Source organism: Curtobacterium sp. PvP017, from assembly GCF_054060195.1.
Genome location: NZ_JBSSCY010000001.1, coordinates 731,314 through 787,468, shown reverse-complemented (window position 1 = coordinate 787,468; position 56,155 = coordinate 731,314). Strand labels below are relative to the sequence as shown.

Genomic DNA, 56,155 nt, shown 5'->3' with positions numbered 1-56,155 from the left:
TGGCCACCACGAGCACGTCGAGGGGGAGCCGGAGCACGTAGCCGCGGATCTGGACGTCGCGTTCCTCCATCACGTTGAGCATCGCGACCTGGATGCGTTCGGCTAGGTCCGGCAGCTCGTTGATGGCGACGATGCCGCGGTGGCCGCGGGGGACGAGTCCGAAGTGGATGGTCTCCGGGTCGCCCAGGCTGCGCCCCTCGGCGACCTTCATCGGGTCGACGTCGCCGATCAGGTCGGCGACGCTCGTGTCCGGTGTCGCGAGCTTCTCGACGTAGCGGTCGTCGCGGTGGCGCCACGAGATCGGCAGGGCGTCACCGAGGTCCTCGGCCCGGCGGGCGCTCGCGGTGGTGATGGGCTCGTACGGGTGTTCGCCGAGTTCGGAGCCGGTGATCACCGGGGTCCACTCGTCGAGCAGGCCCTGCAGCGTCCGCAGCAGGCGGGTCTTGCCCTGGCCGCGCTCGCCGAGCAGGACGATGTCATGGCCGGCGATGAGGGCACGTTCGAGCTGTGGGATCACGGTCGTCTCGAACCCGTGTAGGCCGGGCCAGGGGTCGTCTCCCGCGCGCAGCGCGGTGAGCAGGTTGTCGCGGATCTCGGCGCGGACCGGCTTCTGGACGTGGCCAGAAGTGCGGAGCTCGCCGACCGTGCGGATGTCGGGTCGGGTCACGTTCTGGACGTTACGCCGTTGCGGACGGGAGGCACGGTGCCAGCTGGCACCGCGCCTCCCGTCCGCTTGTGGGTTTCCATAGCAACCGCAATGATTGGGGCTCCGGCATCGGAGCCGGATTCGATAGGGGGATCCGGCTCCGAGCCGGCCCCGTCGTACCGAATGTGAACCATCTCGCCGATCTCGGCGTAGGTTCCCCTCTCGTGAGCAGCACGAACGGGGCGATCAAGAGCCTGGTCCCCGCCAGGATGGACAGACTGCCGTGGACACGGTTCCACTGGAGTGTCGTCGTCGGACTCGGGGTCTCCTGGATCCTGGACGGTCTGGAGATCCAGATCGTCTCCAACGCGGGATTCCAGGCCGACCTCGACCTGTCGACGCAGCAGGTGACCTCCCTCGGCACGATCTACCTGGTGGGCCAGGTGGTCGGAGCGCTGGTGTTCGGGCGGATGTCCGACCGGCTCGGGCGCCGCAAGCTCTTCATCCTGACGCTCGCGATCTACCTGATCGGTTCCGGCATCGCCGGCCTCGCCCAGGACTTCTGGTTCCTGGCCGCGTTCCGGTTCGTCGCGGGCCTCGGCATCGGCGGCGAGTACGCGGCGATCAACTCGGCGATCGACGAACTCATCCCGGCCAAGTACCGCGGCCACGTCGACATCGCCATCAACGGCACGTACTGGGGCGGCGCAGCGCTCGGCGCCTTCGCGAACATCTACCTGCTCGACACGGCGAACTTCTCCGAGAGCATCGGCTGGCGCATCGGGTTCTTCCTCGGCCCGGTGCTCGGCATCGCGATCATCTTCCTGCGGCGGCACATTCCCGAGAGTCCGCGCTGGCTCATGACCCACGGGCGGGAGGAAGAGGCGGAAGCGACCGTCACCCAGATCGAGGAGGCGGTCGAGAAGTCCACGGGCAAGCGGCTGCCGGACGTCGACGAGTCGAAGGCCATGACCGTGACGCCGACCGACCGCGTCGGGTTCCTGACCATCGCGCGCGTGCTGCTCAAGCAGTACCCGACGCGCACGCTGGTCGGGGCGTCGATGATGATCACGCAGGCGTTCCTCTACAACGCCATCTTCTTCACCTACGCGCTCGTCCTGACGAACTTCTTCGGCCTGAAGACCGCGCAGACGTCGATCTACTTCTTCCCCTTCGCGATCGGCAACCTGCTCGGGCCGATCATCCTCGGTCGGTTCTTCGACACCTGGGGCCGGCGCCAGATGATCTTCCTGACGTACCTGGTGTCCGGGCTCGTCCTGGCGACCTCGGCGTTCCTGTTCCGCGCCGACGCGATCTCGGCGACGGTGCAGGTGGCCTTCTGGTGCGTGTCGTTCTTCTTCGCCTCGGCCGGTGCCTCGAGCGCGTACCTGACGGTGAGCGAGATCTTCCCGCTCGAACTGCGGTCGCAGGCCATCTCGTACTTCTTCGCCCTCGCGCAGGTCTTCGGTGCGATCGCGCCGCTGATCTACGGGGCGTTCATCGGGGACGGATCCTCGCGTGAGCCGCTCTTCTGGGGGTACCTGCTCGGGTCCGCGGTGATGATCGGCGGTGGGGTGATCGCCCTGGTCTTCGGGGTCGATGCCGCCCGGAAGGGGCTCGAGGACGTGACGCAACCGCTCTCGGTCCTGACCGGCGACGCGGAGGAGCAGCGGCGCTGACGCACGGCCTCGGCCATGCAACATTCTGTATGCAGAGTGTTTAGCGGCGCCGTCGACAGGGTGCCACTGTGCCCGCATGGCACTCCTCCACAGCGCGACCCCGACGACGACGATCCACGATGGTGGCGGCGCCCCCGCCGGGGGCATCCGCCGTGCGTGAGGCTGGCCGCATGGAGAAGTCACCGTTGCGCATCGGTCGGGGCGACCTCGATCCCCGTGGGCTGCGGCGCAGCCTGCTGCGCGACGCGGTGTTCCTCCGTCTGCTCGACAACGTCCTGCGCGGCGAGTACCGGCGTGGGCAGCGACTCCGGCTCGACACCATCGCCGAGGACATGCAGGTCTCCCGCACCCCGGTGCGCGAAGCCCTCGTCTCCCTCGAGTCGCACCAGCTCGTCACGGTCCAGCGGTACGTCGGCGTCGTGATCACGCAGTGGTCGGTCGACCAGATGACCGAGCGGCTGCGCATCGCACGCGCGATGATCGTCGACCCGGCGGCGAGCGGCACGGGGCCCGACGATCGCTTCGACCACAGCTGGCTCCGCGAGTGCTGGACCGAAGCGGGGGCCTTCGTCGAACTCGCCGCGTGGTTCCTGCGACGGCGCGGCGCCTCGGTGAGCGCCGACTGGATGCTGTCCCAGCGCACCGTCCTCGACATGTTCTTCACGGACGACGTCGCCCTGGCCAACGGGATCGACGCCGTGGTCGACCGAGCGCGGCGACTCGACCTCGTCGACCAGGCCGTGCGGGCAGCGGAGCGCGACGCGGTCGACGACTGCGCGGCGGTGCTGCTCGAGCTCGCCGCGGCGCTCATCGCCCTGCCGGACCGGTTCCGGGTCTCCGTGGCCTCCTGAGCGGGCCACGCTGCGGGTTCGCACAGGTCGGCGTCGCGGCGCACGGATCCGGGGGCCGGTGGCGGATCGCGCACTCGGGTTCGAGGTCGTTCGCACTGGATCGCCAGGGAGCTCCGTGGCAGCCTTGACCGGTTGCCACCCCGGCGCGTCCACCGACGACAGGAGAGCCCGTGCACGATGTCCGCGATCGCTCCCACCGCCTGAACCGAGCCGACGGGATCGCACGCCACGGACGTCTCCGACGGTCTGCACCCCTCCGGACCGTTGCTGCGCTGGTCGCGAGCGTGGTCGCAGTGGCGTTCGTCAGTACCGCCTCCGTGGCGGCCATCGCAGCGAAGCAGGTGACGGACGACCTCGGCGACGGCGTGCAGATCGAGGGTCAGCCGGCGCCGCGGTCGAACGGCACCAAGGCTCCGTCGCTCAGCGCCTACAAGGGCGGCTTCAACATGCTCGTCGTCGGGACGGACAACGACCCGGACCAGTCCGCGGAGTTCGGGGAGCGCGACGCCACCCTCAACGACGTCAACATCCTGCTCCACGTCTCGGCGGACCACACCAACGCGACCGCGGTGAGCATCCCACGCGACCTCGTCACCCCGATCCCCGCGTGCAAGAAGACCGACGGCTCCGGGACGGCATCGGCGATGGCCGCCCAACCCATCAACACCTCGTTCAGCGACGGCGGGCTCAACTGCGTGACCCAGACCGTGCAGGGGCTCACCGGCCTGGACATCCAGTACTCGGCAGCGGTCTCGTTCAACGGTGTCATCGAGATGTCGAACGCGATCGGTGGTGTGCCGGTGTGCGTGGCGCAGCCGATCGAGGACCCGTACACCGGGCTCGACCTGCCCGCCGGCACCTCGACCCTGCAGGGCGACGAGGCCCTCGCCTTCCTGCGGACCCGGCACGGCGTCGGTGACGGCTCCGACCTCGGCCGGATCTCGAGCCAGCAGGTGTTCCTGTCGTCGCTGCTCCGGACCGTGAAGTCGAACGACACCCTCACCTCGCCGACCACCCTGTACAAGCTGGCCCGTGCCGCGGCGTCGAACATGCAGCTGTCCGAGAGCCTGAACGACATCGGCACGATGGTGCAGATGGGTCGAGCGCTGCAGGACCTCCCGCTGTCGCAGGTGAACTTCGTGCAGTACCCGGGCACGACCGGCGGCACCGGGGTCTACGAGGGCAAGGTGCAGCCGACGACGTACCTGGCCGACCGGTTGTTCGCGAAGATCAAGGCGGACCAGTCGTTCTCCCTGGGGGAGGACAGCACGGGCATCGGGTCGGAGACGAACGCGGCGGCGCCGTCCGCTGTTGCCTCGTCGCCCGCGGCTGCTGCGCCGTCGGCTCCGGCGTCCTCGCCCGCGGCTGCCGCGCCGTCGTCACCTGCCGCCGCTGCTCCGACGGCATCCGCGACGCCGGAGACCATCGACGGGCTCGAGGGGCAGTCCGCCGACCAGCAGACCTGTTCCAAGGCCTTCGGCTACTGACCTGGCGGGTCTGGCCCCGCCCCGCGTCTCGCGAAAGCGACAGTCTGCCGCCGAACATCCGCGGCACACTGTCGCGCTGACGGCACAGACCGCGGGCCGTGCCGGGACACTGTCGCTTTCGCGTACTGGTCGGCCGCCATGCCCGGACGCAGAAACGGGGGCGCGGTGGTGGACCGCGCCCCCGGAAGCCACTCCCCGAGCGGGCGCCAGGCAACCGGGCGCGCCGGGCCCGGCTCGGAGAGCGACGTCGGTGCTGTGTCGCGACGACGGGGACGAGCCCCGGAACGTGATTGCCGCGTCTCGACGATGCTATGCACCGGGGTACGCGGCGACAAGGCCGAGCTGTCCCCAATTCGGGGGACCCGTGTTCCGTGACCGTGCCACGCGCGGGGTGCGGTCGGGTCGAGAGTCGCCCGGTCCTCCTGTATGGTGGTCGGAGCGCTCGCGAGAGTGCTTGGAGACGTCGCATAGTCCGGCCGAGTGCACCACCCTGCTAAGGTGGAGTCCCCTTTAGGGGACCGAGGGTTCAAATCCCTCCGTCTCCGCACTCCACGAAACCCCGGTCCGATCGGACCGGGGTTTCGTCGTCTCCGTGGTGGTCTGCGCATCGCACGCACCTGGTTCCGGAAACGGCACCGCGGAACGGCGTGGTGCTGTGTCCGGAACCAGGTTCCGTCGGGCTGCCGTCAGGCCGTCGGGCTGCCGTCAGGCCGTCGCGACGCTCCCTGTCGAGGTCAGCTCGCCGGCCACGCGCGAACGCCCGCGCCGCACGGCACCCATCGCGACGAGCGTCAGGGCCACGGCTGCGAGCGTGATGCCCGCGCCCGCCCAGATCGGCGAGGTGTAGCCGAGCCCGGCGGCGATGGTGAGCCCGCCGATCCAGGCGCCGAGCGCGTTCCCGAGGTTGAACGCGGCGATGTTCGCCCCGCTCGCCAGGGTCGGTGCGTGGTCCGCGTACTGCATCACGCGCGTCTGCAGGGCCGGCACCGTCGCGAACCCGAAGGCACCCATGAGCACGAGTGCGATCACGGTGAGCACGGGCGACGTCGCGACGAGGGCGAACAGTCCGAGCACGACGGTGAGGGCGACCAGCACGACGAGCAGGGTCCGGTCGATCGAGCGTGCGGCGAGCTTGCCGCCGACGAAGTTCCCGACGAACAGCCCGACGCCGAACACCACGAGCAGCCACGGCACCGCCGAGGACGGGAAGCCGGACACCGAGGTCAACGTGTACGCGATGTAGGTGAAGGCCCCGAACATCCCGCCGTAGCCGAGCACGGTCATCCCGAGCGAGAGCCACACCTGGCCGGAGCGGAAGGCGCCGAGCTCGCGTGCCAGTGACGGGGTCTCGGCCGCACGGACGGTGGGGACGAGCACGAGCACACCGACCAGGGCGACGACGCCGATCACGACGATGGCCCAGAAGGTCGAGCGCCAGCCGAGCGCCTGACCGAGGAACGTGCCGAAGGGCACCCCGAGCACGTTCGACGCGGTCAGCCCCGTGAACATCAGGGCGACGGCCGAGGCGCGCTTCGACCGCTCGACCATGTTCGCGGCGACGACGGACCCGATGCCGAAGAACGCACCGTGGCACAGGGCGGCGATGACGCGTCCGGACATCATCACCTCGTAGGTCGGCGCGATCGCGGACAGGGTGTTGCCGACGATGAACAGCACGAGCAGCCCGAGCAGGACGGGCTTGCGGGGGAGTCGGGTCGTGGCGGCGGTCAGGCCGAGCGCTCCGACGATGACGGCGAGTGCGTAGCCGGTGACGAGCCAGCCGGCCGTGGTCTCGGTGACGCTGTAGTCGGCCGCCACCTCGGGCAGCAGGCCGGTGATGACGAACTCGGTCAGTCCGATGCCGAATCCGCCGAGTGCGAGGGCGATGAGTCCCGCGGGCATGGGGGTTCCTTCCGTTGTGCGGTGCAGCTGTGCCGCGTACGCTGGTTGTTGCAGGCGCGGGATATCGATAGTTGCACACGCGGACTATCGGCGCAAGCAACTGCGTGCGCCCGCAACGACCGCGGCACCGATCGCACAGCCGACCAGAAGGAGCCCGATGTCCGTCGACGACACCTCCACCGCCGTCCGCGCCCACGGCTGGCGCACTCTGGCGGCGCTGCACGGTCTGATCGAGACGCGGCTCGAGCGCGCGCTGCGGGACGTCGACCTGTCCGTCGTCGAGTTCACCGTCCTCGACGCCCTGCGCCGGCAGGACGGCTTCCACATGCGCATGCAGCAGCTCGCCCGGGCCGCTGCCCTCAGCCCGAGTGCGACGACTCGCCTGGTCAACCGTCTCGAGGAGCGTGCCTTGCTGACCCGCGTCCTCTGCGCCGATGACCGCCGGGGGATGTACACGGAGCTCACCCACGCGGGTCAGGTGCTGCTCGACCGCGCGACACCGATCCACGCCGCGGCGCTCGAGGGGGCGCTCGCCGAAGCGCGCGAGGTGCCGGAGCTCGAGGAGCTCGCCGTCGCGGTCGACCGGCTCGAGGGTGCCACCGTCTGACCCGTCGACCGGGAGGCTCGGAGCGCCGCCGCCTCGCGTGCTGGGGTCGGCGGGTGGTCGCGTCTCAGGCCCGCGGCGGCCCCGTCGTCGACCGCACGACGAGCGTCGGCGGCACGAGCGTCCGGATCGGCCCTGCCGAGTCCGGCGCCGGCGAACCGATGCGGTCGATCAACCGCGCGGCCGCGAGCCGTCCGACCTCGTCGTTGTGCGGGTCCACCGTCGTCAGGCGCAGCAGGGGTGAGGCGGCGAGGGGTGTCTCGTCGTTGCCCACCACCGAGACGTCCTCGGGTACCCGGAGTCCGGCTTCGTGGACGGCGGCGATCGCGCCCATCGCCATGAGGTCGTTCGCGGCGAACACCGCGGTCAGGTCGGGGTGGTCCTGCAGTGCACGCACCGTGGCCCGGTACCCGGTCTGCTCGGAGGTCGGGCCGTCGCCGTACACCAGTGGCTCGATGCCGGACGCGACCATCTGCGCGACGGTGCCCTCGCGGCGGACCGCAGCCGGGCCTCCCGAGCCGGTGACGTGGACGATGTGGCGGTGACCGAGGCCGATCAGGTGATCCGCTGCCAACCGGCCGCCGGCGGCCTCGTCCGAGGCGACGACGTCGAGTCCGCCGGGCACGTCGGCTCGTGCACCGGCGACGACGACGGGGGTGTCGGCCGGGACGACGAGGTCGGGGAAGCCCTCGGCGGCGAGCACGACGCCGTCGACCCGCAGGGAGACGAGGTCGTCGAACGGCGAGGAGTCGAGGTGGGCGTTCGCGCGGGTGTCCGCCAGGGTGAGTCGCAGGCCGTGCGGTGCGAGCGCGTCGCGGATGCCGTCGAGCAGGGGGACGAACCAGGGGTTGCGGAAGTCGTCGACGATGACCCCGATGGTGCGGGTCCGGGTGCCGGCAAGGATCGCGGCGGCACGGTTGGGGCGGTAGCCGAGTTCGGTGGCCGCTGCGAGCACAGCCGAGCGGCGTGCGTCGGAGACCCCGGGGTCGTCGCGGAGCACCATCGAGACGAGTGACTTCGAGACGCCGGCACGGGTCGCGACGTCGATGATCGTCGGGGGTCGTGACACGCGGCTCCTTGACAGGACATGGGGTGGTCGGGCTACAGTCTACCGACGCGTTCTGGAACGTTCCAGAATCGCACCGTACTTCTCGAAGGAGAGAACCATGAGCGACAGCATCGGCGTCGCCATCATCGGGGCGGGCATGGCGGGCAAGGCCCACATGGCCGCGTGGCGGAACGCCCCCTCACTCTTCGCCCCGACGCTGCCGCCCGTGCGGCTCGTGTCGATCGGCGACGTCTACGAGCCCCTCGCGGCCGAGGCCGCGCAGCGCTTTGGCTACGCACGGCACGACACGGACTGGCGAGCCATCGCCGAGGCCGACGACATCGACGTCGTGAGCGTCGTCGTCGCGAACACGCTGCACCGCGAGATCGTCGAGGGCCTGTTGGCCGCCGGCAAGCACGTCCTGTGCGAGAAGCCGCTGTCGGACTCGCTCGAGGACGCACGGGCGATGGCCACCGCGGCCGCCGAGGCATCGCAGCGCGGGCTCGTCGCCCGTGTCGGCTTCACCTACCGTCGCGCTCCCGGCCTCGCCGCGATCAAGCAGCTCGTCGAGGACGGCACGCTCGGTCGCGTCCTGCACGTCTCCGGTCGCTACTGGACCGACTACGGCTCCTCGCCCGACGTGCCCTTCTCGTGGCGCTTCGCGGGTGCCCCCGGCACCGGCGCCCTCGCCGACGTCGGCTCGCACCTGGCGTACGTGGCCGAGTTCCTGGCCGGCGAGGTGCAGAGCGTCAACGGCGGCCTGTTCACGACCGCCATCACGAAGCGCCCGATCGCCGCCGGGTTCGCCCTGCGCGGCCAGGCCGTCCCGCTGACGGGGGAGTTCGCGGACGTCGAGAACGACGACTACGCCACCTTCAACGCACGCTTCGGCGACGGCTCCGTGGTGGGCTCGCTCGAGGTGTCCCGGGTCGCCACCGCGCACCCGAACGGCCTGGTCGTCGAGGTCTTCTGCGAGAACGGTGCTGCCCGCTGGGACCAGGAGCGCGCCTCGGAGATCGGCCTCGCGCTGCAGGCCGACGGCTCGCGCCTGGGCGGGTACCGCCAGGTCGTCCTCGGCCCGGACCACCCCTACGTCGCCGGCGGCATGGCGATGGACGCCCCCGGTGTCGGCTGGGGACAGAACCAGATGTTCGAGTACCAGGCCCGCGCGTTCCTCGACGAGGTCGCCGGCGTCGCCGACCCGCTGCCGGCGAACGCCACGTTCGACGACGGTGTGCACAACATGGAGATCCTCGACGCGGTGGCCCGGTCCGCCGCGGCCGGCGGGGCCGCCCTCGACGTGCCGCCCGTCCGCACCACCGAAGGAGCACACGCATGAAGCTCGGGCTGTACAACGCGATCTTCCACGACCGACCGCTCGCCGACGCCCTGGCGGCGATCGCGGGCAACGGCCTGACGGGCATCGAGCTGAACACCGGTGGGTTCCTGCCCCCGGTGCACGTGCCGGACATCGACGCGATCCTCGAGTCCGACGAGGCCCGCGACGCCTTCCTCGCCCAGTTCGAGGGCACCGGGGTCTCGATCGCCGGCCTGAACTGCAACGGCAACCCGCTGCACCCGGACCGTGCGATCGGCGACGCCCACGCCGAGGACGTCCGGCGCAGCATCCGCCTCGCCGCACGCCTCGGCCAGGACCGCGTCGTCACGATGTCGGGGCTGCCCGCGGGCGAGCCCGGCGGCACACGACCGAACTGGATCGTGAACGCCTGGAACTCCGCCGCACTCGACGTCATCGAGTACCAGTGGAGCATCGCGGTGCCGTTCTGGCAGGAGATCGACGCCCTGGCCTGCGAGCACGGCGTGAAGGTCGCGCTCGAGCTGCACCCGCAGAACGTCGTGTTCAACCCGGCGACGATCCGCGAGCTCGTGCAGCGCGGCGGCCTGACGAACGTCGGCGTCGAACTCGACGCGAGTCACCTGTTCTGGCAGCAGATGGACCCGGTGGCGGTCGTCCGCGACCTCGGCGACCTGGTCGTCCACGCCGCTGCGAAGGACGTCCGGATCAACCCGCACGCGGCGATCAACGGCGTGCTCGACAACTCGTTCCGTCGGCTGTCGCCGGACGAGCCGCGCACGAACCTCGGTGGCGACGAGTGGGCCAACGAGTGGCCGAAGCCGTCCGCGTGGGACTTCGTCGCCCTCGGCAAGGGCCACGACGAGGCGTACTGGTCGGCGTTCCTCGAGGCCCTGCGCGAGGTGGACCCGGACATGTGGGTCAACATCGAGCACGAGGACACCGAGCTCGGTCGCGAAGAAGGGGTCGCGGTCGCCGCGGAGGTCCTGCGCGCAGCCGACGCGGCGCTCGCGACGCGCGCGTGAGCCGCTCCTGAGACGCACCACGCGATCCGGACGGGAGGCCCGCGGCACGTGCGCCGACCGGCGAACGTCCCACGGGCCTCCCGTCCACTGCGCATCGGTGACACGCCCACCGGGCGCTGTCACCGGACCGAGGTAGCATGCACGACACCTGTCCCGAGACGAGGAGCCCTGCGTGCCGGAGCCGACCGACCCCGCCTTCCCCCTCGAGCGCATCCGAGAGGTCGGCGACGCGATCGTCGCGTCCGTGTCGACGGTCATCGACGGCAAGACGGAGGCGATCCGCACCGCGCTCACCGTGATGCTCGCCGAGGGGCACCTGCTCGTCGAGGACGTCCCCGGCGTCGGCAAGACGGTCCTCGCGAAGGCGCTCGGCGCCTCGGTGGGCGGCTCGGTGAACCGCATCCAGTTCACGTCGGACATGCTGCCGTCGGACGTCACCGGGGTGAACATCTTCGACCAGTCCTCGAGCACGTTCCGGTTCTCACCGGGGCCGGTGTTCGCGAACGTCGTCATCGGCGACGAGATCAACCGCACGAGCCCGAAGACCCAGTCCGCCCTGCTCGAGGCGATGGCCGAGTCGCAGGTGACCGTCGACGGCGTGACCCGACAGCTCGACCGGCCGTTCATGATCGTGGCGACGCAGAACCCGATCGACATGGAGGGCACCTACCCGTTGCCCGAGGCGCAGCGCGACCGCTTCATGGCGCGCATCGCGATGGGGTACCCGAGCGTCGACGCCGAACGGCAGATGCTGGCGAACCGTGGCGGTGGCGATCCGCTGTCGCACCTGCGTCCGATCGTCGACGTCACCACCCTGCGCGCGATCATCGAGGCCGTCGCGAACGTCCACATCGCCCCCGACGTCGAGGCGTACGTCATCGCGATCGTCCGCTCCACGCGCACCCACCCCGACCTGGTGCTCGGCGCCAGCCCCCGCGCGACACTGCACCTGGCGCAGGCGGCTCGTGCCCACGCGGCGCTGCTCGGCCGGCCGTTCGTCACCCCGGACGACGTCGCCGCCCTGGCACCGATCGTGCTCGCACACCGGCTCGTGCCGGTGGCCCGCGGGCTCGGCGGCACGGGCGAGGACACCGTGCGCGAGATCGTCGTCCGCGTCGTCTCCGACACCGCCGTGCCGTTCACGGCGACTCCCGTCCGCTCCTGATGCCCGGCCGATCGGCACCGTCGTCGCTGCTGCGGCGCACCGGTGCCGCGCGCTCGACGCTCGGGCGCTTCGGCCGCCGCGGGCTGTCGCTGCTCCGGCGGACGCCGTTCCCCCGCCCGACCGTGCGCGGCTGGACCGTCATCGCGATCGGCATCGGGCTGGTCGGCGGCGGACTCGTGGGCACCACCAGCGTCGCCGTGTCGGCCGGTCTGCTGCTGCTCGTGCTCGTCGTGCTCGGCATCGTGATGGCGTTCGTGGTCGCCGCGCCGCTCCGGGGCAGCCGGAGCACGGCCCGCGCGATCGTGCAGGTCGGCGAGGTCTACCGCGAGCGCATCACCCTCGGCAGCACCAGTCTGCCGATCGGTCCGCGATCGACCCTGCTCGTCCGCGAACAGCTCGAGGACGCCTTCGCGAGCGTGTCCGAGGCCGAGACGTACGCCCAGGTCGGACCCGGGCTGCCGCCGGCGGTGCTCGACGTCGAGGCGCTCGCCATGCACCGCGGCCGCACGCTGGTCGGACCCGTCACCATCCGGGTCGAGGACCCCTTCGGCCTGCTCCGCATCGACCGCCCGGTCGTCCCAGCAGAAGAAGTCGTCGTCGTCCCCGCGAGCGCACCCCTCACCGCGATCGACACCGGCGCCCTGGCCGGTGCCGTCTCCGCCGACGAAGGGCGGGTCGGGCAGGGTGGGTCCGCCGACGACAGCGAACTCCGGCCGTACCGTCCCGGCGACCCGATCCGTCGGGTGCACTGGGCGCAGAGCGCTCGTCGCGGCGAACTGCACGTCCGGCAGACCACGCAGGCGCAACCGCCCGAGGCCGTCATCGCACTCGACGTCCGGCGCGAGTCGTACCAGGGCCTCGGGCGCGAGGACCTGGCGGAGCTGTCCGACCTGGGCGGTGACCAGGCCTTCGAACACGCGGTCGTCGTCGCCGCCAGTGTGGCCCGCGCCCTCGCTGCCCGCACCTCGCGCGTCGTGCTCGTCAGCGACGGCCCGTCGGGCAGCACCCGCCACGCCGGCGACGTCGGCGGCCTCACCGACGTGCTCGTCGGACTCGCCGACGTCCGACTCCGCAGCGACGCCCGCCCGGTGACCGAGGTCCTGCCCGAGGTACGTGGACGGGACGTGCACGGCATGACCGCCGTCGTCACCGGCAACTGCACCGCCGAGCAGGCGGCCGAACTCGTGGCGGCGACGAGCGGATCGAGCCGCGGGATCATGGCGACGATCGTGCCGCCCGACCCCGTCGTCCGGGGGATCCTCGACCGCGGCGGCTGGCGCACCCTGGTGGTGCCGGTGGTCGGGGCGACCGCGTCCGGAGCCACCCGGTGAGCGGCACCGCTGCGCCGTCGCGACGACCCGTCGACGTGCGCGAGGTCCTGGACCGCGACGACGACACCCGCGACACCCCCAGCACCTGGGTCGTCGCACTCGCCCCCGTCCCGGTGCTCGTCGCCGCACTCGCGATCCGTCCACTCGTGCAGGGCACCGACTGGTGGGTGTCCGGCGTCGTGGTCGTCGCGGTGCTCGTGGCCGTCATGCTCGCGGTGCGCCGCCGGCCCCCAGGCATCCGGTTCGTCGCGCTCGTCGCCACCCTCGTGCTGTGCTCGTGCGCCGCCGCCCTGGTCAACGACGTGCAACCCCTCGGCTGGTTGGACGCCGACGGGGCGTTGGGCGAGACGCTCGCGGCCATCCGCCTGAACCCCGCTCCCTTGCCGCAGACCGACGCGATCCGTCTGGTCGTGACCGTGTCGATCGCCTGGGTGGCGGGTGTCTCGCTCTTCCTCGCCGCCATCGCCCGGATCCCGTCGCTCGCGGCCGCGCCGGCGCTCGTGATCCTCATCGTCCCGGGCATCATCACCGGACAGCCGGCGGGCACCGCCCTCGTGGTCACCACGGCGGTCGCCTTCCTCGCCCTGCTGTGGCTGTCCGTCCGGCCCGTGCAACGTGCGGTGCCGGCCGCGGTCGTCGGCGCGATCGGACTCGTCGTGGCGATCGGCCTGCCCGCGATCGTGCCGCTCAACGCGAGCTGGCTGTCCGGCGTCACCGGTGCCGTCCAATCGCCGATCCAGCCCGGTCGCCCCGGCACCCTGCTCGAGCTCGGCAACGACCTGCGGCAGCCGAGCGAGCTCGAGGTGCTCCGCTACCGGTCGTCCGACGGCCAGCCCGAGTACCTCAAGCTCGCCGACCTGGACGAGTTCGGTACCGGGGACTGGGTACCGACGGTCACCAACGCCGCCGATGCCGACACCGCCGACCAGCAGCAGTGGGCCGAGGGCGTGAACCCCCGGCTGGCGACGCGCGGCGACGTCACGGTCCGGATCACCGGGTTGTCCAGCACCTACCTGCCGGTGCCGTCCGGCGCGGTGTCGATCGATTCGCGGTCCACCAACCTCGACCTGTCCCAGTGGCGCTGGATGGGTGCCTCGAGCACCGTGCGGTCGACCGGTCCGGCCACGCCACGCGGTGCCACGTACGAGGTCTACGGCGCCTCGACCTTCGCCAACGCGTACCTCGACGCCGTCGCGGCCTCGGGCGCCCTGTCCCGTACCGACGGCCGGGGGTTCCGCGAGCCGAGCGGAGACCAGCTGCAGACCGACCTGACCCTGCCGGACGACCTGCCCGGGAACATCTCGTCGACGGCCGAACGGGTGGCCGGGGCCTCATCCGACGACTACGCCCGGGCCCGCGCGCTCGAGCAGTGGTTCCGCAGCGACCTGTTCACCTACTCCGAGACCGCCCCCGTCGAGCAGGGCTACGACGGCGACAGCATGGACGTCGTCTCGACCTTCCTGCGGGTGCGTGAGGGGTACTGCGTGCACTTCTCGTCGGCGATGGCCGTGATGGCCCGAACGCTCGGCATCCCGTCCCGCATCGCGGTGGGGTACCGGGCCGGGTCGGCGCAGCCCGACGGTGAGTACGCGGTGTCGAACCGGCAGCTGCACTCCTGGCCCGAGCTGTACATCCAGGGCGCCGGGTGGGTCGCCTTCGAGCCGACGCCGGACTCCGACGCGGCAGCGCAGCCGTCGACGGAACCGACGGCGACCCCGACCCCTGCGACCCCGGAGTCGCCGCTCCCCGCGCCCGAGCAGTCCGCCCCCGCCGAGTCCTCCGCGACGCCGACCCCCTCGGCATCGGCGCTGGCCGGTGCGTCCGGGGCCGCGGGCGGCAGCGGTCCGGCCGGCCTGCTCTTCGGCGCGGCGCTCGTCCTCGCGTTGCTCGTCGCACCCGGTCTGGTCCGCGCGCTCCGGCGGCGATCGCGGTTGTCCGCCGTCGCTGCCGGGCGCTCCCCGGCGGTGAACGCCTGGCGCGAGGCCCTCGACGACGTCGCCGACCACGGGTACGCCCCGGGACTGGCTCCACCGGGCGACGCAGCGGCTGCGGCCCGGACCGCCCGAGCCGTCCTCGGGCGACTCCGTCCGGTGCTGCCGGCCTCGGTGATCCCGCACCTCGACGCCGTGGTCGATGCCGTCGACCGTGAACGGTTCGCGGGCGCCGGGGTCGCCTCGGTCGACGGCGACGCGCTGGTGCGGCACGTGCAGCAGGCGCGGGACGCCCTCGACGCCGCGGTGTCCGGTGGGAGGGTGGTGCGGTCGCGCCTGCTGCCGCCGAGCCTGCTGCCGTCGTCGGCGTGGTCGCACGAGGGCCGTCGCCGCTCCCGTCGCCCGGCCTGACCCCGGCTGGCCGCGGCACCGTGCGGGGATCGCCGGCTGGTGCGAGGTTGGCGGCTCCGTGCGGCGCGACAGCCGGTCACCGAGCGGTCAACACGGCACGGGATGGCCGCCGCCGCACCGTGCGCCGCCGCACCGTGCTCCACCGGATCAGCGGCGGACGACCGCCTCGACCAGGGCCGCGATGGTCTCACCGGGATCGACGCCCGGCAGTGCGGGGCCGTCGAACACGATGCCGACGTTCGCCCCGATCAGCACGGTGGCGAAGGTGTCGAGCGGCATGCCGGCGTCGACCTCCGGGTGCGCCCCGAACCACAGCCGTACCAGCTCGTGCACACCGTCCTGCAGCACCCGTCGCTGCCGCACGAACTCGGGCAGGAAGTCCGGGTGCCGGATCGCGTAGGCGCGGAACTCCGACAGCAGGGCGAACTGTGCGCGCTGGTCGTGCCGCCCGAAGGCCGCCCGGACGACGTCGCCGATGTCGGTCGCCGCGATGTCGGCGCGGACGAGTTCGCGCAACGACTCGAGCACCAGGTTCGTCCCGCGCTGCATGACCTGCGCGAGCAGGTCCTCCTTCGACGAGAAGTTCGAGTAGACCGCGCCCTTGCTGAACCCGGCACGGGCGGCGACGTCGTCGAGCCGTGCACCGTGCACGCCCTGTTCGGCGAAGACGGCGGCGCCGGCGGTGAGCAGGCGCTCTCGGACCTCGGCGCGTGGTGTCCGCGGCGTGGGGGAGTCGGAGACGTCGTCGTTCATCGTTCCTGCAGGGGCGGGGCACCGGGATCGGAGGGCGCGGAGCGCTGGGGGCGGGAGACCTGCCGCGCCGCGCGTCTGAACCCGCGCGGCATCAGCGAAGCCCCCATCACCACGTCTGCGCGGAACCGCCGCGTTCGGGTCGCGTCGGTTCGGTGCTGACGACATGAGCCGGGTCGATACCCGACGGTAGCGATGCTACGCCGGAGCCCGGACAGATGACACCCCTCAGCCGTCGAACGAGGAATCCGTCGACGTGTCGTGTTCCTCGCGGACGCTGCCAGCCCCGGTGCGTCGTCCGGGGCGTCGGAGCAGCCGGAGTGCGTCCGGTCGCAGGCTCCGCCCACGCCGCAGCAGCGAGCCGAGCGTCGACTTCGGCTGCCAGTCGCGGCCGTTCGGCAGCCCCCAGCCACGGCGGACGGCACCCCACCGGAGTCCGAGTGACAGCGCGATCGCGGCGACGATCCCGATCGTCGGCGAGCCGAGCGCGGACGCGACGACCATCACCGCCGACGCCGCGACGGCCACGGTGGCGTACAGGGCGTTCCCGCCGAACACCGCGGGCACGCGGCGGAGCAGCAGGTCGCGCATGGCGCCGCCGCCGACCGCGGTGATCGTCCCCATGATGATCGCGGCGGGCCACTCCAGGCCGGCGTCGTAGGTGCGCTGCACCCCGACCACCGCCCAGAAGCCGATCACGGCCGCGTCGAGCACGGTGAACAGGCGGTCCCAGGTGATCTCGGAGAACGACACGAAGAAGGCGATGAGCGCGCCGGCCAGGGCGACCGGCACGTAGAGCGGGTCGACGAGCGCGACGGGCGGCCCGTTCTGCAGCAGGGTGTCGCGCAGCATGCCGCCGCCCAACCCCGACACGAACCCGACGACCAGGAAACCGAACAGGTCGAAGTCCATCGCCCGGGCGATCGATCCGCCGAGCAGGGCGGACGCGAACACCCCGGCGAGGTCGAGCACGTTCGTGACCGACGCCAGGCCCTCGACGGACAGCAGGTTCATGAGAACCATCAAACCCCACGCTGGACGACTGGCGGGCCGAACGGCGGTTAGGTTAGCCTCACCTACGTCATGCTCGCCACCCTCGTCATCGGCCTCCGTGAAGGCCTCGAAGCGACGCTCATCGTCGGCATCATCGCCGCGTTCCTGCGTCGCAACCGTGTCCCCCTCGCCCCCATGTGGTTCGGCGTCGGGGTCGCCGTCGTGCTCAGCATCGCCGTCGGGTTCGGCCTGCAGGTCGTCGAGCAGGCGCTGCCGCAAGCGCAGCAGGAGGGCATGGAGGCGGTCATCGGCATCGTCGCCGTGGTCTTCGTCACCGGCATGATCGTCTGGATGCGCACCCACGCGCGCACGCTGACGAAGGAACTCGAGGCGAGCGCGACCGAGGCGCTCGGCCGCGGTACCGCGTGGGCACTGGCCGGCATGGCGTTCCTCGCCGTCCTCAAGGAGGGCTTCGAGACCGCGGTCTTCCTCCTCGCCACCTTCCAGGCATCGTCCGACACCGGCCTCGCCGCCCTCGGTGCCGTCATCGGCATCGCCGGCGCCGTCGTCGTCGGGTACGGCATCTACACCGGCGGCGTCCGGCTGAACCTGTCGAAGTTCTTCACCGGCACCGGGGTCTTCCTGGTGTTCGTCGCCGGCGGACTCGTGCTGACGGTCCTCCGCCGGGCGCACGAGGCCGGCTGGGTCGTCATCGGGCAGCAGCGCACCGTCGACCTGTCCTGGCTCGCCCCGAACGGTTCGGTGCAGGGCGCCCTGGTCACCGGCGTCCTCGGCATCCCGCCCGACCCTCGGGTCATCGAGGTGCTCGGCTGGGTCCTGTACGTCGTGCCCGTCCTGGCGTTGACGCTCTGGCCCCGCGCCTGGCGTCCGTCAGCGGCACGCGTCCCCGTGGTCCGCGCCTCCGTCGCCGGCGCGCTCGCTCTCGCAGCCGCGGCACTGGCGGTCGCCGTGCCGACGGGCGGGGTCGACCTGCCGCGCACCGCTGCGGTCGGCGGCGACGCCACGTCCGTCTCGGCGGACGTCCACGGAGCGTCCGGCGTCCTCCGCGTGGCCGGCACCACCACCGGCCAGGAGGCGCGGCTGACGTTTCCGACGTCGGCCCACCGCCGCGTGACCCGCGCGGGCGTGGCCGCCGACCGGTGGCGGATCCGCACGTCGGCCACCGCCGCGGACCGCCCCGCGACGCTGACGCTCGACGACCTGGTCGACCTGTTCGGCCGGATCCCGGTGGGCGTCTCACCGTCGACGAACCCCGGTCCGTTCACCGCCCGGTGGGCGGTGCGCGACACCGTGACCCTCTGGACGGTCGGTGGTGGGGTCCTGGACGCCACCCGCGACGAACGCACGGTGCTGACGCTGAGCGACGGGGGCCTCCCGTCCGCGCGCACCACGACCCTGGACCGCCCCGTGTGGTCCGTCCCCGACTCCCGCGTCGAGCGGTCCGCCACTGCGGTGGCGACCGCGGACACGCGGGCCGCCGAGCTGCTGCTCTGGAAGGCCTGGCTGCCGATCGCCCTCGGCGTCGCGGCCGCCGCCCTGGCACTGCTCGCACTCCGTGACCGCCGTCGTCGGATGGCACCCGTGACCCCCACCCCCGAAACCGTCCCGACACGCGGCCCACCCGCCGGGGACCCTGCAAGGAGCAACGACTATGCCGTTCGGTAAGCCCCCCGTTCGACCCCTGATCACCCTCGGCGCCCTCGGCGTCGTCACCGCCCTCGCACTCGCCGGCTGCGCGAGTTCCGACGGTGCGTCCGACAGCTCCACCGACGCCGCGAAGGTCTCCCGCGTCACCATCACCCTGACGAACGACGGCTCGGACCAGTGCAAGGTCTCCGAGACGAAGGTGCCGGCCGGCCCCGTCACGTTCTCGGTGGAGAACGAGTCCTCGACCGCCATCACCGAGGTCGAACTCCTGCAGGACCAGCGGATCCTGGGCGAGAAGGAGAACCTCGCACCCGGGCTCGACGCCGTGCAGTTCACCGCGACCCTGACCGGTGGGAAGTACCAGGTGTACTGCCCCGGAGCCGACACCGAGCTCACCGACTTCACCGTCACCGGCAAGGTCGCCTCGACCGCGAACAGCAGCGCCGCCACCCTGCTCGACGAGGGCACGAAGGGCTACGCCGACTACGTCGACGGCCAGGTCACCGACATGGTCACCGCGGTGCAGCAGCTGCAGGAGGACGTCGACGCGGGCGACCTCGACGCCGCGAAGACCGACTACGCCAACGCCCGCCCGTTCTACGAGCACGTCGAGAGCGACGTCGACGGCTTCGTGAAGAAGGGCTTCAAGGCGACCGACAACGCCGGCAACCTCGACTACCTGATCGACATGCGCGCGTCGAACCTCGACCCGGCCGTCGGCTGGAGCGGGTTCCACGCCGTCGAGAAGGACCTGTTCCAGGCGGGGGAGATCACCGCCTCGACGAAGAAGACCGCCGCCGACCTGACCGAGAACGTCCAGCTGCTCGCGAAGCTCGTCCCGACCTTGGACTACAAGCCGGAGGATCTGGCCAACGGCGCGGCCGGCCTGCTCGAAGAGGTCCAGTCGAACAAGGTCACCGGCGAGGAGGAGGCGTACAGCCACATCGACCTCGTCGACCTCGCCGCCAACGTCGAGGGCGCCCGCCAGGCCTTCGCCTACCTCAAGCCGGGCCTGACGAAGCTCGACCCGACGCTGACGAAGCAGATCGCGAAGCAGTTCGACGCGACGAACACGCTGATGGACGGCTACCGGAACGCCGACGACCTCGGCGGCTTCGACACGTGGGACGTCGCGACCAAGAAGTCCGACGCCAACACGGTCTCGCAGCAGATCCAGGCGCTGCAGGACCCGCTGTCCCGCCTCGCCGAGAAAGTCGCCACCGCGTGACGCACCCCGACGACGACCGCGCAGCCCGTACCGGGGTCTCCCGGCGCGGGCTGTTCGGCGCGGGACTCGCCGCGGCCGGAGCCGGTGCTGGCGCCGCTGCCGGCATCGGCGGCGCGACGGCCGCGACGGGTGTCAACCCGTTCACGGCGGCCGCGAACGGCGACGAGTCCATCGACCTGTCGCAGAGCCACCCGTTCTACGCGACCGCCGCACGGCAGCCGCAGGGCGGTGTGGAGACCGCGCCCCAGCGGTACTGCGTGTTCATGACGTTCGACCTGTCCACGAGCGTCACGACCGAACTGCAGGTGCTCCTCGCCCGCTGGTCGGCGGCGATCGCCCAGCTGCAGGCCGGCAAGACCGTCGGCAGCGTCGAGCCCGCCCATGGTGACGGCGTCGGCGCGGACACCGGTGAGGCGCTCGACCTCGGGCCGGCGTCCCTGACCGTCACCGTCGGACTCGGCCCCGGCGTCTTCGACGAGCGGTTCGGGCTGGCCGACAAGCGACCGGCCGCGCTCGCCGACGTCCCCCGCTTGCCGAGCGACAACCTGCAGGCCGGACTGACCGGCGGCGACCTGTCGTTGCAGGCCTGCGCCGACGACCCCCAGGTGGCGTACCACGCCGTCCGCGACCTGGCCCGGATGGCCCGCGGTACCGCGACCGTGCGCTGGACGGTGCTCGGCTTCGGCCGCGCGTCGGCCGGCCCGCACCAGTCGACGCCGCGCAACCTGATGGGCTTCAAGGACGGCACCCGGAACATCACCACGGACGAGGACCACGACCGCTTCGTCTGGGTCGACGAGCCGGGCGACGGTGCGGCGTGGATGACCGGCGGCACGTACCAGGTGGTGCGGAAGATCCGGATGAACATCGAGATCTGGGACGCCGACGTCGTGAGCGACCAGCAGCGCGTGTTCGGCCGGACCAAGATCGAGGGCGCACCGCTGTCCGGTGGGACCGAGCACACGACGCCGGACTTCGCGGCGACCGGCGCGGACGGCGACGCGAAGATCGATGCGACGTCGCACATCGCCCTGGCCGCCCACGAGGCGAACGGCGGCGTGAAGATCCTGCGCCGTCCGTACAACTACACGGACGGCCTGAACGAGTACGGCCAGCTCGACGCCGGGCTGCTGTTCCTGGCGTACATGAACGACCCGGAGCACTTCACGCAGCTGCAGCGGAAGCTCGGCGCCTCGGACCGACTGAACGAGTACATCTCGCACATCGGGTCCGCCGTGTTCGCGATCCCGCCGGCACCGCGCAAGGGGTCGTACATCGGCGAGCAGCTGTTCCGCTGAGCGTGCACGGCGCGCGCTGACGTCGCCGGGAGGGTGGGCACCCTCCGCCGTTTCCCTGGAGGCGGAGGGCGCCCGCGTCGCGGAGTCTCGTCGAACGGAACCACCGCCGACCTGAGAGGCGACCCGGCGCGACGCGTCGCGATGCGACATGGCCGAGAGTACCCCGCGGATCCCCGGATCCGCAGTGCCGGTGCTGCTATGGGACAGGGAGCGCGGCAGCGGATCCGCGCGCGGTGCGCGACGGACGTGATCCGTGCCTCCCGGAACGTCGGAACGGGCCGGCCCACGGTGGTGGGACGGCCCGTTCGGGTCGGACTGGAGGCTCGGCCTCAGTCCGTCCGGACGCTCGCGTCGGTCCGTGCGCGCTTCCGGCGCACGGCGACGAGCGCTGTGGTGCCCGCCAGGAGGAGCAGGCCCGCCGCAATCCCCGGCACGGTCAGGTCCGCACCCGTGTAGGCGAGGTCACCGCCGGCGTTCGTGGAGTCGGACGGGTCGCCCGCCAGGTCCGTGCCGGTCCCGGTGCCCGCTCCGGGGGCGCTGCCGGCACCCGGGCCGTCCCCGTTCCCCGCGCCCGGGTCGGCCGGCTCCGTGGGGTCGGTCGGGTCCGTGGGCTCGGTCGGGTCGGTCGGGTCGACGGCCGCGGCGAGCGGGATGGTCACGGCGAGCGTGATCGTCTGGCCGCCTGGCAGGGTGACGACGAGCGGCTCGTCCGTCGTGGCGGCGGCACGGGCAGCCGTCCGGACCGTCGCTGCGTCCGCAGTCGACTCGGTGGTCGGCACGGCGAAGGTCACCGTCGCACGACCCTGCTCGTCGTTCGTGTCGGTGATCGTCGGGTCGATCTCGGCGGTGGCGAGCTCGACGTCGCCGGCGCTGACCGACACGGTGCCGGCCGCGGCGGGGTCGTCGGTGCTGAAGACGAGCGACGACAGGTCGACCGTGATCTCGTCTCCGGGCCGGAACCCGCCCTCGGGGGTCGGCGTGACCGTGGCGCCGACGGCACGCTGGTCGGACGGCGGCGTGACCGTCGGGTTGGCCAGGAAGTAGTCGACCTGCGCCTGCAGGTCGACCTGGCCCGAGTCGGCGATGTTGGTGCCGGTCGCGAAGGCGGCGAAGTTGTCGCCACCGGTCGACAGGAAGGAGTTGACCGTCACCTTGAGGGTGTCGTCGAGGGCGATCGGCTCGCCGTCGAGGGTCATGCCGGTGATGCGTTCGCCACGGCCCTTCGCGGGGTCGTAGGTGTACGCGAAGCCGTCCGAGACGCCGAGCTTGAGGAACGGACGCGGCAGGCCGTCCGGCTGCCACTGCTGCTCGAGGGCGTCCTTGATCTGCTGGCCGGTCATGTCCTCGGTGACCAGGGTGTTCGCGAACGGCTGGACGAGCGCGGCTTCCTTGTAGGTCACCGTGCCGTCGGGGTCGCCCGCGCCGCTCGACGCGTAGAGCATGTCCGTGCGCAGGCCACCGGGGTTCATGAAGGCGACCTGTGAGCCGTTCCGCTCGGTCGCGGAGCGCTGCACCTCGGCGATGGAGTTGCCCAGGACGGACTCGCCACCGCGGTTCTCGGTCGTGCGGTCCGACTGCACCGCACGACGCAGGTCGCCGGTGATCTCGCCGAGCTTCTTGCTGCCCTCGACGTCGGCGACGGCCTTCGCAGCCGTCACGATGTCGGCCACCGCGTCCACCGAGGTGGGGTCGGCCGGCACGCGGGTCGCACCGTTGACCGACTTGACCTCGGACGTGATGCCGGTGAGCTGCTTGTCGGCGTCGACGGTGAGCTGCAGGTGTCCGTAGTTCACGCCGTAGGAACCGGTCTGGATCACCGGACGCTTCGTGCCGTCGGGACCCGCGATCGAGTGGTTGTACGTCGCGTGGGTGTGCGCCGACACGATCGCCGACACCTTCGACGAGACGCCCGAGGTGATCGCGCCGAACACGCCGGAGCCGGTCGCGTCGGCGAGCGCGTTCGTCGGTGCGCCCTCGTGGACGAGCAGGACGAGCACGTCGGCTTCTCCGTTGGTGTCGACACCGTCCGTGAGCTGCTCGGCGTACTTGTTGACCTGGCTGACGATCGGGGCCATCGCGAGGCCCTCGACACCGCCGGGGCTGACGAGCCCCGGGATGAGGTCCTCGGTGGTCGCGCCGATGAAGCCGACCTTCACGCCGCCCTTCTCCACGATGGAGTACGGCTCGAACGCGGGGTCGGTCGTGCCCTCCTCCACGATGTTCGCCGAGACGTACGGCCAGTCGGCCCGGTCCTCGATGCGGCCGGTCAGGTCGTCCTGGCCCTTGTCGAGCTCGTGGTTGCCGATCGCGCTGACGTCGAGGTCCATCGCGTTGAGTGCGTCGATCGTCGGGGTGTCCTGCTGGATCAGCGAGGTGAACGTCGAGGCACCGACGTTGTCGCCGACGCTGGCGAAGATCGTGTTCGGGTTGGCCTCGCGGTACGACTGCACGACGCCGGCGAGCTTTGCTGCGCCCGCGGCCTTGTCGACGGCGGTGCCCTCGGACTCGATGCGGCCGTGGAAGTCGTTGACGTCGATGATGTCGATCGTCGTGTCGCCCTCGGCGGCGACGGCGGTGGAGGGGACGGACAGTGCGACGAGCACACCCGCGGTGGCGAAGGCCGCGCCGCTGGCGATGCGCCGTCGGCGGCGCGGAGAGGAGTGGAGGTTCATCGTCGGAGAACCTATGAGGACGCACAGCCGACCCGCCAGTGTCACCTCGAAGTCGTCACACGACGTTCACATGAGCAACACCTGTCGTGCTGCTCCGTCAGTCCGTGGCGATGAGGGGGCGGAGGGTGCGGTGGGCGATGCGCAGCCCCTCGAGGACCTTCTCGTCCGTGCCACCCCAGAGCGGGTCCTCGTGCTCGACGGACAGGGTGCCGTCGAAGCCGGCCTCGTACAGACGGTCGACGACGTGCGGCCAGTCCACGACCCCGCGGCCCGGCACCCGGAAGCGCCACCATCCCATGTCCCACGGGTCGTCGCCCTTGTCGACCTTGCCGAAGAAGCCGTACTCGTTGCGCTTCGCGGGGAAGAGCTCGAGGTCCTTCGCCTGCGCGTGCACGATGTGCTCGGCGAACGGCAGGATCGTCTCGACCGGGTCGATGCCGATCCAGGTCAGGTGCGACGGGTCCCAGTTCAGCCCGAAGCCGAGTCCGGTGACCCAGCCCCAGAGCTCGGGGGAGTACGCGATGTTGCCGGGGTACCCGTCGGGGTGCCAGCCCTCCATGACGCAGTTCTCGATGATCAACCGCACGCCCCGCTCGCCGGCGTAGTCGACGAGTTCGGGCAGCACCCGGTCGCCCTCGGCCATGTTCTCGCGCACGGACTTCGTGGTGTCACGGCCGATGAACGTGCCCACGTACGGCACGCCGAGCACCTGCGCGGTGTCGATCGCGTGCCTGAGGTGGGTGCGGACCTCCTCGCGCCGGGCGAGGTCGTGGTGCAGGTTGTTCTCGTAGTACGCGAGTGCCGAGATCTCGAGCCCGGTGCGCTCGAGCAGGTCTCGGGTCGTCGCAGCGTCCTCGTCGGTGAACGTCGCCACCGGCAGGTGCGCCGCCTCGAAGTCACGGCCACCGGTGCCCGGCCACACGCCGACTTCAAGGCGCTCGTAGCCCTGCTGCTGGGCGAAGCCGGCGATCCGATCGAGCGACCAGCCGGGCAGACAGGCCGTCAGCATGCCGAGCTTCACCGGATCTCCCGCCAGGTGGTCTCGGCGGCGCTGCCGATCACGGCGTCGATGATGTCGGCGGAGCGAGCGCCGTCCGCGAAGGTCGGCAGGCCGTCCGGCGCCACACCGGTGCGGACCGCGGTGTAGGTGTCGGCGACGAAGGCGGCGAACGCGTCGAGGTACCCCTGCGGGTGGCCGGACGGCACGATGGCCAGACGCCGCTGGTCCGGGTACCCCTGCGACGGGTCGCGCACGACGATCTGCGCGCCGCGCTCGTTGCCGAACCACGCGGATTCGGGCTGCTCCTGGTCGAAGGCAGCACTGCCGCGGGTGCCGTCGACCTCGAACCACAGGCGGTTCTTCCGGCCCGAGGCGACCTGCGAGATCACCACGTTGCCGATCCGGCCGGTGCGGGTGCGGAACGTCGCGACCGCGGTGTCCTCGGTGGTGACCTCGGCCCGTTCGGCGGCATCGGCGACCGGGTCGGGATCCGGTGAGCCGGAGAACGAGGGGCCCGATGCCGCGGGCCGGGTCGGGTACACGATGTCGGTCGCCGCGGACACCGAGGTGAAGCGCTCGCCGGTGACGAACTCGACCAGGTCGCACCAGTGCGAGCCGATGTCGGCGAACGCCCGGGACGATCCGCTCGAGGTCGGGTCGACCCGCCAGCTCGAGGCGTCCTCGTCGAGCATCCAGTCCTGCAGGTAGTGACCGTGCACGGCGAGCAGCCGGCCGAGTTCCCCGTCGGCGATGCGCGCGCGGATCTCGCGGACCATGGGGTGGTAGCGGTAGACGAACGGCACCGTGGCGACCACGCCGGCGTCGGCAGCCGCCGCGACGAGTTCGGCGGCCTGCGCCGGGTCGATCGCGAGGGGCTTCTCGCACACCACGTTGATGCCGGCGGCGATGACCGCCATGGCCTGCGGGTGGTGCTGGTCGTTCGGCGTGCAGATGTGCACGACGTCCGGGGTGTCCGCGATCACGTCGTCGAGCGAAGCGTACCCGCGCGGCAGGTCGAGCTGCGCCGCGACCTGGTCGGAGCGTGACGCGTTCCGGCCGAGCACGCCGAGCACCTCGGCACCCGCAGCCCGGGCCGCGCGGGCGTGGACGCCCGCGATCATGCCGGTGCCGACCACGACGACGCGGAGGCGTCGTCCTTCGTACCCACTGCTCATGGTGCTCCCTCGCGCCGGACTGACACCACCGTAGCGGCCCGGCCATCCACCGGGGCCGATGAGTACCGTCGGGGGCATGTCGAGCCTCCAGACCAGCCTGCTCATCCTCGGAGCCAGCGGCGACCTGTCCAAGCGCCTGCTCCTGCCGGGTCTCGCGACCCTGCTCGAGGTCAAGGACGACTGGGACGTCCAGCTCATCGGGGCGGGTGTCGAAGACCTCTCCGACGCCGACTGGAAGGCGCAGGTGCGCGAGTCCTTCGAGAACGCGCAGGCGTCGAAGAACGAGGGCGACGAAGGCGCGGAAGGGGAGACGTCGCTGTCCGCGCGGCTGCAGGCAGTCATCGACGCGTCCTCGTACCGCAAGGCCGACGTCACGAGTCCCCACGACCTGCGCGCGCTGCTCGGGGCGTGCGACCACGACCCCGCGATCTACTTCGCCCTGCCCCCGGCCGTGACCGAGAAGAGCTGCGAACAGCTCGCCCACCTCGACCTGCCGAAGCGGACCCGCCTGGCGCTCGAGAAGCCGTTCGGCACCGACGCCGCCAGCGCCGAACACCTGAACGACCTGCTGCACTCGTTCATCCCCGAGGAGCGCATCCACCGGGTCGACCACTTCCTCGGTCGCTCGACGGTGCTCAACCTGATCGGGCTGCGCTTCGCGAACCGCATCATCGAGCCGCTGCTGTCCTCGCAGCACGTCGAACGCGTCGACATCGTGTACGACGAGACCCTCGGCCTCGAAGGACGCGCCCGCTACTACGACAAGGCCGGCGCCCTCACCGACATGATCCAGAGCCACCTGCTCCAGGTCATGGCGGTCGTGGCGATGGAGGCGCCGGCGTCGATCGACGCCGACGACCTGCGGACCCAGAAGGAGCTCGTGCTCCGCGCCGTCCGGCCGTGGGGCGGGGACGTCGTCGCCGCCGGCAAGCGCGCCCGCTACACCGCGGGCACGGTCGGCGACCGGAAGCTGCCGTCGTACGCCGACGAGGACGGCGTCGACCCGTCGCTCGGCACCGAGACCCTGGCCCAGCTGACCCTCGAGATCGCGAACTGGCGATGGGCCGGAGTGCCCTTCACGCTGCGGTCCGGCAAGGCGCTCGCGAAGCAGCGCCGCGAGATCGTCATCACGTTCAAGGACTCCCCGCAGGTGCCCGTCGGTCTGTCCGGCGCCGCGCAGCCGGACCGGCTCCGGATCTGGATCGCCCCGGACGAGATGCAGCTCGAGCTCAACGTCAACGGCCCCGGCGACCCGTACACGATCGACCGCACCAGCCTCGAGACGACGTTCAACCCCGGACGGCTCAGCGCCTACGGCGAGGTCCTGGCCGGTGTGCTCGAAGGTGACGCGACCCTGTCGGTCCGTGGCGACAGCGCCGTGCAGGGCTGGAAGGTCGTCGGGCCGTTCCTCGACGCGTGGAAGGCCGGCACGACGCCCCTCGACGAGTACCCGGCCGGCTCGAGCGGTCCTGAGGACTGGGACAACATCGACGCCTGACCCGGACGGCGGCGTACCGTCGGACGACGTGACCACCATCGACGACGTCCTGCAGACCGTTCCCGAACCCGCCGGCGCCGACATCCGTGTCGAGCCCGTCCACTACGACCACGAGGGCACCGACCTGCTCGGCGTGCTCGCGAAGGACGCGGCCATCGCCGGGCCCCGCCCCGCCGTCCTGGTGGTGCACGACTGGCACGGCGTGAACGAGCACGTCGAAGCGCGCGTGACGATGCTCGCCCGCCTCGGCTACGTGGCCTTCGGCGCGGACATCTACGGCGCCGACGTCCGGCCCGGTGACGACACCGCCGGCCAGGTCGCCGGTTCGTACTACCAGGACCTGCCGCTGCTCCGGGCACGCGCCACCGCCGGACTCGAGCGGCTGCGGCAGGACCCCGACGTCGACTCCGCCCGCATCGTCGTCATCGGCTACTGCTTCGGCGGCTCCACCGCGATCGAGCTCGCACGCACCGGCGCCGACCTGGTCGGAGCAGTGTCGTTCCACGGCGGCCTCATCACGCACGACCCCGCCGACGCCTCGGCGATCCGGGCGAAGCTGCTCGTCCTGACCGGCGGAGCGGACCCCGTCGTGCCCGACGACGCCGTGCACGCCTGGCAGGACGAGATGCGGACCGAACCCGGCGTCGACTGGCAGGTCGTCACGTACGCCGGGGCCATGCACGCGTTCGCCGTTCCCGGCACCGATGCCCCCGACCACGGCGCCCAGTACCAGGAGCGCGCGGACCGTCGATCGTGGCAGGCCCTGCGTGTGTTCCTGGCCGAGGTGTTCGGCGAGGAGGCCGCGGCGCTGTGACGTCGGGGGCTCGGCTGTCGCCTCGCGACACGCCGAGTGGAGCGGTCGGGTGGCCTCGATTGGCGCCCGGGCCGGAGCTGTTGTAGAGTCTTCCACGGCCGCAAGGCCACGCGCTCGTAGCTCAATGGATAGAGCATCTGACTACGGATCAGAAGGTTGGGGGTTCGAGTCCCTTCGAGCGCACAGTGCCGGTTGAACGGCATGACACCGAACAGACGAAGGGCCCCGGCGGATTCCGCCGGGGCCCTTCGTCGTTGGTGGTGGCTCGTGCGCAAGTTCGAATGTTGCATTCGAAGTCCTTGGGGTTCGGGTGCGTCCGGGTCTACCTTCCTGCAGGCATGAGAGGCAGTGATGACTGAACTGGCCGAACTCGACATCTTCCGTGTCGAGGTCGATCGCGCCCTCGCGGTCGGCCCCTTCGCAGAACTCGTACTCGAGGTGGTCGACGTCGACGGACACTGTCCTGTCGTCGTTGCACTCGAGCACGAACGCCTGCCGGTGCTCCTGCGTCGGATCGAGAACGTCGGCGGGTACGCCAACGTCTTCGTGCGGGCGGAGCGAGGCATCCGTCGGATCGCCGTCATGGACGTCGACGGTGCGCTCGACGTGCATGCAGCAGAGGACATGCGCGAACCCAGCGAGCAACCCAGCTCGTCGAGCACCGTCGGAGCGTTCCTCGACTACCTGGCGCACTGCGCTGGGGGCATCGTGCTCTCGGCACGCTTGGCGACTGCCACGCACGGCGCTCTTCCCGCTCGGCAGGTGGAGATCGTCAGCGTCTGACCCGCTTCAGATCACCGACGCTGACGCCCGAGCAGCGCGATCCCCAGCACGACCAGGGCCACGATGACGAGCCCGACGACGACGAGCGGGGGAAACAGGTCGACCGACGCGGTGTCGTGGCAGTCGACGTTCCCGACAGCACAGGAGGCGAGGACGGTCGTCGAGGTCATGGTCCGAGTGAAGCACGGCGAGGTTGGATGGGGAACATGACGACGACGTCCGTGTTCGAACAGGTCCCACCAGCGCAGTGGGTCGCGGACGACGAGTTCGTCTTCGCGATCCTCGATGCACACCCGGTGTCATCTGGTCACACGCTCGTCATCCCGAAGCGGCGGATCACCAGCTGGTTCGATGCGACCGGGGGAGAGCTCGCCGCGATGACCCGGATGGTGGCGCTGCTGAAGGCCCGGCTCGACGAGCAGCACCACCCCGACGGCTACAACGTCGGGTTCAACGACGGGTCCGCCGCCGGCCAGACCGTCTTCCACGCCCACCTGCACGTCATCCCGCGCTTCGATGGCGATGTTCCGGCGCCGGCAGGCGGAGTGCGGCACGCCGTCATCGGGCGCGGGCACTACTGAGCGCGGTGGCCAGTGGCCAGTGGCCAGTGGCCAGCGGCCAGCGGCCGGTGGAAGGACGGGGCGTCGAGTCAGCCCCAGGGGTGGATCGTCGAGTCGATGACGCCGGACAGCGCGAGGGCTCCGGGGACGAGCACGCCGAACAGCGTCAGCGTCGCGCCGATCAGGATGGCCGCGAACGCCAGTCCGTCACCGCGCTCGCCGGTCCGTCGGACCTCGTGCCGCGCGATGAACCCGACGACGACGCCGCCGATCGGGGCGACGAAGGCGAGCGCGATCGCCACGACGGCGAGGAGGCTCAGCGGGGCGAGTGCGGGCGTCCCGTCCGTGCTCGGGGCGGAGGTGGCGGGTGCGGGGGTGGCCGGCGCGGAACGCTCGGGGGCGAGGTCGGTCACGGGTGTCTTCCGTTCAGTCGGCGCACGTGCTGAACTGCGGGCGTGCGAGGTCCGGCCCAAGAGTAGAGGGACGGCGCCCGCAGCGGAGGCCCGCGTTCGGGGTCCAGCTGGCCAGTCGCCGCGACTTCGTGAGCAGAAATGGTCGGGTTCGTCGACAGGACTCGACCATTTCTGCTCACGAAGCGCTCGCGCTCAGCGCTCACGAAGCGCCCAGCTCAGCGCCCGAGCGCCGTGAGCTGCTTCTGCAGCCCACGCTCGAGGTACGGCTCCAACGACGTCGCCCACGTTGCCGTGATGTGCGTCGTGTCCCGGTAGACCAGCACGCCGCCGATCACCGCGGGGCACGTCGTCTCGGTGCAGTAGTAGTCGGTCAGGTCGATGACCCCGGCTCGTCCTCCGGCGGCCTTGAACGCCCGCACGGCCTCGATCGACGAGTCGGTCTGGGCGAGGGCCTCGGAGCGGGGCCGGTCGCACGACGCGTTCGTCGGCCCGGACATCTTGCTCACGCACGCGATGACGTCGGGTCGGGGGACCGGGTTGTCGCGGATCGCGATGACGGGGAGCTCGTCGCCTGCGGCCTGCTCCCAGGCGTCGACGAGGCCGTTGCGGGTCGCGATGTCGCGGGAGGGGCCGGCCGGCAGGCTGACGGGCATCTGCGTGGCGGAGTGGGTGACGACCAGCGCGTCGGCGTCGCGGTGGGCGCGGACGTAGTCGATGGCCGCGTGCTTCCAGGCGTTGCAGCCGCGCAGCGACCCGGCGTTCACCGAGTTCTGCTGCGCCGTGGTGAGGTAGCACCCGCCGATGCCGGCCAGGTCGATGCGCCACCCGTTGTCGTCGGCGATCTTCTCGTAGGCGCCGAGCAGGGCGTTGCTGTGCGAGTCGCCGATGACGATCAGGTGCTTGGACCAGCCGGTCGCCTTGCCGAGCACGCAGGTGCGGAAGGTGCCGCTCCAGCACTCGGGGCGGTTCGCGTCGTCGTCCTCGGCAGCGGCGGGGTCGGGGACGCGCGTGTCGGCCAGTGCCGGGTCGACACAGGGGTCGGCGGAGCTGATCCGAGCTGCTGCGCCGATGCAGGACTCGTCGTGCTGCGCCCGTTCGGTTGCGAGCTGCTTCGTGAGTTGCTTGGTGGCGCCTTCCGCGTGGACCTCCTGCACGTAGACCGCGGTCAGGGTCGAGGCGCCGAGGGTCACGACCGTGAAGGTGCAGATGACGCCGAGGGCGACGACCCCGCGGGGCCGCAGGTCACGCAGCCAGCTCGAGAACCGGACGGGTTCCTCGAACCAAATGGTCGTGGCTGCGGCGAGCCCGACCGACACCAGGAGCACCGAGGTGCTGGTCGCCCAGTCGAGCGGGCGCCCGAGCATGATCGGCAGGATCACGACGAGCGGCCAGTGCCACAGGTACAGGGCGTACGAGATCCGTCCGGTGAACGCGACCGGACCGAGCGCTCCGATCGACTCGAACACGGTGCGTCCGCCGAACAGCACCACGAGGGTCGCGCCAGCGACGGGGAGCAGCGCGGCGATACCGGGGAACGGCGTCTCCGCCCCGATGACGAACAGCGACAGGACGAGGGCCACGGCGCCGATGCTCGTCAGGATCATGCGCACTCGTCGGGCGACCTCGGTGCGGACCTCGGGCAGGTGCACGGTCGCGGCGAGGCCGCCGAGCGCGAACTCCCACGCCCGGGTGCCGGTGGAGAAGTACGCGACGCCGGGGTTCGTGCTGCTCTGCACGATGCTCCACACCAGGGACAGGACGACGACCGCACCGAGCAACAGTCGTGCGGAGGTCAGCGTCGAGAGGCGACCGCGCACGGCCACCGCCAGCCCGATCAGCAGCAGGGGCAGGACGATGTAGAACTGCTCCTCGACCGACAGCGACCAGAAGTGCTGGAACGGCGAGGGGTCGTCGGCCGAGGCCAGGTAGTCGACCGAGTTCGCCGCCAGCTCCCAGTTCTGCAGGTAGACGGTCGACGCGATGAGCTCGCGGCCGTACTGCCCCCACAGCGCGCTCGGAACGGCGACGAGCACTGCGGCGCCGGTGGTCAGGATGGTGAGGAGCGCGGCGGGCAGCAGGCGTTTGGCCCGGCGTGACCAGAACCGGCCGAGGTGGATCGTGCCGGTGGCGAGCTGTTCGCGCAGCAGGAGTCCCGTGATGAGGAACCCGGAGATCACGAAGAAGACGTCGACGCCGACGAAGCCGCCCCGCAGGGCGTGCGGCCACAGGTGGTACACGACGACGGCCAGCACCGCGAAGGCGCGGAGGCCCTGGATGTCCCACCGCGTCGTGTCGCGCGCGCGGTGCGCGGGGCCCCGCTCGCCCGGCGTTGCAGTGTTCACTGCGACGATCCTACGAGAAGCGCGTCATGCCCTGGGACGGCATGCGAGAAGACGGGAGGCCCGTGGCGGTCCCGCCACGGGCCTCCCGTCCGTCGTTCGCTCGCCCCCACCCCGCGAGGTTCCGAGATCTCGGAACCTCGCGGGCACGCACCGTCCTGATCGGAACCTCGACGGAACGCACGCGGGGTGTCATGGAACCTCGGCAGCACGCAGGCGGGGTGTCGCGGAACCCGGGCAGAACCCCGACGGAACCGCGCGCAGCGTCAGACGGTCGCGCGCACCTCGGCCAGCGACGGGTAGTCGGTGTAGCCCTCGGCGCCCGCGCCGTAGAAGAGCTCGGGGCGGGGCTCGTTGAGCTCCGCGTCCTGCTCCCAGCGGTGGGCGAGGTCCGGGTTCGCGATGGCGGGACGGCCGACGGCGATCGCGTCGGCGATGTCCTGGTCGTGGACGACGGTGATCGCTTCCTCACGCGTGGTCATCGCGCTGAAGCCCGAGTTGACGATGAACGGTGCGCCCGCGGTGCGACGGACGTGCTGCACCAGGTCGCCGGTCGGCTCGGCGTGCAGGACGTCGATGAACGCGAGTCCGAGCGGTGCGAGGCCCTCGGCGATCGCCGTGTAGGTCGCGCGGACGTCGGCCGCGTCGTCCTCGATGACGCCCTGGATGCCGTGCTCGGGCGACAGGCGGATGCCGGTGCGGTCCGCGCCGACGGCTTCGGCGACGGCGGTCGTGACCTCGATCGCGAAGCGGGCGCGGTTCTCGGGGGAGCCGCCGTACTGGTCGGTGCGGGTGTTCGACACCGGGGACATGAACTCGTGCACGAGGTAGCCGTTGGCGCCGTGGACCTCGACGCCGTCGAGTCCGGCGGCGATCGCGTTGCGGGCGGCCTGCGCGAAGCCCTGCACGGCGTCCTGCACCTCGGCGGTGGTCAGCTCGTGGGGGACGGGCATGTCGGCCTTGCCGGTCGCGGTGTGGGTCTGTCCGGGGGCGGCGATGGCGCTCGGGGCGACGATGCGCGGCGTCTGCGAGATGTCCGGGTGGGAGACGCGGCCACCGTGCATGAGCTGCATCACGATGGTGCCGCCCTCGGCGTGCACGGCGTCGGCGACGCGGCGCCAGCCGGCGATCTGCTCGTCGGTCTCGATGCCGGGCTGCCCGGGGTAGGAGCGGCCTTCCTGCACGGGCCAGGTGCCCTCGGTGATGATCATGCCGAGGCCCGCACGCTGACGGTAGTGCTCGACGAGCAGGTCGTTCGGGATCCCGTGCTCGCCGGCGCGGGTGCGCGTGAGCGGGGCCATCACGACGCGGTTCGACAGGCGCAGGGCGCCGAAGGAGGTGGGTTCGAAGAGCTTCACGAGGGGAGCAACGTCGTGTTGCTCGGTGCAATTCCCGCCGTCAGTCGCGCGGGCACACCAGGGTCGAGGAGCGGACCTGGCCCTCGGGGCGGATCACCTGGTGCAGCGAGAGGGGCTTGCCGCAGATGGGGCAGCCGCGGTCCACCGACCGGTCGTCGACGCCCTCGGGGTGGCCGGCGCCGATCTGTGACGGACCCATCTTGTTGATGAGCGTCGTGTTCCACCGTTCGTACCACTTGCCGAAGCGACCCACGGTGCATCCTTTCGTTCGTGCACGAACCATTATGGCACCATCGGCCGCAGATCACACCTGGTCGACACGATCCAGTAGCTCGGTCAGGTCGTCCTTGAGTGCCTCGAGGCGTTCGAGTGGCCAGCCGAGCCGGTCGGCGACGGCCAGCGGGACCGCTCGGGCCCGGTCGCGCAGTGCCCGCCCAGCCGTGGTGAGCGAGACCTCGAGCTGTCGTTCGTCCGCTGCGCTGCGGGTCCGGCGGACGTAGCCCGATGCCTCGAGCCGCTTGAGCAAGGGGCTGAGGGTCGCCGAGTCGAGCCGGAGCTCGCCGGCGATCTCGCGCACCGACCGCGGGTCCCGCTCCCAGAGCGCGAGCATCACGAGGTACTGCGGATGCGTCAGGCCCATCGGTTCGAGCAGGTCGCGGTACAGCCCGATGACGCTCCGGCTCGTCGCCGCGAGGGCGAAGCAGAGCTGCCGGTCGAGCGCGAGCGGGTCGGGATCGGTGGTCATGTGCCCACGATACCGTTCGCCCACGAAGTGTTCTCGGGGCGCTGTGGGCTCGCGGGTCGATGCGACAAGATCGACGTCGTACGACATCGATCTTGTCGCACTGGCGCGGACGCAAGAGTTGCAGGCGCTCCGGGTCGCGGGTCGCGGGTCGCAGGTCGCCGGGCGCGGGGTGGGCGCACGCACGGGAGGCCCGGTGCCGGTCTCGTGGACCGGCCCCGGGCCTCCAGGCTGGGTGCGTCGACTACGCGCGGTGCGCGGGCGGGTGCCCCGAGTCGTGCGCGTTGGCGTCCGGCGCCACGGGGAGGGCGTGCGACCCCGTGTGGGTGTCCTCGTGGCCGGGCTGGCCGGCGACCGGGTGCGACCGCTCGAGCTTCGCGCCCTCGACGTCGACGTCCGGCACGATCCGGTCGAGCCACTTCGGGAACCACCACGCGCTCTGGCCGAGCAGGTGCATCGCAGCCGGGATGAGCAGCATGCGGACGACGAACGCGTCGATGAGCACACCGAACGCCAGCCCGAAGCCGATCGGCTTGATGGTGGAGGAGTCCGAGAAGATGAAGCCCGCGAACACCGAGATCATGATGATCGCCGCTGCCGTGACCACCGCGCGACCGGCGTGCAGCCCGCGCTGGACCGCGACCTTCGCCGAGGCGCCGTGGGCGTAGGCCTCACGCATGCCGGACACCAGGAACAGCTGGTAGTCCATCGCCAGGCCGAACAGGATGCCGATCTCGATGATGGGCAGGAAGCTCAGGATCGGCGCCGGATCGTGCACGCCGAACACGGAGCCGAGCCAGCCCCACTGGTAGATCGCGGTCAGGCCACCGAAGGACGCCATCACCGACAGGATGAAGCCCGCCGTCGCCGTGATCGGGACCAGGAAGGACCGGAACACGATGATCAGGATGATGAGCGACAGGCCGACGACCACCACGAGGTAGAGCGGCAGGACGTTCGACAGCTTCTCGGACACGTCGATGTTGGCCGACGCGTTGCCCGCGACGCCGAGCGAGACGGTGCCGTCGTCGGTCGTGACGGTCTGCTCACGTAGGTCCTTCACGAGGTTCTCGGTCGAGATGCTGTCCGGTCCACCGGCCGGCTTCACCTGGAACGCGATGATGTCGCGGTCCGACGAGGTGCCGATCGGCAGCACGGCCTTGACGTCGTCGTTCTTCGCCAGGGCCCCGCCGATGGTGACCTCGGTCGCGGTGACGTCGGACTTGCTGATCGATTCGGGCAGCGTCGCGACGACGAGCAGCGGGCCGTTCTGGCCGGCGCCGAACTCCTCGTCGAGGGCCTTGTACGCCTTGTACTGGCTCGAGTCGACGGACTCGGACGCGCCGGTCGGCAGGCCGAGGCGCATCTGCGTCGCGGGGAGCGCGATGGTGCCGAGCACGGCGACGCCGGCGACGAGCGTGACGATCGCGCGCCAGGTCTTCATCGGCTTGTTCGGCACCCGGGTCGAGCCGGTGTTGCCGATCTTCGCGCGCTCCTTCTTCCGCAGGATCCGCATCCCGATCAGGGACAGCAGTGCCGGCGTGAAGGACGTGGCGATGAGGATCGCGAAGAACACCGCGACCGCACCGACGGTGCCCATGAGGCCGAGGAACGGGATCCCGGTGATGTTCAGCGCGAGCAGGGCGACGATGACGGTGGCGCCGGCGAACACCACGGCGTTGCCCGAGGTGCCGTTCGCGAGGCCGATGGACTCGTGCACCTGCATGCCCTGCTTCAGCTGGGTGCGGTGTCGGTTCAGGATGAAGAGCGAGTAGTCGATGCCGACCGCCAGGCCCAGCATCACCCCCAGCACGGGCGTGACCGAGATGAACTCGACCAGGCCGGAGAACGACAGCGAGGCGAGTGAGGCCACACCGACACCGAGCACGGCGCTGACGAGCGGGATCGCCGCACCGATGATCGTGCGGAGCATCAGGAAGAGCACGAGCGCGGCGATGATGACACCGACGATCTCGCCCGGGCCGAGGATCGACGGCACACCCTGGGCGATGTCGTTCGACACGTACACGTTGACACCGCTGATGTCGGCCGAGTCGGCGTCGTCCGCGATCGCCGTCTTCGTGTCGGCGGGGACCTCGTAGGTCGACTTGGTGAACTGGACGGTGCCGATGACCGCGCTGCCGTTCGACGACACGAAGCGGACGTCCTTCGACAGGTCGAGGAGCTTCGAGCCCTGCTCCAGCTCCTCGGCGCTGTCGTCGAGCTTCTTCGTGTTCGCGTCGATCGTCTTCTGCGCGTCGGCGATCTGCTGCTCGCCGGCGTCGATCTGCGCCTGCTGGGCGTCGATCTGGGCCTGCGCCTGCTGGAGCTGCGCCGCCGCGGCCTGCGCCTGCGCTGCCGGGACCGCTGCGGAGCCGGCTGCCTGCGCCTGGGCCTTCTGCGCGTCCAACTGCGCCTGCGCGTCGGCGATCTGCTGCTTGCCGGACGTCAGCTGCGCCTTCTGGGCGTCGAGCTGGTCCTGTCCGGTCTCGAGCTTCGCGCGGCCGTCGGTGATCTCCTTGCGGCCGTCGACGATCTTCTGGCGCTGCTCGTCGAGCTGGTCCTGGGTGTCGAACCCGCTCGTCGCGCCCTTGACGCCGTCGAGCTTCTCGACCTCGGCCAGGAAGTCCGCGACCTCCGACTTCTGCGCGTCGGTGAACGCCTTGCCGTTCTTCGTCTCGAAGACGATCGTGCCGTTGCCGCCGTTCGCGGACGGGAACTTGTCGGCGAGCTCGTCCTGCACCTGACTCGTCTTGGTGTTGGGGATCGAGATCGCCGACGAGATCGTGCCCGAGAACAGGCTGTAGGTGACGCCGGCGACGGCCATGATCACCACCCAGGTGATGATCACGAGCCAGTGGCGTCGTGCGGAGAACCGTCCGAGACGGTAGAGGAGACCGGCCATGCGGTTGCCCCGTTCCTTTCGTTGCAGGTGCTGTGTGGAGCGGGGTGCGCCGGTGGACCCCTGGGAGGGAAGTGTCAGTCGGTGGGCATGTAGCCGCTGCGGACGCTGTGCACGAGTCGTGCCAGCAGGGCGTCCCAGTCGGCGACGGACTGCTCGTCGACCGAGGGGCCGGAGGTGGCCAGCCAGTGTTCCGCGATCACGACGATGCCGCTCATGAGCGACTCGACGAGCAGGGCGGCGTCAAGGGGATCGGCCGCCGGGTAGCGGCGTGCGACCTCGTCACGGAGTCGCTCGGTGACCCGTGAGAACGCCGTCTGGGTGAGGACCGCGGCCTTCGGGTCGTCCTTGCCCGGGTCGCCGAGGATCCGGTACATGCTCGAGATCGCAGCCGCCAGGTCGGCACCGCGTGCGGCGGACTCGAGCTCGTCGAACATCGAGGCCCGGCTGCCGTCGCCGATCGGGGTGCGCGCCATGTCGGCGAGGAACCGGTCGATGATCACGGACAGTTCCTGCTCGCACACGGCCAGCAGGACCTCGTCGAGCGAGGCGAAGTGGTTGAACACCGTGCGCCGGGCGATGTCGGCCCGCGCCGCCAGGTCGTCGACGCTGAACTCACGGCCGCCGCGTTCGTCGATCAGGTCACGAGCGGCCTGCAGGATCGCCGCGCGGTGCTTCGCCTTGAGGGCGGCGCGGCGGTCGGTCGTGAGGGTCACAGATGAGAACACTAGGTGCATCGATGCACTCGGTGCAACGAGCAGGAGTACATCTTCAGGTTCGTACCCCGCGGTGGAAACACGGTTCTGAACAGATGTGCACGTGGTTGACTGCACCCAGCACGACCGCCGGTGCGACCGGCGGCGCGACCGCCAGCACGCCCGCCGTACGAAGGAGTACCCGATGCCCGTCCGCCTGTCCCCGGAGACCCTCGACGAGATCGCCGCGAGCGGCGTCGCCGTCCCGACCTACGACCGCAGCGGGATCACCGCCGGCATCGTGCACTTCGGCGTCGGCGGCTTCCACCGTGCGCACCAGGCGATGGTGATCGACCGACTGCTCCAGCAGGGCGAAGCGCGTGAGTACGGCATCTGCGGCGTCGGTGTCCTCGAACAGGACCGCCGGATGGCCACCGCGATGGCGGAGCAGGGCGGGCTCTACACGCTCGTCCTCAAGCACCCGGACGGCACCCGCGAGTCCCGCGTCGTCGGCAGCATCGTCGACTACCTGCTCGCGGTCGACGACCCGGACGCCGTGGTCGAGAAGATGGCGCACCCGGACACCAGGATCGTCAGCCTGACCATCACAGAGGGCGGCTACAACTTCGACCACGTCACCGGCGAGTTCGTCGCGGACGAACCCGGGGTCGCGGCCGACCTGCGCGGTGACGGACCACCCCGCACGGTGTTCGGCCTCGTCGTCGAAGCCCTACGTCGGCGGCGTGACCGCGGCGAGCAGCCGTTCACCGTGATGTCGTGCGACAACATCCAGGGCAACGGCCACGTCGCCCGTGACATGTTCACCGCCTACGCGCGCCTGCAGGACCCGGCGTTCGCGGACTGGATGGACGAGCACGTGTCGTTCCCGAACTCGATGGTCGACCGCATCACGCCGGTCACCGCCGACGAGGACCGCGCCTGGGTCCGCGACGAGCTCGGCATCGAGGACGCCTGGCCCGTCGTCGCCGAACCCTTCTTCCAGTGGGTGCTCGAGGACGACCACCCCGCGGGGCGCCCGCCGTACCAGGACGCCGACGTGCAGATCGTCGAGGACGTCGAGCCGTACGAGCTCATGAAGCTCCGGCTGCTCAACGCCTCGCACCAGGGCCTGTGCTACTTCGGGTACCTGTCCGGGTACCGCTACGCCCACGAGGCCACGCAGGACCCGGCGATCGCCACCTTCCTGCGCCGGTACATGGACGAAGAGGGCTCGCCGACCCTGCACCCCGTGCCCGGCATCGACCTCGAGGACTACAAGTCCACCCTCATCGAGCGCTTCCAGAACCCCGAGGTCCGCGACACCCTGGCCCGGCTCTGCGCCGAGTCGAGCGACCGGATCCCGAAGTGGCTGCTGCCCGTCGTGCGCGAGAACCTCGCCGCCGACCGCCCCGTCACGCTGTCCGCCGGCATCGTCGCGTCGTGGGCGCGCTACGACGAGGGCACGGACGAGTCCGGCGAGCCGATCCAGATCGTCGACCGGCTGGCCGAACCGCTGCACCGCATCGCGCTCACCCAGCGCGACGACCGGCTCGCCTTCATCGCGAACCGCCAGGTCTTCGGCGACCTGATCGACGACGAACGGTTCGTCGCGGCGTACCGCGACGCCCTCGACGGGCTCATCGCCGACGGCGCCCACGCCACGGTCGAACGCTTGTCGCGTTCCTGACGCGAGTCGCGCCCTGCCCGCGACCGGATGGCGGACGGGAGGCCCGTGGCGGCGTCGCCACGGGCCTCCCGTCCGATGCCGGTCGCGTCACGGGCTATGGTCGCGTCGTGAACCGGATCGACCGCCTGTACGCGCTCGTCGAGGAGCTCCGCGCCGCCGCGCCCGCCCTGCGGAGCGCGCGCCGACTCGCCGAGCGGTTCGGGGTGAGCGTGCGCACGGTGGAGCGGGACCTGCTGACCCTGCAGCAGGCCGGCGTGCCGATCTGGGCCGAGCCCGGCAGGACCGGCGGGTACACGATCGACGCCCGTGCGACGCTCCCGCCGCTCGGGCTGACCGTCGACGAGGCGCTCGCGGTGGCGATCGGCCTCGGCACGCTCGGTTCCAGCCCCTTCCGGGACGCGGCTCGCAGCGCCGCCCGCAAGGTCACCGCGGTGCTGGCCGAGGACGACGCCCGACGGGCAGCGCGGCTCGCGAGCCGGGTGCACCTGCTCGAGTCGGGGGAGCGCACCCCTGCTCCCACGGCGCTCGCCGGTGCACTGACCGGCGGGCGCGTCGTCCGGATGCGGTACCGCGACGCAGCGGGCGCGGAGACCGATCGCGTCGTCGAACCGCTCGGGTACATCGGGAAGGGCGAGGACTGGTACCTCGTCGCTTGGTGCCGGTTGCGTGACGGCGTCCGGGCATTCCGTGGTGACCGGGTGCTGGCGGTCGAGGAGACCGACGAGCCGGCACCGCCACGGGTGGTCCACCTCGACGAACTCGACATCCCGCACGGCGTGCTGCGTCCGGTGCTCGGCGACTGAGCCGCCCGATCCGCGTGCTGATCCACCGAAACACCGACAGGACGCTGTCGCGGGGGTCCCGCAGGCTCGACGAGTCCGGTCACGGTGGCCGGCCAGGAGGGCTCACCATGCAGTTCGCATCCATCCGGATCATCACCGACGACCTCGACGGGATGGTGCGGTTCTACGAGCTGGTCACCGGCACCACGGCACGGCGGCCGGCCCCGGTCTTCGCCGAGATCGTGACTGGGGGACTGGTCCTGGCGCTCGCGACGCCCGCGACCGTGGCGATGCTCGGACCGGCTGCGCCGGAGCCCGGCACGAACGGCGGCGTGTTCCTCGAGTTCGTGGTGGCCGACGTCGACGCCGTGTTCGCAGCGCTGCGTGGTGACCTCGACGACGTGGTGCTGCCGCCGACGACGATGCCGTGGGGCAACCGGTCGGCGCTGTTCCGCGACCCCGACCGTAACCTCGTGAACCTCTTCAGTCGCCCTGCCTGAGCATGTATTCTGTCAGTCACTGACAGAATCGAGTGCGCATGCAGCTCCACGTCGAGACTCACGGACACGGCCCGGTCCGGGTCGGACTCGTGCACGGCATCCTCGGTTCGGCGCTGGTGTGGCGCGACCTCGTGTCCCACGCCGACCCGGACCGGTACACGTTCCTCGTGCCGGACCTCCGGGGTCACGGCGAGAGCGACCGCGCGGCGTCGTACACGCTCGCCGCGTTCGCCGACGACCTCGCCGAGACGCTGCCGCAGGGCCTCGACGCCGTGGTCGGGCACTCGCTCGGCGGACGGGTCCTGTTCGACGCCGTCGACCGACTCCGCCCTTCCCGCGCCGTGTACCTCGACCCCGGCTTCCACCTGCGGGCACCGGGGCGGAGCGTGCTCGGTCGGGCGTTCTGGGCGCTGCCGGGTCTGCAGCCCCTGCTCGTCAAGGCGTACGACCGCACCGATCCGCGGTGGGGACCTGCGAACGTCGCCCGTGCCGAGGAGAGCCACCGGCACTGGGACCGCACGATGCTGCGCGACGTCCTGCGCGAGGTCGCGACGACCCCGGTGGCGCCGACCCCTCCGTTCGTGCCGTCGACGCTCGTGCTGACCGACGACGGCCGGCACGTGGTGCCCGAGGCCGAGGTGCCGGTGTACGAGCGCCTCGGATGGGACGTCGAACGGGTTGCCGGGGTGCACCACGACCTCGCGATGGAGGACGCCGCGCGCACGATGCGGCTGCTCGACGACGTGCTCGGCGGTGCCCACGCATGAGCGTCACCACGGTCTTCGGCGGGGTGTCCAACGTCCTCGTCTCCGACGGCACGACGTCGCTGCTCGTGGACGGCTTCTTCAGCCGGCCCTCGTTCCCGCGGCTGGTGCTCGGCCGGCTCCGCCCGGACGTCACCCGGATCGAGGACGCGCTCGCCCGGTTCGACGTCGACCACCTCGATGCCGTGCTCGTGTCCCACTCGCACGCCGACCACGCCCTCGACGCCCCCGTGGTCGCGGACCGCACCGGGGCGGAACTCGGCGGTTCGGCGTCCACCCGGATGATCGCCACCGGGTACGGGCTCGACCGGGTGCCCTTCCGGGAGCTCCACGACCGCGAGTCGTTCGCGGTGGGGGCCTTCACGGTCACGCCGCTGCACGCGCTGCACAGCGACGGCGATGCGGTGCCGGGCGAGATCACCGAGCCGGTCACCCTGCCGGCCCGGATGCGCGACTTCCGCACCGGCGGGTGTTCCTCGTTCCTGTTCGAGCACCCGGACGGCTCCGTACTGGTGCACCCGACGGCGAACTTCATCCCCGGAGCGTTCGCGGGGCTCCACGCCGACACCGTCTACCTGGGTGCGGGCGCCGCCGGTGCGAAGCCGACGGCCTGGATCGAGCAGTACTGGCAGGAGACGGTCGGCGCCCTGCGTCCGAGCGTCGTCCGGCCGGTGCACTGGGACGCGTTCTGGCGACCGTTGACCCGTCCGCTCACGCCCCTGCCGAAGAAGCTCGACCGCCTCGACGTCACGATGCGCGCGTTCACCCGTCTGGCGGACGCCGACGGTGTCGACCTCCGGCTGCCAGCGCTCTGGCAGCGCGAGACGGTCTCCGCGCGGTCGGTGTCGTGACGGAGGTCCGGGCGCAGAACCGCCGGGCGCAGAACCGCCGGGCGACGGAGCGTGCCGTCGAGGACGCCGCGGTCGCGCTGGTCGGCGCGCGCGGGTTCGACGTCGTCACCGGGGCCGAGATCGCCACCGCGGCCGGCATCACCGAGCGCACGTTCTTCCGGTACTGCGCCTCGAAGGTCGACGCGTTCCTGTTCGTCTCGCGCGACGTCCACGACGCCGTCACCGCCGCCGTGACCGGCCCGGTGACGTTCGCCGCCTTGACCAAGGTGATCGCCGAGGTGCTCGTGGTGCTCGAACGCGACCGGAGCGACGACCTCGACCGCCTGGTCCGGGTGCGCGCACTGCTCGTCGCCGACCCGGCACTGCTGTCCGCCGTGCTCGAGCGGGACGCGGCACGGACGCTCGAGCTGCAGTCGGCGTGGCAGGGCGCCGACCGGTTCGCGGTGCCGTTGGCCCTGCTCGCGCTGCGCGCCGCGTTCGACGCGTGGGCGGAGCACCCCGCGGGGGAGTCGCTCAGCGCGGCGTTCCGGCGCACGTGCAGCGCGCTCCGGACGGCCACCGGCGGCTGATCGTGCGCGTCACGCACTGGACGCAGCCACCCGCCCCGGCGGAAGGGCCGTGGCGGGCGTCACCCGGGCCTCCCGTCCGCTCTGCATCGCGACCCGGAACCCGCCGCACCGTCAGCCGTCGGGGAGCACGTCGTCGTCCCACGGCACCGGCGTCGTCTCGCCCGTCTCCCAGTCGTGGCGCAGGATCCCGTAGCCGACCGACGCGACCGCGCGGCCGCCCTCGACCGGCCACCCCTCGCGGTAGTGCGCCTCCTTGACCCACCCGGCGCGCACGAAGACCCGGCGCATCGCCGTGTTGTCCTCGCGGGTCTGCCCCTCGAACCGGGTCACCGACGGCAGGGTGCCGAAGACGTGGTCGGTGACCGCGCGCAGCGTCGGGACGCCGAGTCCGCGGCCGCGGAACGCGCCGGCGATGCGCAGGTCGAACAGCGGGACCGGGTCTTCCAGGTCCTCGAGCCGGACGAACCCGACGCGACCGTGCTCCGCGTGGTCGATCCAGTAGGAGTCGTGCTCGTCGTCGCGGTAGGACCCGGAGTCCACTGCCTCGACGGCGTCCGCCCGGCTCCACGTCCGCCGCACGTGGAAGGGGAACTCCTCGGTCGACAGGAAGTCGACGAGGGCGTCGTGGTCGACCCCGGTCGGGTCGAGGCGGGTCAGCCGGACGGAGCGGTCGGTCATCCCGCCACGCTAGCGGGGGAGCAACGTCGTGGCCCACCGCCCGATCGCGTCGTACGCCTGCTCCCGCACGTCGGGCGCGGACAGCACCACGTCGTGGACCGCGCCGGCGAGCCGCCGCACCGTGACCTCGTCACCGAGCGACAGCGCGCGGTGCGCCACCGTGTCGACGTTCAGCGCGACGTCGGCGTGCGCCATCCCGGGGTCCCACCGGGGCTGCAACATGCTCTTGTCGCTGAGCATGACCAGCACGGGGACCTGGATGCCGAGCCCGTGCTCGACCTTGTCCTGTCCCGCGAACACCGCCGCGAGCCACCCGGGGTGCAGGGGGAACCCGCGGTCCGGCCGCCACTGCTGGTCGTACGTCCACGTGCCCTCGCCGGCAGCCGACACGGTGCGCGTGTAGAACCCGGGGTCGACGGCCGGCATCGGAGCGAGGGGGTTCCGCTTCGCGCCGAGCTTGATGACGGGCGCGACGATCGCCCGGCCCACGGCGGTCGCCTGGAACTCGAGCCAAGGACTGTTCAGGATGACCCCGTCGACCAGTTCCGGGTGCCGCGCAGCCCAGAGCGACAGCGTCAGACCGCCGGTGGAGTGCCCCATCAGCACGAGCCGCCGCTCGCCGGGGCCGGGGTGCTCGGCGGAGACGGCGTCGAGCGCAGCGGCGATGTCCTCGTCGTACACCGCCAGGTCGTCGACGTTGCCCGGGGTCTGGTGCGGGCGGAGACTCCGGCCGTACTTCCGCAGGTCCAGTGCGTGGAAGCGGGCACCGAGCCGTTCGACCCGCTCGGCGAACTCCGTCTGGAAGAAGTAGTCCGACCACCCGTGCACGTACAGCACGTCAGCGCCGTGCAGCGGTCCGCGCCCGTGCAGCAACAGGTCGGTCGGGGTGTGGCGACGACGGACCAGGGTGGCGACGACGGGCCCCTCGGAGTCGTTGCCGAGCGGGAGTTCGAGTCGCTCGTAGGGCGCCCCGAGGACGTCCTCGTGCCAGCGCTGGACGACCATGTCCCCACCGTATCCGGCACCGCTGCGGGTGGTACCGGGGTACCACGACCGCCCCGCGGAGATCGTCTGCGACGGCGATGTGCCGGACCCGGCCGTCTCCGTACCGTTGCCGCATGATCGAGATCCAGAACCTCACCAAGCGCTACGGCGAGAAGGTCGCCGTCGACGACGTGTCCTTCACGGTGCGTCCCGGCGTCGTCACCGGCTTCCTCGGTCCGAACGGCGCCGGCAAGTCCACCACGATGCGCGCCGTCGTCGGGCTGGACCGGCCCACCTCGGGTACCGCCCACGTCGACGGGCGCCCCTACCGTGAACTGCGCGACCCACTGCGTCGCGTCGGCGCGCTGCTCGAGGCGAAGGCCGTCCACAAGGGCCGCAGCGCCTTCGACCACCTGTCCGCGCTCGCCGCGACGCACCGGATCCCGGCGGCCCGCGTGCACGAGGTCATCGGGATGACCGGCCTCGAGAACGTCGCGAAGAAGCGCGTCGGCGGGTTCTCGCTCGGCATGGGGCAGCGGCTCGGGATCGCGGCGGCCCTGCTCGGCGACCCGCAGACGCTGATCCTCGACGAGCCGGTCAACGGCCTCGACCCCGAGGGCGTCGTGTGGGTGCGTCGGCTCGCCCGCAGCCTGGCCGCCGAGGGGCGTGCGGTGTTCATCTCGAGCCACCTGATGAGCGAGATGGCCCTGACCGCCGACCGCATCGTCGTGATGGGCCGCGGCCGCGTGCTCGCGGACACGGACATCGCGGACCTGGTGGCCGCCGCCACGGAGCGGTCGGTCACCGTGCGGACGCCGGAGCCCGAGCGGCTCCTCGACGCGATCGCCGGCCCGGACATCACCATCGGCTACGAGGGCGACGGGTCGTTGCAGGTCCGTGGCCTCGGTGCCGAGCAGATCGGTGAGGCAGCGGGTGCTGCCGGCATCGTCCTGCACCAGCTCGCCACCACCGAGGCGAGTCTGGAGCAGGCCTACCTCGAACTCACGCACGACCAGGTCGAGTACCGATCGGAGGTGGCCCGGTGAGCGCGGTCACGAGCAACGCCCCGCCGCGGCACGACGGAGCCGGCAGCCACTCGTCCGGCGTCCACTCGTCCGGCATCCACTTCTCCGGCGTCCTGCGCTCGGAGTGGATCAAACTCCGCTCGCTGCGGTCGACGGCGTGGAGCTTCCTGCTGGTGCTCGTCCTGCCGATCGGCATCGGCGTGCTCCTGGCGGTCTTCGCGGACGACGGCGGTCAGGGGCTCACGGGTGACTCGGCTCGGAATGCGCTCGTGCTCTACAGCACGAGCGGCACGATGCTCTCGTCGCTGATCGTCGCGGTGATCGGCGCTCTCGTGGTCACCGGCGAGTACGGCACCGGCATGATCCGCTCCTCGTTCGCGGCGGTCCCGCGGCGGTCGGTCGCGCTGGCGGCGAAGGCGATCGTCCTCGCCGTGGTCGTCTTCGTCACGAGCGCCGTGAGCGTGTGGGCAACCGCCTTCATCACCCTGCCGATCGCGGCGGGGCGGAACGTCGAGGCGTCGCTGGACGCGAGCGTCGCGATGCCGTTGCTCGGCGCCTCCGTCTACCTGACGCTCATCGCGCTGCTCGCCTTCGCGGTCGGGGTGGTCCTGCGTTCCACCGCCGGGGCGATCGCGGGTGTGCTCGGGCTGATGCTCGTCGCCCCGGTCGTGGTGCAGCTGGTGCAGTCGTTCACCGGAGCGGAGTGGCTCGGCACGCTGACCAACCTGCTGCCGCAGAACGCCGGCCAACCGCTCATGCAGTTCGGCACCGAGGTGACGTCGGGGTGGCACGACGGCGTCCTAGCCTTGGGGGGATGGAGCGGATTCGCGGTACTGCTGGCCTGGGTGGTCGTCGCCTCGGTGACGGCGCTCGCCCTGGTCGAGAAGCGGGACGCGTGACCTCTGCCGACCTCGCCCCCGGTGCCGTCCAGGACGGCGCCGGGGGCATCGCCCTGCCCGACGCACCCGGCCGACTCCGGCGGTTCTGGACGCGCCACCCGGTCCTGACCGATGCGCTGCTCATGGTCTTCTGGGGCGCGATCGAGGTCCTCGTGGCGTTCCGGAGTGCGTGGCAGGTCGACGGGAGCCCCGCCGCTCGGCTCACGGTCGTCGTCCTCGTGGTCATCGCCGTCTCCGGCGTCCCGCTCCGGCGCACGCACCCCGCGGCGACGGCCGTGCTCGGCCTCGCATCCGTCGTCGCGATGACGTGGACCCAGGCCGGGTACTCGCCGGTGCTCTTCACCGTCTACGCCGCGACCGTATGGTGGTCGCGTGCCGCCGGATGGTGGACGGCCGCGGTCGCCACGGTGCTGGCCGCCGGGGCCACGGCCCTCCGCGTCTGGGTGATCGCACCCGGATCCGGCGGGCTCGCGGACGTCCTGTACCCCCAGCCCACGGCCTTCCTGCTCGCAGCGGTGCTGATCGGGATCAACGTCGCCAACCGCCGCCGCTACACGCAGGCCCTGATCGACCGCGCGCACCAGCTGGCCCGGGAGCGCGACCAGCAGGCGCAGCTCGCCACCGCCGCGGAACGGGCCCGGATCGCGCGCGAGATGCACGACATCGTGTCCCACTCGCTCACGGTGATGGTGCGGCTGGCCGAGGGCGCGGCGGCCGGGTCCTCCGCCGGGCCGTCGTCCGGCGGGGCCGAGTCCGCAGCGACGACGGCCATGCGCGGAGTCGCCGACGTCGGCCGCGGCGCGATGGGGGACATGCGCCGCATGCTCGGGGTGCTCGGCGGCGACGGTGAACCCGCGCTCGCGCCGCAGCCGGGCGTCCACGACGTCCCGCAACTCGTCGACCGGTTCCGTGCGCTGGGCACGCCCGTCGCCCTCGAGCTCGTCGGCGTCGTCCCCGAGGACGACGCCCTGCAGCTCGCCGTGTACCGGGTCGTGCAGGAGGGCCTCACCAACACCGCCCGGCACGCGCAGCACGTCCGATCGGTGGAGGTGCAGATGGCCGCGTCCGCCACCGAGGTCACCGTGGTCGTCACCGACGACGGTCGGACGGGAGGCCCGGCTCGGCCCGACGGGTCGGCCCACGCCACGACGGGGTCGGGTCGAGGGCTCATCGGGATCGAGGAGCGCATCCACGCGCTGGGTGGGCAGGTTCGCGCGGGCTCCCGCGACGGCACCGACGGTTGGCACATCCGGGCGACGATCCCGGTCAGGACGGAGGACCGATGATCCGCGTCGCGATCGTCGACGACCAGCAACTCATCCGGACCGGGTTCCGGCTGCTGCTCGAGGCGCAACCCGACATCGAGGTCGTCGGTGAGGCCGGCGACGGCGGTGCGGGCGTGCGGCTCGTCCATGCCCTGCGTCCGGACGTCGTGCTGATGGACGTCCGGATGCCCCACGTCGACGGCGTCACGGCGACGGCCGCGATCGTCGAACAGGTCCCCGAGACCCGGGTGCTCGTGCTGACGACCTTCGACCTGGACGAGTACGCGTTCGGTGGCCTGCGTGCCGGGGCGAGCGGGTTCCTGTTGAAGGACGTGAGCGCCGCGCAGCTCCTCGACGCCGTCCGGTCGGTGGCAGCGGGCGAGGCCGCCGTCTCACCGCGGGTGACGCGGCGGATGCTCGAGCTCTTCGGCTCCGTGCTGCCGGACGACCGGCCGGCGGGTCCGGACCCGCTGGAGCCCCTGACCCCGCGTGAGCGCGACGTGCTGCTCGCGATGGCCCGCGGGCTGTCGAACCCCGAGATCGCCGCACACTTGGTGACGAGCGAGTCCACGGTCAAGACCCACGTCGGGCGGGTGCTCGGCAAGCTCGAGCTGCGCGACCGGGTGCACGCGGTCATCTTCGCCTACGAGCACGGTCTCGTCCCGCGGTCCTGACCGGGCGCCGATCGCGCGGCGCGGGCGTGCTCAGCTGCGGGGAGCGCGCGAGAAGAACAGGGTGATCGCGCCGAGGGTGATGGACGCCACGATGAGCACCCAGGCGAGCACGGGGATCAGCCCGTCCCACGGGGTGAACAGGAGCACGATGCCGATCACCAGCACGACGGCGGCGGCGATCAGCACGAGGCGGTGCGGTCTTGCCGGGGTTCTGGTCACAGGTGCACCGTACGCGACGGGACTGCGGACGGGCGCAGTCGCGCGCCGCTAGCCTGGCCGCAGTGACACGTTCTCCCGCTCTGTGACGCAGAGCCCATCCAGCGACACCGGTTCGCTCCTCGGACGAGGGGTGGTGGTCTCGTGCGCCCGGAACGGGGACTCCCGACGGAGTTCCCCAGCACCCCGGCGCCCTGTCGAGACCACTCCAGAGAGACCGTCCGTCCATGACTCCTTCTTCTGCTCCTGCTTCTCCCGCCGACCGCTCGGCACTCCGCGCTTCGTGCGGTGACTGCTTCGCGCTCTGCTGCACCGCCTTCGGGTTCCAGCGGTCCAGTGACTTCCCGATCGACAAGCCCGCAGGGACACCGTGCCGCAACCTGGCCGACGACTTCTCCTGCACGATCCACCAGGCCCTCCGCCCACGGGGCTTCACCGGATGCACCACCTTCGACTGCTTCGGGGCCGGCCAGTACGTCTCGCAGGTCCTGTTCGACGGCACGAGCTGGGTCGACGAACCCGACTCGAAGCCCGAGATGTTCCGGGCCTTCGCCGTCGCCCGGCAGCTCCACGAGATGCTCTGGTACCTGGCCGAGGCGGTGTCCCGCTCGACGACTCTGGGGTCGGCGGAAGTGCCGACCGTGCTCCGGGTCCGCATCCAGCAGATCCTCGACGGCGAGTTGGCCGACGTCCTCGCGGTGGACGTCGAGTCGCTCCGGTCCGAGGTCCGTTCTGTCCTGATCGACGTCAGCGCGGAGGCCCGAGGTGGGTACCCCGCCGCCGGCGACGCGGTCGGTGACCTGCACCCGTCGGCAGACCTGGCCGGCTGCGACCTCCGTGCCCGTTCCCTGGCCGGGGCCGACCTGCGCGGTGCGGTCCTGATCGCCGCGGACCTGCGGGGCTGCGACCTGTCGGGCGTGGACCTGCTCGGGGCGGACCTGCGCGATGCCCGGCTCGGGGGAGCGGACCTGTCGAACGCGGTGTTCCTGACTCAGCCCCAGGTGAACGCTGCCCAGGGCGACGCGTCCACGGTGCTCCCCGACGATCTGGAGCGCCCCGGGCACTGGTCCGTCCCGTGATCCGGGTCAGGGCAGGACGATGACCTTGCCGGCGATCCGACCGGCCGCGCCCTCGGCGTGCAGTGCGGGCAGCTCGGCGAGCGGGATGCGTCGCGTGACCTCGACGGTCAGAGCGCCGTCGTCCACCAGCGCGACGAGCTCCGTCAGGCGTTCTCGGTTCGGCAGGACGAACACGGTCGCTGCACGAACGCCTCGGGACTCGTCGCCCGGGGTGGCCATGAACGCCGTCGTGCTCACGACGACTCCGCCGTCACGGACCGCTGCGACGTCAGCCGCGAACTGCTCGGGATCGATCGGCGCCAGGTTGAGCAGCACGTCGACCTGACCGTCGAGGGCGTCGAGCACGTCGGTGTCGGTGTGGTCGATGACCTGGTCGGCACCGGCCGCGCGCACGGCATCGGCGCTGCGGGGGCTGGCGGTCGCGACGACGTGTGCTCCGGCGCGCTTGGCGAGCTGGACGGCGTACTTGCCGACGACCCCGCCGGCACCCACGACGAGCAGACGCTGCCCGGCGGTGAGCCGGCCGTCATCGAACAGGGCCTGCCATGCGGTCAGCGCGACGGACGGCAGTGCGGCAGCGTCGGCCAGTGGGATGCTCGTGGGTGCTGCCACGACGGCCTCGGCGGGTGCGACCACGTACTCGGCTGCGCCGCCGTCGCGCTCCATCGGCAGGAACGCGATGACCGCGTCGCCCACGGTCAGACCGGTCACGCCGTCGCCGATCGCGTCGACCGTGCCGGAGACGTCGTAGCCGGGGACGTGGGGCAGCTGGATCGGGATCGGCAGGAAGCCGGCTCGCATGCCGTTGTCTGCGGCGTTGTACGCGGACGCCGCGACGCGCAGTCGCACCTGACCCGCTGCAGGGGTCGGCTGCTCGACCTCGCCGTACTCGAGGACCTCAGGTCCGCCGATTTCGTGGAACTGCACTGCCTTCATGGTGATGCCCTCTCGTAGTTGCTTCGAATTCGAAGCGCTTGCTCGGGACGCTAACACTGCTTCGAACTCGAAGCAACAGGTAGGATGGCTGCATGAGCGACACCCCCACCGCACTGACCCCGACACAGATCGGCGCCTACTTCGCGCTGACCGAGGTGAGTGCGCTCCTGCGCCCCGCGGTCGAGAAGCAGCTCCGCGACGTCGGCGGGTTGAGCTACGTGCAGTTCCAGCTCCTGGCGCGGTTGGGGGATGCTCCGGAGGGGCACCTGCGCATGACGGACCTGGCTGACGGCGTCGTCTACAGCCGCAGCGGTCTCACCTACCAGGCACAACTGCTCGAACAGCGCGGCCTCGTCACCAGGTCGCCATCGCCCGACGACGAACGCAGCACCGTCGTCGCCATCACCGACGCGGGGCGTGAAGTCCTTGCCGACGTGTTCCCCGGTCACATCGGCACCGTGCACGGACTCCTGTTCGCACCGATCACGGACGACGACGCGAGCGACCTCGCCCGGATCCTCGGACGCATCAGCGAACACCTGCGAGCGAACCCACCGCGGTCGGCGTCGCGACGATCCGCGAAGGGGGCGTCCGCATGACCGTCGGAGCGCGCGGCGCTCGGTGGATCATCGTCGGCTCGGTCGTCGTGGGGCTGGCGCTGACCGTCTACGCGACGTCGTACTGGCTGTTCCCGTCGTCGTTCCAGCGCCAGGAGCGGTTGCTCGACGGATCGATCAACCCGCGCGCGTGGGCCGACCTGCTCGTCTCGTACGTGCTCGCGCTCGGCTGCTTCGTGGTCGCCGGATGGGTGGGCGTTCTGCGGCGCAGGGCCCGCCGCCGCTGAGGCGTCAGCTGCGCGTGCGTGACCGTCGCCGCACCACGGTGCCGACGACGAGTGTGGCGAGCCCGAGCGCGATCCCGATCAGACCGAGCAGGTAGCCGAACAGCATCAGGATGCCGCCGCCGATGTTCGCACCGCCCCCGGTGTCGTTCGCGAGCGACCACCCACCGATCCCGACCGACAGGAAGGCGCCCAACAGGAACACCGTGCACATCACGTGCAGGACCCTCGTGCTCTGGGAGGTCATGGCGACTCGCTTCCGTGCGTGGACCGGTACCGGATGGTAGCGCGACCTGCGAGGGTGGAGCGATGACCCTCGAGATGCTCTGGGAACGTGCCGATCCCGCCCAGGTGCTGCGGAGCCGCTTCGGGTTCACGGACGTCGCCGCTGCCGAGGACTGGGTCATCCGGACGCTCGAGCGGTGGTGGGGCATGGGCGTCGTCATGTGCGAGCGCATTGTGATGAGCGACCACAACGCACTCGCCTGGGTCTCGACCGCTGGCGACCGGATGCTCCTGAAGTGGTCGATCGCACCGGAGGGGTTCGAGCGCTTGGCGTTCGCGGCGGACCTCACGACGTGGCTCGCGGATCGCGGCCTGCCCGTTTCCGCCCCGGTGCGGACGCTCGACGGACGGGTGCAGGTCGAGGACGACGGGGTCTCGATGGGGCTCCAGCACGTCATCAGCGGAACACTGCTGGACGTCCGCGATCCGGCACAAGTCCACGCAGCCGGCGCGACGCTGGCCCGCTTCCACGACGCCCTGCGCGACAGCCCCGATCGGGCGCCCGCAGCCGGTGTGCGCCCGCCGCCGATCCCACTCGTGCAGCAGGTCGAGGGCTGGCTCGAGGCTGCGCCGATGCACTTGCCGGAGCATGTCCGGCGGGCGCTTCGACGCCGGCTCGAGACCGCGCCCCCCGACGGCTTGCCGGTCCAGATCGTGCACGGCGACTACCGGGCGGCGAACGTCTTGTGCGCCGACTCGGACGTCGTCGCCGTCATCGACTTCGAGGACCTGCGGCTCGACCACCGCATCCTCGAGCTGGCACGCTCGGCCGTCCTGCTCGGGACGCTCTTCCACGACTGGGGGCCGGTCCCCGAGGCGGTCCACTGGCAGCTGCTCGACGGCTACCGCTCGGTGAGCGCGCTCACTACGGACGAACTCGCGTGGTGGGACGTCCTGGTGCTCTGGAACACGATGCTGTTCGTCCCGTCGGGGGATGACCCCACAGGCTGGGGTGCTGCTGCCGAGGCGCTCGCCGGCTAGCGGACGCTGCGCTTCGCCGCCCGGGCGACGATCACGAGCGCGGCGACCCCGAGTGCGATCCCGGCGATGCCGACGACCATGCCGCCCATGTACATGAACCCCGCGGCGAAGTTCACGCCGGTGCCGTCCGGGGTGAGGATCGTCCAGATGGAACCACCGGCGGTGAGCAGGAAGCCCAGACCGAGGAAGACGATCGCGAGGGTGACGATCGAGCGGATGTGGTGCATCGTCCGAACCTACCGAACCCGCACCGGTGGCAGAGTGGCGTGATGGGGAGCATCCGGAACATCGCGGTCGGGCTGCCGGTCAAGGACGGCCACGTGCTGCTGTCCGAGTCGTTCGACGGAGTGCGGGACCTCCGGTTCCACCGTGCAGTCGGCGGCGGCATCGAGTTTGGCGAGACCGCGGTCCAGGTGCTCCGCCGGGAGTTCCGCGAGGAGCTCGACGTCGCCCTTGACGAGGTCCGGCTGCTCGGTGTCCTCGAGAACCTGTTCGAGTACGAGGGGCAGCCCGGACACGAGTACGTCCACGTGTTCGCCGTCCGGTTGGCCGACCTGGACGCGGTGCCGCTCGACGCTGAACTCGTGGTGCTGGACGAGGGCAGCCCGGTGCGCTGGGCGCCCGTCGACACGGACGTCCCGGTGTTCCCGGACGGCGTGCTCGAACTGCTCGCAGGCACCGTCCCGGCGACGCAAGGTGACCACTCGACCCGCTGACGTCACGATCCCGTCACGACGGGCGCTTTCCCAGCGGACACGGCGGTGTTCCGCGGCGAAGTCCCGGCGACCGCCCGAGATCGGCTGGGACGCTCCCGAACGACGGCACCAGATCGGTGCGGTGATGCACCACGGGGGATCCAGAGCGATGACGATGAGACGTGCAGGGGGAGCCGCGCTCGGCTTCGTGGGCGGCAGTGTGCTCGCCGGGTTGATGGTCGGTGTGGGCGTGACGCCGATGATCGCGGTCGCCGGGGTGAGCACGACGTCGGCGATCGGGGTGTTCGAGTCGCTGCCGGAGCACATCGAGATCGGGGACCTGCCGCAGCGCAACCAGGTCTGGGCGTACCGCGGTGGCGAACCGGTGCACCTGGCGAACGTGTGGGCGCAAGACCGGCAGGAGCTGTCGTTCGACCAGATCAGCGACCAGCTGAAGCACGCTGCGGTCGACGGCGAGGACAAGCGGTTCTACGAGACCGGTGGTGTGGATGCGACGTCGATGGTCCGCTCCCTGGTGAGTGTTGCCGCGTCGCAGGGCGAGGGCGGATCGGGTGGCTCGACGCTCACGATGCAGCTCGTGCGCAACATCAAGATCCAGCGGGCGAGCGAGCTGCCGACGCTCGAAGAGCAGAAGGCCGGCTACAAGGAGGCGACGAAGCGGTCGCCCCAGCGGAAGCTCGCCGAGATGAAGCTCGCGATCGGCCTGGCGAAGAAGTACACCAAGGAGCAGATCCTGACGGCGTACCTGAACATCGCGTACTTCGGCGACCAGACCTACGGCGTGCAGTCGGCCGCGCAGCACTACTACGGCAAGTCCGCCACCGACCTGACCCCGGCCGAGGCGGCATCGCTCATCGCGATCGTGCAGTGGCCGGAGCGCCGCGACCTGTCCACGCCGGACCACTACCGCGACAACGCCGCGCGGCGGAACGTGATCCTCCGCTCGATGCACGAGCAGGGGCACCTGACGACCGACGAGTACCGCACGGCACGGTTGTCGCGGCTGGCCGACTACGTCCGGATCACCGCGCCGCAGCAGGGGTGCGAGGCCGTCGAGACCGGGGCGGAGTTCTTCTGCGACTACGCCAAGCGCATCGCCGCACGTCTGCCGCAGCTCGGCGCGACGAAGCAGCAGCGCGCCGATGCTTGGCGGACGGGTGGGTACCGCATCCAGACGACGCTCGACCTCGACCTGAACGCGAAGCAGAAGGAACTGCTCGACCGGTACGACCCGAAGACCGAGACTCGTCTCGCGCTGGGCGCGACGCTGAACACCGTCGAGGCGGGCACCGGCCGGGTGCTCACGATGGCGCAGAACACCGACTACGACCGGTCGGAGCAGGCGCCACCGACGGCGACGTCGCTGAACTACGCAGTCGACCAGGCCGACGGAGATTCGACGGGCTTCCAGACCGGCTCGACGTACAAGATGTTCACGCTGCTGGCGTGGCTCGAGGCCGGCCGCAGCCCGGACACGGTCGTGAACGGTACGCCGCACCCGCAGAGCACGTGGACGGCGTGCGGCGAGCAGACGACGGCCTTCTGGCAGCCGAAGAACGACTCGCCCGGCCAGAAGGGGCCGTACTCGGTCCGCTCGGCCACGGCCCAGTCCGTGAACGCTGCCTACCAGTCGATGGCGGCGCAGCTCGACCTGTGCGACATCCGCGACGTCGCGAAGCGCCTCGGTGTGCACCTTGCCGCCGGCGGCGAGCTGCCGTGGAACCCCGCGTCGCTGCTCGGCACCGAGAGCATCGCGCCGCTGACGATGGCGGCGGCGTACGCGGGCGTCGCGAACGGCGGTCGGTACTGCGCGCCGGTCGTCATCGACCAGGTCACCGCACCGGACGGTACGGAGCTCGGCGGGCAGCCGCGCACCTGCTCGCAGGCGGTCTCGCCGCAGACCGCGGCGACCGCGTTCGAGGTCATGCAGGGCGCGTTCCGGGGCGGCACGGCGAGCGGCGGCCAGACCCCGGACGGCACCACGCTGTTCGGCAAGACCGGTACGGCCGACGCCGCCGACCAGGTGTGGTTGGTCGGCGGGAGCTCGCGCGCGGTGACCGCGTACTGGCAGGGCAACACCGACGGCGGGAAGCACAACCTGCGGTACTACTCGAACGGTCAGGGCGGCACCTACGCGGGG

54 protein-coding genes and 2 tRNA genes (2 of these 56 running past the window's edge) are annotated in these 56,155 nt (G+C 71.3%); 34 read left to right on the top strand and 22 right to left on the bottom strand.

Annotated features, from left to right (window positions below):
- On the bottom strand, positions 1-667 hold the start of the coding sequence (locus ACVKXF_RS03820) for a MoxR family ATPase (RefSeq protein WP_340196756.1). Its footprint begins 719 nt before the window's first position; only the first 667 of its 1,386 coding nucleotides appear in the window; the start codon lies at positions 665-667; its stop codon lies beyond the left edge, outside the window.
- A 203-nt stretch (positions 668-870) separates the two neighbouring features.
- Between ACVKXF_RS03820 and ACVKXF_RS03815 the strand changes: the two genes are divergently transcribed.
- The 4 genes from ACVKXF_RS03815 to ACVKXF_RS03800 all read left to right on the top strand — a co-directional run bounded on the left by ACVKXF_RS03815 (position 871) and on the right by ACVKXF_RS03800 (position 5,208).
- A complete protein-coding gene (locus ACVKXF_RS03815; RefSeq protein ID WP_311316894.1) occupies positions 871-2,325 on the top strand; it encodes an MFS transporter in 1,455 nt (484 codons plus the stop codon).
- 170 nt (positions 2,326-2,495) lie between these two features.
- Positions 2,496-3,176: a GntR family transcriptional regulator gene (locus tag ACVKXF_RS03810; RefSeq protein ID WP_456794884.1), complete on the top strand. Its 681-nt coding sequence runs from the start codon at positions 2,496-2,498 to the stop codon at positions 3,174-3,176.
- A 293-nt stretch (positions 3,177-3,469) separates the two neighbouring features.
- The gene (locus ACVKXF_RS03805; RefSeq protein WP_456794883.1) at positions 3,470-4,663 is read left to right on the top strand and encodes an LCP family protein; all 1,194 of its coding nucleotides are present in this window, start codon (positions 3,470-3,472) and stop codon (positions 4,661-4,663) included.
- A gap of 456 nt (positions 4,664-5,119) precedes the next feature.
- Positions 5,120-5,208 (top strand) — tRNA-Ser (locus ACVKXF_RS03800).
- 160 nt (positions 5,209-5,368) lie between these two features.
- On the opposite strand, the gene ACVKXF_RS03795 is transcribed toward ACVKXF_RS03800, so the two are convergent.
- Entirely contained in the window at positions 5,369-6,565 is a 1,197-nt protein-coding gene (locus ACVKXF_RS03795; protein ID WP_456794882.1) for an MFS transporter, read from the bottom strand.
- A 157-nt stretch (positions 6,566-6,722) separates the two neighbouring features.
- On the opposite strand from ACVKXF_RS03795, the gene ACVKXF_RS03790 reads away from it, so the two are divergent.
- Positions 6,723-7,172 carry a MarR family winged helix-turn-helix transcriptional regulator gene (locus ACVKXF_RS03790; RefSeq protein ID WP_123314171.1) on the top strand — a complete coding sequence of 150 codons (450 nt, stop codon included), beginning with the start codon at positions 6,723-6,725 and terminating at the stop codon, positions 7,170-7,172.
- 64 nt (positions 7,173-7,236) lie between these two features.
- Here the strand turns inward: ACVKXF_RS03790 and ACVKXF_RS03785 are convergent, their stop codons facing one another.
- Positions 7,237-8,238 (bottom strand): LacI family DNA-binding transcriptional regulator, encoded by a 1,002-nt coding sequence (locus ACVKXF_RS03785; protein WP_456794881.1) that lies wholly within the window; start codon positions 8,236-8,238, stop codon positions 7,237-7,239.
- 97 nt (positions 8,239-8,335) lie between these two features.
- Between ACVKXF_RS03785 and ACVKXF_RS03780 the strand changes: the two genes are divergently transcribed.
- From ACVKXF_RS03780 to ACVKXF_RS03760, 5 genes are all read left to right on the top strand, one after another.
- Positions 8,336-9,556 (top strand): Gfo/Idh/MocA family protein, encoded by a 1,221-nt coding sequence (locus tag ACVKXF_RS03780; protein WP_456794880.1) that lies wholly within the window; start codon positions 8,336-8,338, stop codon positions 9,554-9,556.
- A complete protein-coding gene (locus tag ACVKXF_RS03775; protein ID WP_456794879.1) occupies positions 9,553-10,557 on the top strand; it encodes a sugar phosphate isomerase/epimerase family protein in 1,005 nt (334 codons plus the stop codon). The genes ACVKXF_RS03780 and ACVKXF_RS03775 overlap by 4 nt, the downstream gene beginning before the upstream one ends.
- 172 nt (positions 10,558-10,729) lie before the next feature.
- Positions 10,730-11,722, top strand: a complete 993-nt coding sequence (locus ACVKXF_RS03770; protein WP_456794878.1) for an AAA family ATPase — start codon at positions 10,730-10,732, stop codon at positions 11,720-11,722.
- Entirely contained in the window at positions 11,722-13,053 is a 1,332-nt protein-coding gene (locus ACVKXF_RS03765; protein WP_456794877.1) for a DUF58 domain-containing protein, read from the top strand. Before ACVKXF_RS03770 ends, ACVKXF_RS03765 begins: the two co-directional genes overlap by 1 nt.
- Entirely contained in the window at positions 13,050-15,395 is a 2,346-nt protein-coding gene (locus tag ACVKXF_RS03760) for a transglutaminase family protein (RefSeq protein ID WP_456794876.1), read from the top strand. Before ACVKXF_RS03765 ends, ACVKXF_RS03760 begins: the two co-directional genes overlap by 4 nt.
- Before the next feature lie 147 nt (positions 15,396-15,542).
- Here the strand turns inward: ACVKXF_RS03760 and ACVKXF_RS03755 are convergent, their stop codons facing one another.
- The gene (locus ACVKXF_RS03755; RefSeq protein ID WP_123314164.1) at positions 15,543-16,148 is read right to left on the bottom strand and encodes a TetR/AcrR family transcriptional regulator; all 606 of its coding nucleotides are present in this window, start codon (positions 16,146-16,148) and stop codon (positions 15,543-15,545) included.
- Positions 16,149-16,373: 225 nt separating this feature from the next.
- Positions 16,374-17,168: a trimeric intracellular cation channel family protein gene (locus tag ACVKXF_RS03750; protein ID WP_456794875.1), complete on the bottom strand. Its 795-nt coding sequence runs from the start codon at positions 17,166-17,168 to the stop codon at positions 16,374-16,376.
- Positions 17,169-17,228: 60 nt separating this feature from the next.
- Between ACVKXF_RS03750 and efeU the strand changes: the two genes are divergently transcribed.
- Genes efeU through efeB form a run of 3 tightly spaced genes read left to right on the top strand, consistent with a single transcriptional unit; the run spans position 17,229 to position 21,332 of the window.
- Entirely contained in the window at positions 17,229-18,824 is a 1,596-nt protein-coding gene (gene efeU / locus ACVKXF_RS03745) for an iron uptake transporter permease EfeU (protein ID WP_456794874.1), read from the top strand.
- Positions 18,811-20,034, top strand: coding sequence for an iron uptake system protein EfeO (gene efeO / locus ACVKXF_RS03740; RefSeq protein WP_456794873.1), 1,224 nt, complete (start codon positions 18,811-18,813; stop codon positions 20,032-20,034). The genes efeU and efeO overlap by 14 nt, the downstream gene beginning before the upstream one ends.
- Positions 20,031-21,332: an iron uptake transporter deferrochelatase/peroxidase subunit gene (gene efeB / locus ACVKXF_RS03735; RefSeq protein ID WP_456794872.1), complete on the top strand. Its 1,302-nt coding sequence runs from the start codon at positions 20,031-20,033 to the stop codon at positions 21,330-21,332. Before efeO ends, efeB begins: the two co-directional genes overlap by 4 nt.
- Positions 21,333-21,661: 329 nt before the next feature.
- Here the strand turns inward: efeB and ACVKXF_RS03730 are convergent, their stop codons facing one another.
- The 3 genes from ACVKXF_RS03730 to ACVKXF_RS03720 all read right to left on the bottom strand — a co-directional run bounded on the left by ACVKXF_RS03730 (position 21,662) and on the right by ACVKXF_RS03720 (position 26,179).
- Positions 21,662-24,004: a bifunctional metallophosphatase/5'-nucleotidase gene (locus tag ACVKXF_RS03730; RefSeq protein WP_456794871.1), complete on the bottom strand. Its 2,343-nt coding sequence runs from the start codon at positions 24,002-24,004 to the stop codon at positions 21,662-21,664.
- A 97-nt stretch (positions 24,005-24,101) separates the two neighbouring features.
- Positions 24,102-25,025 carry a sugar phosphate isomerase/epimerase family protein gene (locus tag ACVKXF_RS03725; RefSeq protein WP_456794870.1) on the bottom strand — a complete coding sequence of 308 codons (924 nt, stop codon included), beginning with the start codon at positions 25,023-25,025 and terminating at the stop codon, positions 24,102-24,104.
- Positions 25,022-26,179 (bottom strand): Gfo/Idh/MocA family protein, encoded by a 1,158-nt coding sequence (locus ACVKXF_RS03720; RefSeq protein ID WP_456794869.1) that lies wholly within the window; start codon positions 26,177-26,179, stop codon positions 25,022-25,024. The genes ACVKXF_RS03725 and ACVKXF_RS03720 overlap by 4 nt, the downstream gene beginning before the upstream one ends.
- Positions 26,180-26,255: 76 nt before the next feature.
- Between ACVKXF_RS03720 and ACVKXF_RS03715 the strand changes: the two genes are divergently transcribed.
- From ACVKXF_RS03715 to ACVKXF_RS03700, 4 genes are all read left to right on the top strand, one after another.
- A complete protein-coding gene (locus ACVKXF_RS03715; protein WP_340196769.1) occupies positions 26,256-27,677 on the top strand; it encodes a glucose-6-phosphate dehydrogenase in 1,422 nt (473 codons plus the stop codon).
- A 28-nt stretch (positions 27,678-27,705) separates the two neighbouring features.
- Positions 27,706-28,491, top strand: a complete 786-nt coding sequence (locus ACVKXF_RS03710) for a dienelactone hydrolase family protein (protein WP_340196770.1) — start codon at positions 27,706-27,708, stop codon at positions 28,489-28,491.
- A 110-nt stretch (positions 28,492-28,601) separates the two neighbouring features.
- Positions 28,602-28,674: transfer RNA gene (locus ACVKXF_RS03705), tRNA-Arg, on the top strand.
- A gap of 168 nt (positions 28,675-28,842) precedes the next feature.
- A complete protein-coding gene (locus ACVKXF_RS03700; RefSeq protein WP_456794868.1) occupies positions 28,843-29,274 on the top strand; it encodes a hypothetical protein in 432 nt (143 codons plus the stop codon).
- Positions 29,275-29,285: 11 nt separating this feature from the next.
- On the opposite strand, the gene ACVKXF_RS03695 is transcribed toward ACVKXF_RS03700, so the two are convergent.
- Positions 29,286-29,444 (bottom strand): hypothetical protein, encoded by a 159-nt coding sequence (locus ACVKXF_RS03695; protein WP_456794867.1) that lies wholly within the window; start codon positions 29,442-29,444, stop codon positions 29,286-29,288.
- Between the two features lie 36 nt (positions 29,445-29,480).
- Here ACVKXF_RS03695 and ACVKXF_RS03690 point away from each other — a divergent pair, with 36 nt between their 5' ends.
- A complete protein-coding gene (locus ACVKXF_RS03690) occupies positions 29,481-29,855 on the top strand; it encodes an HIT family protein (protein ID WP_456794866.1) in 375 nt (124 codons plus the stop codon).
- 68 nt (positions 29,856-29,923) lie between these two features.
- On the opposite strand, the gene ACVKXF_RS03685 is transcribed toward ACVKXF_RS03690, so the two are convergent.
- The 7 genes from ACVKXF_RS03685 to ACVKXF_RS03655 form a co-directional block, all read right to left on the bottom strand.
- A complete protein-coding gene (locus ACVKXF_RS03685) occupies positions 29,924-30,247 on the bottom strand; it encodes a DUF4190 domain-containing protein (RefSeq protein WP_456794865.1) in 324 nt (107 codons plus the stop codon).
- A 215-nt stretch (positions 30,248-30,462) separates the two neighbouring features.
- The gene (locus ACVKXF_RS03680) at positions 30,463-32,589 is read right to left on the bottom strand and encodes an acyltransferase family protein (protein WP_456794864.1); all 2,127 of its coding nucleotides are present in this window, start codon (positions 32,587-32,589) and stop codon (positions 30,463-30,465) included.
- Positions 32,590-32,852: 263 nt separating this feature from the next.
- The gene (locus ACVKXF_RS03675; RefSeq protein WP_340196776.1) at positions 32,853-33,944 is read right to left on the bottom strand and encodes an alkene reductase; all 1,092 of its coding nucleotides are present in this window, start codon (positions 33,942-33,944) and stop codon (positions 32,853-32,855) included.
- 40 nt (positions 33,945-33,984) lie between these two features.
- A complete protein-coding gene (locus ACVKXF_RS03670) occupies positions 33,985-34,197 on the bottom strand; it encodes a hypothetical protein (protein WP_173169183.1) in 213 nt (70 codons plus the stop codon).
- Between the two features lie 51 nt (positions 34,198-34,248).
- Positions 34,249-34,689 carry a MarR family winged helix-turn-helix transcriptional regulator gene (locus tag ACVKXF_RS03665; RefSeq protein WP_123314145.1) on the bottom strand — a complete coding sequence of 147 codons (441 nt, stop codon included), beginning with the start codon at positions 34,687-34,689 and terminating at the stop codon, positions 34,249-34,251.
- A gap of 241 nt (positions 34,690-34,930) precedes the next feature.
- Positions 34,931-37,591: an MMPL family transporter gene (locus tag ACVKXF_RS03660; RefSeq protein ID WP_456794863.1), complete on the bottom strand. Its 2,661-nt coding sequence runs from the start codon at positions 37,589-37,591 to the stop codon at positions 34,931-34,933.
- A gap of 74 nt (positions 37,592-37,665) precedes the next feature.
- Positions 37,666-38,304, bottom strand: coding sequence for a TetR/AcrR family transcriptional regulator (locus ACVKXF_RS03655; RefSeq protein ID WP_456794862.1), 639 nt, complete (start codon positions 38,302-38,304; stop codon positions 37,666-37,668).
- A gap of 184 nt (positions 38,305-38,488) precedes the next feature.
- Here ACVKXF_RS03655 and ACVKXF_RS03650 point away from each other — a divergent pair, with 184 nt between their 5' ends.
- The 6 genes from ACVKXF_RS03650 to ACVKXF_RS03625 all read left to right on the top strand — a co-directional run bounded on the left by ACVKXF_RS03650 (position 38,489) and on the right by ACVKXF_RS03625 (position 43,436).
- The gene (locus ACVKXF_RS03650) at positions 38,489-39,970 is read left to right on the top strand and encodes a mannitol dehydrogenase family protein (protein ID WP_456794861.1); all 1,482 of its coding nucleotides are present in this window, start codon (positions 38,489-38,491) and stop codon (positions 39,968-39,970) included.
- Positions 39,971-40,077: 107 nt separating this feature from the next.
- Positions 40,078-40,773 carry a helix-turn-helix transcriptional regulator gene (locus tag ACVKXF_RS03645; protein ID WP_456794860.1) on the top strand — a complete coding sequence of 232 codons (696 nt, stop codon included), beginning with the start codon at positions 40,078-40,080 and terminating at the stop codon, positions 40,771-40,773.
- Positions 40,774-40,880: 107 nt separating this feature from the next.
- On the top strand, positions 40,881-41,252 hold the full coding sequence (locus tag ACVKXF_RS03640; protein ID WP_456794859.1) for a VOC family protein: 372 nt from the start codon (positions 40,881-40,883) through the stop codon (positions 41,250-41,252).
- A 38-nt stretch (positions 41,253-41,290) separates the two neighbouring features.
- Entirely contained in the window at positions 41,291-42,019 is a 729-nt protein-coding gene (locus ACVKXF_RS03635; RefSeq protein WP_456794858.1) for an alpha/beta fold hydrolase, read from the top strand.
- Entirely contained in the window at positions 42,016-42,867 is an 852-nt protein-coding gene (locus ACVKXF_RS03630) for an MBL fold metallo-hydrolase (protein ID WP_456794857.1), read from the top strand. Before ACVKXF_RS03635 ends, ACVKXF_RS03630 begins: the two co-directional genes overlap by 4 nt.
- Positions 42,864-43,436 carry a TetR family transcriptional regulator gene (locus ACVKXF_RS03625; RefSeq protein WP_456794856.1) on the top strand — a complete coding sequence of 191 codons (573 nt, stop codon included), beginning with the start codon at positions 42,864-42,866 and terminating at the stop codon, positions 43,434-43,436. Before ACVKXF_RS03630 ends, ACVKXF_RS03625 begins: the two co-directional genes overlap by 4 nt.
- A gap of 111 nt (positions 43,437-43,547) precedes the next feature.
- Here ACVKXF_RS03625 and ACVKXF_RS03620 read toward each other — a convergent pair whose 3' ends face one another.
- Both ACVKXF_RS03620 and ACVKXF_RS03615 read right to left on the bottom strand, forming a co-directional pair.
- Positions 43,548-44,114, bottom strand: coding sequence for a GNAT family N-acetyltransferase (locus ACVKXF_RS03620; RefSeq protein ID WP_456794855.1), 567 nt, complete (start codon positions 44,112-44,114; stop codon positions 43,548-43,550).
- A gap of 9 nt (positions 44,115-44,123) precedes the next feature.
- Positions 44,124-45,119 carry an alpha/beta hydrolase gene (locus tag ACVKXF_RS03615; RefSeq protein WP_456794854.1) on the bottom strand — a complete coding sequence of 332 codons (996 nt, stop codon included), beginning with the start codon at positions 45,117-45,119 and terminating at the stop codon, positions 44,124-44,126.
- A 113-nt stretch (positions 45,120-45,232) separates the two neighbouring features.
- On the opposite strand from ACVKXF_RS03615, the gene ACVKXF_RS03610 reads away from it, so the two are divergent.
- Genes ACVKXF_RS03610 through ACVKXF_RS03595 form a run of 4 tightly spaced genes read left to right on the top strand, consistent with a single transcriptional unit; the run spans position 45,233 to position 48,961 of the window.
- Positions 45,233-46,144 carry an ABC transporter ATP-binding protein gene (locus ACVKXF_RS03610; protein WP_456794853.1) on the top strand — a complete coding sequence of 304 codons (912 nt, stop codon included), beginning with the start codon at positions 45,233-45,235 and terminating at the stop codon, positions 46,142-46,144.
- Positions 46,141-47,022, top strand: a complete 882-nt coding sequence (locus ACVKXF_RS03605) for an ABC transporter permease subunit (RefSeq protein ID WP_456794852.1) — start codon at positions 46,141-46,143, stop codon at positions 47,020-47,022. Before ACVKXF_RS03610 ends, ACVKXF_RS03605 begins: the two co-directional genes overlap by 4 nt.
- A complete protein-coding gene (locus ACVKXF_RS03600; protein WP_456794851.1) occupies positions 47,019-48,308 on the top strand; it encodes a sensor histidine kinase in 1,290 nt (429 codons plus the stop codon). Before ACVKXF_RS03605 ends, ACVKXF_RS03600 begins: the two co-directional genes overlap by 4 nt.
- The gene (locus ACVKXF_RS03595) at positions 48,305-48,961 is read left to right on the top strand and encodes a response regulator (protein ID WP_456794850.1); all 657 of its coding nucleotides are present in this window, start codon (positions 48,305-48,307) and stop codon (positions 48,959-48,961) included. Before ACVKXF_RS03600 ends, ACVKXF_RS03595 begins: the two co-directional genes overlap by 4 nt.
- 30 nt (positions 48,962-48,991) lie before the next feature.
- Here ACVKXF_RS03595 and ACVKXF_RS03590 read toward each other — a convergent pair whose 3' ends face one another.
- Positions 48,992-49,180, bottom strand: a complete 189-nt coding sequence (locus ACVKXF_RS03590) for a hypothetical protein (RefSeq protein WP_148061809.1) — start codon at positions 49,178-49,180, stop codon at positions 48,992-48,994.
- Positions 49,181-49,404: 224 nt separating this feature from the next.
- On the opposite strand from ACVKXF_RS03590, the gene ACVKXF_RS03585 reads away from it, so the two are divergent.
- Positions 49,405-50,256, top strand: coding sequence for a pentapeptide repeat-containing protein (locus ACVKXF_RS03585; RefSeq protein WP_456794849.1), 852 nt, complete (start codon positions 49,405-49,407; stop codon positions 50,254-50,256).
- Positions 50,257-50,262: 6 nt separating this feature from the next.
- On the opposite strand, the gene ACVKXF_RS03580 is transcribed toward ACVKXF_RS03585, so the two are convergent.
- Complete coding sequence (locus ACVKXF_RS03580) at positions 50,263-51,192, bottom strand: NADP-dependent oxidoreductase (RefSeq protein WP_456794848.1); 930 nt, start codon at positions 51,190-51,192, stop codon at positions 50,263-50,265.
- Positions 51,193-51,284: 92 nt separating this feature from the next.
- Here ACVKXF_RS03580 and ACVKXF_RS03575 point away from each other — a divergent pair, with 92 nt between their 5' ends.
- Together ACVKXF_RS03575 and ACVKXF_RS03570 are read left to right on the top strand one after the other, a co-directional pair.
- Positions 51,285-51,791: a MarR family winged helix-turn-helix transcriptional regulator gene (locus tag ACVKXF_RS03575; protein WP_456794847.1), complete on the top strand. Its 507-nt coding sequence runs from the start codon at positions 51,285-51,287 to the stop codon at positions 51,789-51,791.
- Entirely contained in the window at positions 51,788-52,036 is a 249-nt protein-coding gene (locus ACVKXF_RS03570) for a hypothetical protein (protein ID WP_456794846.1), read from the top strand. The genes ACVKXF_RS03575 and ACVKXF_RS03570 overlap by 4 nt, the downstream gene beginning before the upstream one ends.
- A 4-nt stretch (positions 52,037-52,040) precedes the next feature.
- Here the strand turns inward: ACVKXF_RS03570 and ACVKXF_RS03565 are convergent, their stop codons facing one another.
- Complete coding sequence (locus tag ACVKXF_RS03565) at positions 52,041-52,280, bottom strand: hypothetical protein (RefSeq protein WP_396289115.1); 240 nt, start codon at positions 52,278-52,280, stop codon at positions 52,041-52,043.
- Positions 52,281-52,342: 62 nt separating this feature from the next.
- On the opposite strand from ACVKXF_RS03565, the gene ACVKXF_RS03560 reads away from it, so the two are divergent.
- Positions 52,343-53,299: a phosphotransferase gene (locus ACVKXF_RS03560; RefSeq protein WP_456794845.1), complete on the top strand. Its 957-nt coding sequence runs from the start codon at positions 52,343-52,345 to the stop codon at positions 53,297-53,299.
- Here ACVKXF_RS03560 and ACVKXF_RS03555 read toward each other — a convergent pair.
- Positions 53,296-53,526 carry a hypothetical protein gene (locus ACVKXF_RS03555; RefSeq protein WP_456794844.1) on the bottom strand — a complete coding sequence of 77 codons (231 nt, stop codon included), beginning with the start codon at positions 53,524-53,526 and terminating at the stop codon, positions 53,296-53,298. The two genes, ACVKXF_RS03560 and ACVKXF_RS03555, sit on opposite strands and share 4 nt — an antisense overlap.
- 42 nt (positions 53,527-53,568) lie before the next feature.
- Between ACVKXF_RS03555 and ACVKXF_RS03550 the strand changes: the two genes are divergently transcribed.
- Both ACVKXF_RS03550 and ACVKXF_RS03545 read left to right on the top strand, forming a co-directional pair.
- On the top strand, positions 53,569-54,015 hold the full coding sequence (locus tag ACVKXF_RS03550) for an NUDIX hydrolase (protein WP_456794843.1): 447 nt from the start codon (positions 53,569-53,571) through the stop codon (positions 54,013-54,015).
- A 148-nt stretch (positions 54,016-54,163) separates the two neighbouring features.
- A protein-coding gene (locus ACVKXF_RS03545; protein WP_456794842.1) for a transglycosylase domain-containing protein crosses the window boundary here: on the top strand, positions 54,164-56,155 show its 5' portion. It continues 63 nt past the right edge of the window; only the first 1,992 of its 2,055 coding nucleotides appear in the window; the start codon lies at positions 54,164-54,166; its stop codon lies beyond the right edge, outside the window.

Excerpts from the sequence above, each read along its gene's own strand:
- ACVKXF_RS03810 (WP_456794884.1), top strand. The coding sequence starts at position 2,496 with ATGGAGAAGTCACCGTTGCGCATCGGTCGGGGCGACCTCGATCCCCGT.
- ACVKXF_RS03795 (WP_456794882.1), bottom strand. The coding sequence starts at position 6,565 with ATGCCCGCGGGACTCATCGCCCTCGCACTCGGCGGATTCGGCATCGGA.
- ACVKXF_RS03790 (WP_123314171.1), top strand. The coding sequence starts at position 6,723 with ATGTCCGTCGACGACACCTCCACCGCCGTCCGCGCCCACGGCTGGCGC.
- ACVKXF_RS03780 (WP_456794880.1), top strand. The coding sequence starts at position 8,336 with ATGAGCGACAGCATCGGCGTCGCCATCATCGGGGCGGGCATGGCGGGC.
- ACVKXF_RS03775 (WP_456794879.1), top strand. The coding sequence starts at position 9,553 with ATGAAGCTCGGGCTGTACAACGCGATCTTCCACGACCGACCGCTCGCC.
- ACVKXF_RS03765 (WP_456794877.1), top strand. The coding sequence starts at position 11,722 with ATGCCCGGCCGATCGGCACCGTCGTCGCTGCTGCGGCGCACCGGTGCC.
- ACVKXF_RS03755 (WP_123314164.1), bottom strand. The coding sequence starts at position 16,148 with ATGAACGACGACGTCTCCGACTCCCCCACGCCGCGGACACCACGCGCC.
- ACVKXF_RS03750 (WP_456794875.1), bottom strand. The coding sequence starts at position 17,168 with ATGGTTCTCATGAACCTGCTGTCCGTCGAGGGCCTGGCGTCGGTCACG.
- efeU (WP_456794874.1), top strand. The coding sequence starts at position 17,229 with ATGCTCGCCACCCTCGTCATCGGCCTCCGTGAAGGCCTCGAAGCGACG.
- efeO (WP_456794873.1), top strand. The coding sequence starts at position 18,811 with ATGCCGTTCGGTAAGCCCCCCGTTCGACCCCTGATCACCCTCGGCGCC.
- ACVKXF_RS03730 (WP_456794871.1), bottom strand. The coding sequence starts at position 24,004 with ATGAACCTCCACTCCTCTCCGCGCCGCCGACGGCGCATCGCCAGCGGC.
- ACVKXF_RS03720 (WP_456794869.1), bottom strand. The coding sequence starts at position 26,179 with ATGAGCAGTGGGTACGAAGGACGACGCCTCCGCGTCGTCGTGGTCGGC.
- ACVKXF_RS03715 (WP_340196769.1), top strand. The coding sequence starts at position 26,256 with ATGTCGAGCCTCCAGACCAGCCTGCTCATCCTCGGAGCCAGCGGCGAC.
- ACVKXF_RS03700 (WP_456794868.1), top strand. The coding sequence starts at position 28,843 with ATGACTGAACTGGCCGAACTCGACATCTTCCGTGTCGAGGTCGATCGC.
- ACVKXF_RS03695 (WP_456794867.1), bottom strand. The coding sequence starts at position 29,444 with ATGACCTCGACGACCGTCCTCGCCTCCTGTGCTGTCGGGAACGTCGAC.
- ACVKXF_RS03690 (WP_456794866.1), top strand. The coding sequence starts at position 29,481 with ATGACGACGACGTCCGTGTTCGAACAGGTCCCACCAGCGCAGTGGGTC.
- ACVKXF_RS03665 (WP_123314145.1), bottom strand. The coding sequence starts at position 34,689 with ATGACCACCGATCCCGACCCGCTCGCGCTCGACCGGCAGCTCTGCTTC.
- ACVKXF_RS03660 (WP_456794863.1), bottom strand. The coding sequence starts at position 37,591 with ATGGCCGGTCTCCTCTACCGTCTCGGACGGTTCTCCGCACGACGCCAC.
- ACVKXF_RS03650 (WP_456794861.1), top strand. The coding sequence starts at position 38,489 with ATGCCCGTCCGCCTGTCCCCGGAGACCCTCGACGAGATCGCCGCGAGC.
- ACVKXF_RS03640 (WP_456794859.1), top strand. The coding sequence starts at position 40,881 with ATGCAGTTCGCATCCATCCGGATCATCACCGACGACCTCGACGGGATG.
- ACVKXF_RS03635 (WP_456794858.1), top strand. The coding sequence starts at position 41,291 with ATGCAGCTCCACGTCGAGACTCACGGACACGGCCCGGTCCGGGTCGGA.
- ACVKXF_RS03630 (WP_456794857.1), top strand. The coding sequence starts at position 42,016 with ATGAGCGTCACCACGGTCTTCGGCGGGGTGTCCAACGTCCTCGTCTCC.
- ACVKXF_RS03620 (WP_456794855.1), bottom strand. The coding sequence starts at position 44,114 with ATGACCGACCGCTCCGTCCGGCTGACCCGCCTCGACCCGACCGGGGTC.
- ACVKXF_RS03615 (WP_456794854.1), bottom strand. The coding sequence starts at position 45,119 with ATGGTCGTCCAGCGCTGGCACGAGGACGTCCTCGGGGCGCCCTACGAG.
- ACVKXF_RS03610 (WP_456794853.1), top strand. The coding sequence starts at position 45,233 with ATGATCGAGATCCAGAACCTCACCAAGCGCTACGGCGAGAAGGTCGCC.
- ACVKXF_RS03595 (WP_456794850.1), top strand. The coding sequence starts at position 48,305 with ATGATCCGCGTCGCGATCGTCGACGACCAGCAACTCATCCGGACCGGG.
- ACVKXF_RS03585 (WP_456794849.1), top strand. The coding sequence starts at position 49,405 with ATGACTCCTTCTTCTGCTCCTGCTTCTCCCGCCGACCGCTCGGCACTC.
- ACVKXF_RS03580 (WP_456794848.1), bottom strand. The coding sequence starts at position 51,192 with ATGAAGGCAGTGCAGTTCCACGAAATCGGCGGACCTGAGGTCCTCGAG.
- ACVKXF_RS03575 (WP_456794847.1), top strand. The coding sequence starts at position 51,285 with ATGAGCGACACCCCCACCGCACTGACCCCGACACAGATCGGCGCCTAC.
- ACVKXF_RS03570 (WP_456794846.1), top strand. The coding sequence starts at position 51,788 with ATGACCGTCGGAGCGCGCGGCGCTCGGTGGATCATCGTCGGCTCGGTC.
- ACVKXF_RS03565 (WP_396289115.1), bottom strand. The coding sequence starts at position 52,280 with ATGACCTCCCAGAGCACGAGGGTCCTGCACGTGATGTGCACGGTGTTC.
- ACVKXF_RS03560 (WP_456794845.1), top strand. The coding sequence starts at position 52,343 with ATGACCCTCGAGATGCTCTGGGAACGTGCCGATCCCGCCCAGGTGCTG.
- ACVKXF_RS03555 (WP_456794844.1), bottom strand. The coding sequence starts at position 53,526 with ATGCACCACATCCGCTCGATCGTCACCCTCGCGATCGTCTTCCTCGGT.
- ACVKXF_RS03550 (WP_456794843.1), top strand. The coding sequence starts at position 53,569 with ATGGGGAGCATCCGGAACATCGCGGTCGGGCTGCCGGTCAAGGACGGC.